Here is a 56,407-nt window from a genome sequence, read left to right as displayed (position 1 = left end):
CTGTGACCGTATTGCTGTTCTTGCTGAAGGCCGCGTGCTGGCCACGGGGACGATGGCGGAAATGCAGGACGTAGATCACCCGTGGGTGCAAGCCTACTTCAAAGGCCCGCGCGCCCGCGCCGCTTTGGCACAAAAGGAAACCATCTGATGGAAACCCGTGCGAATTTTATCATTATCGGCCTGTTTACCTTGCTGGGAATTCTGGGCGGTCTGGGGTTTTTCCTGTGGTTGGCCAGCGTCCAGATCGACCGTCAATACGCGCAATATGGCGTGCTCTTTGACAATGTGTCGGGTCTGGACCAATCCGCAGAAGTGCTGTTCAACGGGGTTTCTGTTGGCAGAGTGACGGGCATTCGCATCTGGGAAGACGACCCCAGCAAAGCCTATGTTGCGGTGGAAATTGATTCCACCACGCCGGTTGCCGTCGATACCATTGCGCGGCTGGAATCACAGGGTGTGACGGGCGTGGCCTATATTGCGCTGTCAGGCGGTGCGCCCGGTGCTCCGGTCATCCCGCTGAATGGCAACGAGGTCCCGATTATCCCGTCGCGGCAATCGACTTTTCAGTCACTTGTCAGCAGCGCGCCCGATCTGATCGCGGATGCCTCTAGAATTGTCTCCCAGCTTGAGCAGCTTACGGGCCCCGATAATCAGGAACGTGTGCGCAGTATTTTGGAGAACGTCGACAATGCGACCGACGGACTGGAACAGGCGCTGGCGGATTTCTCTGATATCTCCGAAACACTGCGCGCGGCGACCGCACAGGTCACCGGTTTTGTCGCTGAATTCGACGGTGTGGGAAACAGTGCAAGGGCGACGCTGGATGCCGCTGACGGGTCTTTTGCCGCGATCACTGAAACCTTTGGTAATGCGAACACCGCCATCGAAAATCTTGGGCCTGCCATAGATCAGGCGAATGCAGCGATTGCTGCGATCAATACGCTGGTCACAGAGGATTTCGCCCCATTGGCTGATGATCTGCGCACGACATTGGGTAATGCGGATACTGCCCTTGCCAGCGCCGACCAGGCCTTTGTGCGTGCTGATGGCCTGATGGTGGATGACTTGGGCCCTGCCTTGGCCGATACCCGTGCCGCGCTGACTGATTTGGCCAGCACTGTCGCGACAGTGACGGATGATGTGCCGGCGATCATGGCTGATCTGCGTGCTGGCGTTGCCGAGGCGCGCGGCGCGATTGCTGCGATCAGCCCCGGCATGCGTGACTTTGGCGCCTTGGGTGGCGAAGCGCGCGCCGCTGTCCGTGCCCTGAATGATCTTATACGGCGTATCAACCAGGACCCCGCAGGTTTTGTGCTGGATAACCGTGTTCCCGAATACCGGAGGTAAGACCGATGACCCTGACAAGACGGACCTTTATGTTGGCGACACTCGCCCTGCCCGGCTGCACGGCACTCGGGGTTCTCAATGACGCGGCCGCTCCGCGCGATACCTATGCCTTGCAGCCTGTCAGCAGCGCCGGTCAGACAAGACGATCATCGCGGACATTGCTGGTGCTTGAGCCAAGCGCCGCTGCCGCGATCGCCACCGACCGGATCTTGATCAAGCAGGACCCGCTCTCTGTCACTTATCTGCCTGATGCGCGCTGGGCCGATACCGTGCCGAATATGTTCCAGACGGTCCTGATCCAGTCAATCGCGTCCAGTGGGCAGATCGGCTTTGTGGGCGCACAAGGGGCGGGCCCCGTGCCTGATGCGGTGCTGCTGACGCGGATTGATGCCTTCGGGGTTGATCGGCAAACAGATGGCAGTTTTGTGGCGCGGGTGTCGTTCGAGCTGACTGTGTTGCGTGACCGCGATCAAAGGGTGTTGGGCACACAGCGGTTTGCCACGGTGTTGCCGGTTGCCGATGATCGGGCCGATACAATTGCAAGGAGCTTTCAAGCGGCACTTGAGGCGCTCTTGCCGCAGGCGCTGCCATGGGTCGCCGCACGGGTGGGGTGAATGGCATAGGTGCGGTCGCCCTATGGCACGGGCCATAAATCGCGCAACTCTTGTGGCAGGCACGCGCGAACATCTTCTACTTCGCCGCGTGAGATATGGGCATTGATGACGTTGAAGACCGCCTTGATGTCTTTTGATCCCTGATAGTCGATCACATCGCCGACCTGCGCATCGACCGCCGCGATGAAATCCGCGGCGTGGCGTTCCTGAACCGGCGTCAGTTTTGGCTGCCAGCCTTCGAAGAACATCCCGCGCACAAGCATCGGAAGCTGCGCCGAAAACTGTGCCATTTCATCGACCGGAAGATGATCACGAATTTTGGTCAGTACAGTACGCAGCAAGCGCAGGACCTCGCGTTCATTGGTCCAACCGGTGCGTCCGGCCAGATCGTTCACCCATTCATGTGCCTCATGGGTCGTGCGTTCAAAGACATGGATCATCCGGCTCATCACAAATTTCCTTTTCACTGGGTTTACGAACCACTGGTACCGGAACGCACGGGGCTGGTATTGATCAAAATCAAAGCACGTTGGGGGCGAAGCTGACATAGCTGGGGCATCTGGATTACGGGCGGAATGAGTGCGCCCCATCCCAAAGTTATGGAAGGACAGGCACGTGGCTTTTGAAGAACGCAAAGCACAGATCGAAAACCGGATTGCAGAGCTGACTGCGCATATGCAGAAGATTTCTGACGATCTTGATCAACCCCTTCCGGCCGATCTTGAAGATCAGGCTATTGATCTTGAAGACGACGAAGTCCTGAGCAGCCTTGGACTGAGCAATCAGAAAGAGGTGGGGCTCTTGAATGATGCGTTGAAACGGATCGCGAAGGGCACCTATGGCATTTGCGCCAAATGCGGAGGTGACATCTCTCCGGAACGTCTGGATGCCGTGCCCTACGCCGTCACCTGCCGCAAATGTATGGGGTAGGATTGATTTCGATCAATGAAGGCGCTGAGCCATCTATATATTCCGATATCGTAATGTATTTTATGAGGAGAAACTGATGCCTTATCCTTTTGATATGACGATCAAACCCCATGTTTCGCCCTTCTTTGACGAGGCAACAAATACGATCAGCTATGTCGTGTCGGAACCTGACGGTGATCATTGCGCGATCATTGATAGTGTGCTGGATATCGACTATGCCGCAGGCCGCCTAACCTATGACAGCGCCGATGCGCTGATCGCTGAAGTCGAGCGGCGCAGCCTGAAGCTCGACTGGATCATCGAGACCCATGTGCACGCCGACCACCTAAGCGCAGCCCCCTATATTCAGGAAAAGCTGGGTGGCAAGATCGGTGTAGGTGAGAAGATCACAGTTGTGCAGGACACTTTTGGCAAGATCTTTAACGCAGGCACGGAATTCCAGCGCGACGGATCGCAGTTTGATGCTTTGTTCAAAGAAGGCGACACTTATCAGATCGGGAATATGCAAGCTTTTGTCATTGCCACGCCGGGGCATACACCTGCCTGTATGGTGCATGTTATCGGTGATGCCTGTTTTGTCGGTGATACGCTGTTTATGCCTGACGGCGGATCCGCACGTGCCGATTTCCCCGGTGGTGACGCGGGCACGCTCTATGACAGCATCCAGAAGGTGTTGGCCCTGCCCGACGACATGCGTCTTTTCATGTGCCATGACTACGGTCCCAATGGACGCGATATTAAATGGGAAACCACTGTCGCCGAGGAAAAAGCCCATAATATCCACGTAGGTCACGGCAAGACGCGCGACGAGTTCATCAAATTCCGCACAGAGCGCGATGCGACGCTGGATATGCCCCGCCTGATCATTCCGTCGCTACAGGTGAACATGCGTGCGGGCGAAGTGCCGAGAGATCAGGACGGCAACGAGATGCTCAAAGTGCCGTTGAACAAGCTCTAGGCAGGTGCGCGGGCTTGATCCTCGCGGAAATAACCCCGCCCAGTGTAACTGAACGGGGCTATTGTCGCTCTGCTGGCTACGCATTTCGTCTAGACGGGGGTGTGTTTGGTTTGGCCATCGACGACCGGCATCATTTCCATTCCCATCTTGATCAGCTTGCCTGTCTCAAGGGTGTATTGGGCGTAGGTTTTTTCTAGGAACGTCATCTGCACTTTCTGCAATTCCTCGGCGGACTTGCATTTCAACAGTTCGCCTTGGGTCTTGGCATCTTCGCGGATCCGGTCTGCGATAAAATTCGCAACTTCGGCGTTGATTTCGGCAACTTTGTCAAACCATCCGGTATGCATCAATCCCAATGGATAGAGTCCCGCATCCTCGAATTGTTTCATCCATGCCTTACCCATTGTGAGCAGGGTATCATTAGCGGCAGTCTCATTTTCTGATTTCGACATCATCTGTTCCCCTTGTTTCTTACTGCAGAGATTTTAGCGCGTTGCGACGAAATCGGCGTTGACATGCATCAAGTTTGACAGCGCGCGCGGGGATCACTGCCTAGACCAGCATGATTTCAGTCAGATGATCAGGGAGTTCAGTCAGCGGGATATGTGTCAGATCTTTGGGTACCTCGGCGCGCAAAGCAGATTTGACTTTCGGCGTCAGCGCCTTGCGCAGGATACCCAGCATGGCGGGAGAGGCCACAAGAACAAGACGCTCAAATTCGCCTTGATCCAGCGCAGCCTCGAGACAGGCAACAATGTCATCGGCAAATGCTGCCGCTGCGAGCCCTTTGAAATCGGGGTCAGAGATATTGCCACGGTTTGGCCCAACGGGCGCAGTGGTCATTCCCGGGGCATCGGATAGTTCAGTGACAGGCGGCGCTTCCAGTCCCTCGGTGCTGTGGCCGTAGATGCCCTTTCCGGGGCCATCATTGACGGCAATCCGCACGTGTTTGGAATCCGCCAGTACAATCCACGTTTTATGTGGTTTCATCGCCGTTTCTCCCGTGAGTTTCGGGCAATCTATGGGCATGGCGCGGGGTGCAGTTGATTTTTCTCAATAATAGGAGTCACTCTGCGTGAACACTCAGTGTGGAAAGGCAGACCCTGATGAGCGATGACCAACGCGATGCGCTTTTGTTCATGGCCCTGCTCGATGCGATGCCTGATGCGGTTCTGGTGAGTAATGCCGAAGGCGTGATCCTGCAGGCCAATCCCGCTGTTGGGCGTCTCTTTGGCCATGATCCTGCGGAATTGATTGGCGAAAGCGTCAATATCCTGATGCCGCAGGCGCTCGCGGATCGGCACAATGGCTTTATGGAAAACTATCTGACTACCGGCATTGAGCGGGTTATCGGGTTGGGGCGTGCCGTCGAAGGGCTGCGGCGCGATGGCACCGCCTTTCCGTTGCATTTGTCCATCGGGAAGGCCGAGCAGGCAGGACAGACCTACTTTATCGCAATCCTGCACGATCAGAGTAAACGCAAGGCGGCCGAGGATGCCCTGGCGCGGTCTGCGCGTGTCGATGCGATCGGCCAGATGACCAGCGGGATCAGTCACGATTTCAGCAATATCTTGACCGTCATTATTGGCAATCTCGAGCTGTTGGAGGCAAGGATCGACGGCGAGGACAATCAGGCAATTCTGTCTGATGCGGTCGAGGCGGCGCATTTGGGTGCAGAACTGACTGCGGGGATCAGCGCATTTGCGCGCACCACAATGACGCATTGCGACCCTACCGACGTGAATGAGGCCTGTGATGCAGCCACGGTCCTCATCCGGCGCACCTTTGATCCGCAGTACGACATCAGCTTTGAGCGCAGCGATCCGTTACCGATTGTCCTCGCCGATACCACGCAGTTGCAATCCGCGCTGATCAACATCGCGCTGAACGCCCGTGATGCGATGCCTGATGGTGGCAAGTTGATCATCCGCACAGAGACCATCCTGATAGATGACACTTACGTCGCGCAGGAACTTGACGTGGCGCAGGGCCACTATGTCCGCATTTCTGTGACCGATACCGGCATCGGCATGGGGCCGGACACGCAACAAAAGGCGTTTGAACCGTTCTTTACGACAAAACCCATCGGGCGCGGCACCGGACTTGGGCTTGCGATGGTTTATGGCTTTGTGCGGCAATGCAGTGGCCATGTTGCAATCTACAGCGAGATAGGGCTGGGAACGACAGTCGCGCTGTATTTTCCGATCCTAGGTGAAGCCCCTGTAATGCGCCGCACCGCCGGAGAAAGCATCAACCGCCACGCGGCGAACGGGGAATCTGTCTTGGTGGTTGAAGACAACCCTCAGGTGCGCCGTCTGACTGTCGCGCGGCTCAAGGAGTTGGGCTATGTTGTTGAAGAATGCGGGTCCGGCGATGATGCTGCCGAAATACTGCGTCAGAAAGACACGATAGACGCGGTGTTTACCGATCTGGTGATGCCAGGGGAACTGGATGGCCTCGCGCTCGCACGGCACATCGTGGCGACCTATCCGCACATCCGTATTCTGCTGACGTCAGGCTATGGCGAAGACATCCTCAACGCCAAAAACACCGATACAAATCTGCAAATTCTGCGCAAACCTTACCGTCAGTCGGATCTGGCCAATGCGCTTTCGGCGCTATTCGATGGTGGATGATTGTCACAGTCCCGGACGTCACATGTGAACGAATATCCGATGCCGCGGATGGTCGATATCAACCGTGGTGATGCGGGGTTGCGTTCAATCTTCTTGCGCAGACGGGCAATCTGGTTGTCGATGGTGCGGTCAAGCGGCGCATAGCTTTGCCCGCCTGTCAGATCCATCAGTTGTTCGCGCGAAAGCACGCGTTTCGGGCGGCGCAAAAAGACCTCTAGCAACGTAAACTCGCCGCTTGTGAGGTCGACCAAGTCATGGTTGCGGTCCAGCAGTTTCATTTCTGCAGGTATGGCGACCATATCGTCGAACACCCAGCACGGGCTATCGGGCGGCAATACTGTCGGCTGGGCTGTGCGCCGGGACCGGCGCAAGATTGTTTTGATGCGTGCAACCACTTCGCGCAGGTGAAACGGCTTTGAAATATAGTCGTCTGCGCCAATCTCGAGCCCGACGACGCGGTCAATCACGTCACTTTTTGCCGTCACCATGATGATCGGAACAGAGGACGTCTGGCGGATGGCCTTGGCCACGTCCAAGCCGTCATCTGGACCCAGATCAAGATCCAGCGTCACCAGATCGAACTGACCCTCAGCAAGCGCCTGAAGCGTCGCTGCCTTGTCGCCCGCTTCGTGGACCTCGCTGCCTTCGCCCTCAAAGCACCGGCGTAGCAAGGTTCTGATCTTTGGGTCATCATCGACGACCAAAATGACAGCGTTTTTCATGAACGGCCTCCGGTCCTTTCTACATTGGAAAGTAAGGGCTCGGCATAGGTGAACATAGTCTATTTCTGGCTTTGATACAAATTGATACAATTTGATACGCAACCTCCGGTATGTCCGATACGAAGACCGCGCAAGTGTCGTGCATCGCACAGAAGGAAGCTGCCATGTACGTCACCTCCTCGCCAGACTTTAATGATGACACAGCCGTCATTCCGGCCCGCAAGCCATCCATCGCGCGACAAGCGACGATAACGATCAAGCCGGGCAAGCATCTGTTCCTTGAAGATGACCCTGCTGGCCTGATCTATGAAGTTGCCAGCGGGGTTTTACGTCTGACCCGGATCATGGAAGACGGACGTCGGCAGGTTATCGCCTTTGGGTATCCCGGCGACACTGTCGGTTTCCCGAGCAACGGGCGCTATCACACAGACTGCGACGCGCTTGTGCCGACAACACTGATCGTGCACCGCCGCTCGGATCTTGAGAGCGCCAAGGGTGATCCAGAACTGCACCTGCGCCTGTTGCGGGCCGCTTTGCGTGAAATCAGCGGGATGCAGGACCATTTCATGATGCTGGGCCGCAAATCCTCGATTGAAAAGCTGGCGTCTTTCCTGCTGGTGCTTTCGGCACGTGTGGGCGAACCGCTCGGAGAGTATACACAAATCGCCTTGCCCATGACGCGTGCCGATATCGCGGATTTTCTGGGCCTGACCACGGAAACCATCAGCCGCACGTTCACGCAATTACGCAAGTCGCAGATCATCGCGATCGACCATGTGAACACTGTTGTTATTCTGAAACCCGTTGGTTTGCGTGCTATTGCGCAGGGCGACAGCGACTAGTCCTGAGTTCCCCCATGACTGCCGAGGCCGCGAATAAAGACGCGGACCTCGGTTTTTTCTGCACAATCGAAACAGATGCCGCATGACCTGCTGCGATTGAGCAATGTCAAAACCATCACGCATTGCCCCCGCTAGAACGGTCGTGACGCATCAACGCGTTCCAAAAACGATCGTAGCCTGTCGCGCCGGATGTTCCCGATGCGGCAGCTGAACCGGAGGATATCTTATGACCCTGCGCACCATCCTTGTCTGCCTGACCAGCACAGCCTCGGCGGCAGAACTCTTGCGGTCCGCCGCGGTTCTTGCACGGCGGGACAATGCCCATGTTATCGGGCTTTATGTCACGGAATCGCTGGTGGTTTACCCCGGCATTGCAGTTCATATCCCCGAGGTGAGCTATCAGAGTTTTATTGCCAGCCAAAAGGCGCATGCCAAAGAGGTGAAAGACATCTTTGACAGCTTCGCGAAATCCGAAGACTTCCCTACAGAGTGGCGGCAAGTCAGCAGCGAGAACGGATTTCTTGCCGATAGTATCATCACCAATGCCCGTTTTGTCGATCTGGTGGTGATGGCGCAAGAAGAGGACGGTGAAGAGCGGCCGCTGATCAACAGCCTGCAAGAACGGGTAATCAAAGAGGGCGGGCGTCCCGTGCTTGTTATTCCGCGTGGCTACACAGCCGAAAAGCTGGGTGAGACTGTCTTGTTGGGGTGGAGTGATACCCGCGAGGCGACACGGGCGGTACATGACATGATGAACGTGGTGAGTGCGGGTGCAACTGTGCGTGTTCTGCGCGTTGGCAAACCTCCTAGCAACACTCTGGCAGATCATGCCGCCATTGATCTTGCGACCGCACTCAGCCGGCATGGTCCCAGTGTCGAAATTGTGCATCGCGAAAAAGATGGTGAAACGGTCCCCGATATCCTTGGGCATGACGCCTTTGAGATGGGCGCGGATATGATCGCCACAGGCGCATTCGGTCATTCGCGGGCTTATGATTTCGTGATCGGCGCCGCGACGCGCCACCTGCTCCGTGATGCCAAGCTGCCGGTGATGTTCTCAAAATAGGACGGTGTTGAAGCTTCAGGAAATATCGGCCCAGATTGGCAGATGGTCCGAGGCCATCCGCGCAAGCGGGCTCTGATCGACCCCCGCATCGCCCAGCGTCAAACCATGCGAGAGCGCGAGCCTGTCCAGCGCTGCAATCGGACGGGCGGCGTGAAAACTCCGACCGGGGCTATGAAGGACAAAGCTTTCTTCCAGTGCCTCAAAGCCGCGTGTCACCGCCCATTCATTCATATCACCGATGATGGCCACCTTCTGGCTCGGGTCTAACCCTCCCACGATAGCGCGCAATTGGCTGCGGCGGGACTGGCGCAGCAATCCCAGATGCACCCCGATGATCGTGAAACCGTTCTCAAGCGTCACCGACACTGCGCCCCGCGGCTCGGCACCCGGCAAATCAATCCGGCTGGCGGTTTTCACTGCAATACCACGCCGGACCAGAACCGCATTGCCGTGCCAGCCGAGGCTGACGTTATTGGCGGCCAGTGGGACGACATCAAAATCGGTCGCCTGCGCAATCAGGTTTCTCGGTACCGCTGTCGGCCTGTCACCAAGCCTGCGGTCGGCCTCCTGCAGCGTGATCACATCCGCGTCCAGCGCATTGATCACGTCAAGCACGCGCCCGGGATCACGGCGGCCATCAAGACCGCGCGCCTTGCGGATGTTGTAACTGACCAGCCGGAGGGTGCGGTTCTTGCGGGAGTGTGTCATGATCGTCATATATGTAGGAAATGCAATATAAACAGAGGTCGCCTGTGTGAGCGTGGAACTTCGCCAACAAGGATATCTGGTCCGAGGCTTATGGGCCCTCTTGATTTTGGCAGCGGCGGCGGCCGCGTATGAAGGGCGCTGGTCACTCACATTTGTCGCTCTTGCAACACTCGCTTTGGCATTGGCGCCGCTTTTCCTGGCCCGCAGGCTCGACATCACCTTGCCGCTGCCTTTCGTCACTGCCGTCACTATCTTTGTGATCGCCTCAATCTTTATGGGTGAAGCCTTTGATTTTTATGAGCGGTTCTGGTGGTGGGACATCGCACTGCACGGCTCATCCGCCATCGGCTTTGGTTTGCTCGGGTTCGTCTTTGTGTTGATGATGTTCGAGGGCGATCGCTTTGCCGCGCCACCATGGGCGATGTGTCTGATGGCGTTCGGTCTGGCGGTAACCGTGGGTGCGTGTTGGGAAATCTTTGAATTTGCAATGGACCAGTGGTTCGGGCTGAACATGCAGAAATCAGGACTGCAGGACACGATGGGCGACCTGATTGTCGACGTCATCGGCGCGGCACTGGCCAGCTGGCTTGGCTATGTCTACCTGCGGGCCAAAGACCCGTCGTTCTGGACATGGCCAATTGACCGGTTCGTGGCACTGAACAAAAAGCTGTTCCGCAAACACAGGTAATCGCGTGACTAATGGTGACCCCGGCAGGATTCGAACCTGCAACCTGCCCCTTAGGAGGGGGCTGCTCTATCCAGTTGAGCCACGGGACCACCCGATGTGTTGAATGCATGGCTTTGCTGAATTGGTCAACTCTCATGCGGTTCTGGCTTTTGTCACAAAGCCCCGCTAACAATAGGGGGAACCACACACAGGACCTTTCATTTGACGAACAAACCAAGACGCCCACTGACCTTGCGCGATGTGTCAGAAGCATCCGGGGTCAGTGAAATGACCGTAAGTCGCGTGCTGCGGAACAAAGGGGACGTCAGCGCCGCGACACGGCAGAAAGTACAGGATGCCGCGAAATTGCTGGGCTATGTTCCCAACAAGATCGCCGGTGCGCTTGCCTCGCAGCGGGTCAATTTGGTCGCAGTGATCATTCCATCATTGGGCAACATGGTTTTCCCAGAGGTGCTCTCGGGGATTTCCGAGACGCTGGAAGATACCGACTTGCAGCCAGTGGTCGGCGTGACCGACTATCTGCCCGAGAAAGAAGAGAAAGTTCTGTTTGAAATGCTCTCATGGCGGCCCTCGGGCGTGATCATCGCAGGGCTGGAACATTCCGAGGCGTCGCAAGCTATGCTGCGGCAGGCGGGTATTCCTGTGGTCGAAATCATGGATACCGATGGCGAACCGATTGACCATTGCGTCGGCATTTCCCACCGCCGTGCGGGACGCAAGATGGCGGAAGAGATTATCGCTGCCGGTTACAAGCGGATCGGCTTTATGGGCACAAAGATGCCGCTCGATCACCGCGCGCGCAAGCGGTTCGAGGGGTTCACGCGGACGCTTGCAAAGGCAGGTATCGAGATCGCGGATCAGGAGTTCTATTCCGGCGGCTCGGCCCTTGCGAAAGGCCGCGAGATGACGGCCAAGATGATCGAACGCACGCCGGATCTGGATTTCCTGTATTACTCGAATGACATGATCGGTGCGGGTGGTCTGCTTTATCTTTTGGAACAGGGCATTGATGTGCCCGGCAAGGTGGGATTGGCCGGTTTCAACGGGGTCGAGCTTTTGGATGGCTTGCCGCGCCGGTTGGCCACGATGGATGCCTGCCGCCGTGAAATTGGCCAGAAAGCTGCGCGGATTATCGCGGCGCTCAATGCCGGTGAGGACGTGCCGGACGGCCCCGTTATTGCGCTGGAACCCATCCTTGCGGCGGGTGATACCCTGCGCCGCTAGATCATGCGAATGACGTCTTTGTCGATTGCCAGAACATAGCCTTTGCGCGCGATGTTCTTGACCAAAAGTTCGCTCATCATCTGATTACCCAGCGTATCACGCAGGCGCTTGATGCGGGTTGCCCCTGCGGCCTCATCGCAGTCGGCGGCATCACGCCCCGAGATCACGCCTTCAATCTCGGCGCCGGTCAGCACCTCGTCGTCCATGCGTGCTTCGGCCAGAACGGACAGTGTTTCAATCGCGGCATCGGTGAGTTTGAATTCGAAATCATTCAGATAAACCGCCTTCTCGTCACGGCTGATCGTCAAAGAATTGACCTCGATCCCTTGCCGTTCAATGCGGCCCATCCGGCGGTTCAGGGCGATCAGCATCACAAGGAAGGCGACCGCAGCAATCAAAAGGGCGGTCGCAAAGATCAGCAAAACGAAGATGACAAAGCGGTAAGACGCCAGCGTGTCAGAAAACGCCGTGCCGGACCCTGCGAGGATTTCGAGCAGCTTGATCTCGGCGTTGCTGGTCAGGTTATCATTTTCAATGAAAAGCCGTTCAACGCGCATATTGAATGCGTTGGCATCCGGCAGGTTGATAAACAACAGCACGGCAGCAATCGCCAAAATCAGAACAATGGCCGCGATCCCTGCGACAACAATCCTGTTGCCGATTTCGCGCGCTTCAGTAGCGGAGGAAGAATTCACCTGCGCTGTCCTTTCTTTCATCAAGGCCTGCGTCATCAAAGACGCCCAGCACATTCAATAGCTGCCAACCGTTACCGGCCAACCGATCACGCAGCTGGCTTTCGGCCGATCCGACCGAGCAGTCGCCCCGCACTTCGGCAACACCATAGTGTAGCCGCAAAGGATCGTCCTGTTTTGCCTTGTAATCGGCATAGCAGGCGGCCTGCGCGATGGTCGTGCTCAGCATGAGCGCCATGAATGAGAAAGAAAGTTGTTTCATGTCCCCACCTGATCGAAAGCAGTTGTGATATTCAATAACGCCGAATGTTATCGCGATGGCAATCCTATAACCATCCCCCGTTATTGTTTGGCAAGTCACGTTTACCGCACTTTCGGTTCATAGCCCACACAGGCAAACGAACCGAAAGGAAACACGATGTTGAAATCAATGACTGCTGCAATAACAGCGCTGTCGCTGACCTTTGCCACCATGACACCCGCCTACGCCCAAGGTCTGGACCGCGAAGATGTCGGCAAATTGATCATTGGCTTGGCTGCCGCAGCGGTGATCGGCTCTGCGATTGAACAGAACCGCAATCGCGCCGAGCCTGCCACCCCAGCGCGCAATAACCACCAGTGGAACGGGATCAACCGCAACAACGGTTGGTCTGACCTGAACCGGCACGAAGAACGCAGCCGCCAGAACCGTCGCACCTTGCCCTATACCTGTCTGCGCCGTGTCGAGACGCGCTTTGGCACCCAGCGCATGTTCGGCAAGCGCTGCCTTGATAACAACTACCGCTTTGCAAGCCGTCTGCCCGACCGTTGCGCTGTCCGCATCTGGACGAGCGACGGGCCACGTAACGGCTTTGATCCCCTTTGCCTGCGCGAGCAAGGCTACCGGACTGACCGACGTAACTAAGTCGGGCAGGTGTGCGGCTGCTTGCCCCAGTTGCCGCACCACCTTGGGTGCTTTGCCAGTAAAACAAGTACGCCGCTTAGTGCGTGATCTGGCGACGCCCAGTGTGGGGCAGAGAGGTTGGACATGGCTCTCTGCCCCTTTTTCCTTGAAGTGACCGACATGTTCTGGTCACTGACCTTATGACCAAACCTGATTTTAGTTTTGAACACGCTGCTCAAACGCGCGGCTTTTTGCACATCGCCGGCGTCGATGAGGTCGGGCGCGGCCCGCTGGCGGGACCAGTCGTTGCGGCGGCTGTGATACTCGATCCTGCGAACATACCGGCAGGGCTGAATGACAGTAAGAAACTGACTGCGAAAAAGCGTGACGCGCTCTATGATGAGTTGCTGGCAGTGGCAGATGTCTCTATCGCCGAAGCGACAGTGGCCGAGATTGATACGCACAACATTCTGCGCGCATCCCATATCGCGATGGTCCGCGCTGTTGCGGGCCTGCGGCAAACCGCCGACTATGCGCTGATCGACGGCAATATGGTGCCGCGTGATTTGGTGATCCCCTGCGAGACAATCATCAAGGGCGACGCACGCAGTTTGAGCATCGCCGCCGCTTCTATCGTCGCCAAAGTGTGGCGCGACAGACACATGGTGGCATTGGCGCAACAGCACCCCCACTACGGGTGGGAAAACAACGCCGGATACCCCACAGCCCAACATAAATTGGGGCTTGAGCAGTTTGGCGTGTCTGAACACCATAGGCGTTCATTCAGGCCAATACACAATATCTTGTATCAAGATAAAAACGTAAGTGACTGAATCAATAAAGATTTTGACACGGAATCGCCTCTGACTCACATTGGGGTCAACCAAAGAGCGGGAACACCCGCCGGGGCTTAGAGGCAAGTTATGACGATCAAAACGAAAACGAAGGGGGCGCAAGCGCTCCCGCTGAATACGATTATTGATGGTGATTGCATCGAGGTGATGAACAGCCTGCCTGCAGGGTCTGTTGATTTGATCTTTGCGGATCCCCCATACAACCTACAGCTCAAGGGCGATCTGCATCGCCCCGATAACTCCAAGGTCGATGCCGTCGATGACGCATGGGACCAGTTCGATAGCTTCAAGGTTTATGACCAGTTCACCAAAGCATGGCTGGCCGCTGCCCGCCGCTTGTTGAAACCGAATGGCGCGATCTGGGTCATCGGCAGCTATCACAACGTCTTCCGCATGGGCGCCGAATTGCAGAACCAGGGGTTCTGGATTCTCAATGATGTCGTTTGGCGCAAATCCAACCCGATGCCGAACTTTCGCGGCAAGCGCCTGACCAACGCCCATGAGACACTGATCTGGGCCTCGAAAGAAGAGGCCAGCAAGTACACCTTCAATTACGAAGCGCTCAAAGCCCTCAACGAGGGCGTGCAGATGCGGTCGGACTGGGTTCTGCCCATCTGCACCGGTCATGAGCGGCTGAAGAATGACGAAGGCGAAAAGGCGCATCCCACGCAAAAACCGCAGTCCCTCTTGCACCGCGTCCTTGTTGCCACCACTAACCCCGGCGATGTGGTCCTTGACCCCTTCTTCGGGACTGGCACCACAGGCGCGGTCGCAAAAATGCTGGGCCGCGATTTCATCGGGATCGAGCGCGAAGAGGCCTACCGCAAGGTGGCCGAGAAGCGCATCAAAAACACCCGCAAGTTCGATAACGAAGCCTTGCAGGTGTCCACCTCCAAACGTGCCGAACCGCGTGTTGCCTTCGGCGTCTTGGTCGAGCGCGGCATGTTGCGCCCCGGCGAGGAATTGTGGAGCATGAATGGCCGTCACAAAGCCAAGGTCCGTGCTGACGGCACGTTGATCGGTGACGACATCAAAGGATCTATCCATCAGGTCGGTGCCTTCCTTGAAGGCGCACCAAGCTGCAACGGCTGGACCTATTGGCAATTTAAACGCGACGGGCAAAAGGTGCCCATTGATCTGCTGCGCCAGCAGATCCGCTCCGAGATGGCGAAACACTAAGTTTTACCAAAGTTGATACCGCCGGTGCCTGCGGCAAGCCTGTCCAATACTGGATGGGCACGCGAGCACTAACTTTTCCCCCGCCATCCACTGTGATGGCGGGGCTTTTTTCTTTGCGGGGCTGCGTCAAAAGCAATCGTTGCTCCGTTGTGTCTGCTGGGCTAGCCTGAGCGCATGAAGCATGTCCCCAAAGAAACCACTGACGATGCCCTTATTCAGGAGTTCCTGAACAAAGGCGGTAAGGTCAGTCGCGGCAAAACCAAACCTTTGGCGGCCGAGCTTGGTCTGAGCAACAATGTTTGGAACAACAAGCTGACCAAGGAAGAGAAAGCCGCCCGCGACAAGAAATAATCCGGCAGGCCAGCAACACGCCTTGCGCCAGATCAAGGCCACCTTCGTGTTCCTCTTTCATGGTGGGGCCAAAGGAGACGCGCCAATGTTACCAATTACGGCAGATAAAATTGCAGAAGTCATCATTCTGGCGCGCGAGTTGGATCGCGCTGAGAATGAATTTGACGGATTTGTCGATCAGCTCAATGACGATGAAAAGACAGGACTGGTTGCAGTCTTCTGGATCGGGCGCGGCAGCTTCGAGGCTGAAGAACTGGCCGAGGCACTTGCCACGGCCGCGCGAGAGGCGACGACACCGACAGCCAGCTATTTGAAAGGGTCGCCGCATCTGGCCGATCATCTGGAGGCGGGGATGGCGGCTCTTGGTATGGATCCGTCAGAAGCCGAGGATGATCTTTACCGGCCCGCGTAAGGTGGATCTTGATCCACCTTACCTGATCAGCGCACAGCCCTTTCAAACCACGCCTGCGCTCTGCCCCAGACGCCGCCATCTATCTGGTGTAACGTCATCAGATGCGGCAAGAGCTGGTCGGCGAAATCCGCGCTGCTTTCTGCAGGTAACATCGAAGGCAGGTTGTCAATTGCTGTGACATCCAGCACCGGGTTGTCATGCACGCGCAGCGCTGGCGCATCCCATGTTGTCGTGCGGTCATAGACCTTGATGGGAGAAAAATCGCTGTCCGGGTCGCAGGCCACATCGCCGATGACACAGAGCCTCCGCTGGGCAGTCTTGGCACTTGCCGGGACAAAGACCGGCGTGCCGGGGCGGGCGAGGATACAGTTGAGAAAGATGTCATGGCGTAGCACTTCGGGAAACGGTCCGCCCGAGGCGGTTTCCGCCATATCCCATTGCGTGGTTGCCACACCCATTGCGGTACACAAATCGGCGGCTCCGGTACCAACACGTCCCAAGGCGCCGATGATCAACGCAGTCGGGCGCTCGGTGCCCAAAGCCATCAGAGCCTCTTGCAGATTGGCCAGCAGATGGTTTGCGCTGGGATAGGCCTTGACCGGCCCTGCGATCCGGCCATGCTGTTGCGCAATCCAGCACATCAGCGACACTGCCGCCCCCGCATAGCCAGCCCAATAACCGAACGCGGCAACGCGCCGCCCGTCCTCATGCGTGAGATACTCCAGATCATAAAGCGTACCACCGCCCGCCTTGAAGCGATCGAGCAGGACCTGTCCTGCGGGCTGCCCTTTATAGGCATGGCCGAACATGATGTGGCGATGGCGCAGAGGCGATCCATCGCTGGGCAATTCTTTTAATCCAAAGATGATCGCGTCGTCAGGCGCATCGGGCCAAGAGAACTCGGGTGCGACCGCGCACCCTGCTGCAACATAATCAGCCAGTGGCAGAATACGTTGCGTGCTTTCTTCCACGGTCACCCGAAACCCTGCCGCAATCAGCTTGGCGGCCCCTTGCGGCGTGATTCCGACGCGTTCCTCGTTGTCGCGGCTTTCCGCGCGTACCCAGAGATGGGTCATCACAGCAGTCCCTTTTCAAACACGGCCTGCACAGAGGCATGTGTATTCATTTCATGCTGAAACGCCACCAGCCGTGGATAATGCGCAATATCCACGCCGTCACCCGGTAGCCAGCTGAGCACAACATAGAGGTAAGCGTCAGATAGAACGCTGAGTTTGCCGGTCTCAAAGGGCAGGCTTGGCAGGTATTCTTCCAGATGGGCGGCGCACTCTGCCATGCGTTGGGGTACTTTGCGCTTCATATCCGCAAAAGAGCTGGGTTCATCCGCCCACCGTTCACCGCGCAGGCCATGGGCGTGATGCGGATGCATGGTGCCATTCAGATAAGACATCAGTTCGCGCATCTTGGCGGCGGCGAATGCGTCCTCCGGCACCAGTTGCGGGGCGATGTATTCCAGAATGGCAGGGGTCTCGGTCAGGATGCCGTCAGGTGTTTCCAACGTAGGGACGCGCCCCTTTGGATTCATTTTCAGATAATCATGCTTTGTTTGTTCACCGCTGGCAAAGTCGACACGGATCTTTTCGTGAGGGGTGCTGCACTCCTCCAGAATGATCGCAACAGCCACCGAAATGGTTCTGGGGGCGTAGTGAAGTCTCAACATGGGGCGATCCTTTAGTAATGTGTGCGGGCATGCAGGCGGTCATCCCGGTCCAGATGCGGGATGGCGTTGAAACTGGCCAAAATCGGCCCCTGCGGTATGACGTGTATGCGATGGAGCGAGCTATTCATAATCGGCAGCAGGACATGCGCCATCCGCGTCGGGTTGAGATCAAGCAAATGCCGCATGATCATACCGATAACCCCGCCCGATGTGACGCAAAGCACGCGTACGCCGGGTTTGGCGGCCTCTTGCAGCACAGAGGTCACGCGGCTCTCGAATGACGCAAAGGTTTCGTTCCCCATGATCTCGGCATTATGCCATGCTTCCATGACCTGCGGGACGTGCGCTGCAAATTCATCCGGTCCGGGAAACGGCACACCGTGCACATCCTCAAGCGCCTGCCCCAGATTGAAGTAATCCATCTCGTTCAGACGCGGATCAATCAGCGGGCTGTCATAGCCAATGCCCGCTGCGGTTTCGCGATGGCGCCGCAGGCTACCGGAAATTACCTTATCAAAGGCACCTTCGCGCTCTGACAGGTATTCACCCAGCCATTGCGCCTGTTGGTGTCCCAAAGAAGACAGCCGGTCATAGCTTTCTTCATCGGTTGCCGCGGAATTCGCCTGCCCATGCCGGACTAATATGATTTCGCCCATCAAGTCTCTCCTGAATTGACAGGGTTACGGGGTGTCAAAGCAGTTGGCAACGATTCAAACCCGTAGAGTCGGCAAAGATACGGCGCAACTGCTGATGTCGGTCCGAACGCGCCAATCCGTAATGTAGGGGGTGTCGTCGCCCTGCCGATGCGCGACGGTCAGACAGTTCCAGAATGTGCGTGCAATATCGTCGTCCAATCGACGATCACCTCTCATAGTCACAGGCCGATACCGTAAAGGTGCCGCCCTTTTGCGTTTTGGCGCGGGCTTCTCTCTTGTGAACCGATTCTCAGCGTGGGATTGTGACCCGCAAGAGCAGCAGAAATTGCACAAGCAGGGTATCCCGTGTCCACCACAGCGCTTTTGAGTGACATTTTCGGCTTTGATGCCTTCCGCCCGGGCCAACAAGAGATTGTTGAGGCAGTTGTTGCCGGTGAAAACACCCTCGCAATCATGCCGACAGGTGGCGGTAAATCCCTTTGCTTTCAATTGCCTGCTTTGGTGCGCGGCGGTGTCACTGTCGTCATATCGCCGTTGATTGCCCTGATGCGCGATCAGGTTCGCGGCCTGCGCGAAGCAGGGGTTGAAGCAGGCGCGCTGACCTCTGGCAATACGCCCGAAGAAACCGATGCCGTGTGGGAAGCCTTGGAAGCGGGCACGCTCAAGCTGCTTTATATGGCGCCCGAGCGGTTGGCCGCGGGCGGTACCATGAACATGCTGCGCCGTGTCGGGGTGAGCCTGATTGCTGTGGACGAGGCGCACTGCGTGAGCCAATGGGGCCATGATTTCCGCCCCGATTATCTGCGGATTGGTGAATTAAAGCGTCTGCTGGATGTGCCGCTGGCCGCGTTCACTGCGACGGCTGATGCCGAAACCCGCGAGGAGATTGTCCAGAAACTGTTCGATGGTCAGCAACCAGCCACATTCTTGAGGGGCTTTGACCGGCCCAATATCCATCTTGCCTTTGCCGTCAAAGACGGGCCACGCAACCAGATCCTGAATTTTGCGGGCGCGCGCAAAGGCCAGTCGGGGATCGTCTATTGCGGCACGCGTGCGAAAACCGAAACACTATCCAAGGCGCTGGCCGATGCAGGCCATAGCACCTGCCATTATCACGGCGGCATGGAGGCCGAGGACCGCCGGATTGTCGAACGCCGCTTTCAGCAAGAGGATGGCTTGATCGTTTGTGCCACTGTGGCCTTTGGCATGGGGATCGACAAACCCGATATCCGTTGGGTCGCCCACGCCGACCTGCCCAAATCCATCGAGGCCTATTATCAGGAGATTGGTCGCGCAGGGCGCGATGGCGACCCTGCCGAAACGCTCACACTGTTTGGTCCTGACGACATTCGCTATCGCCGCCAGCAGATCGACGAAGGGCTTGCGCCGCCCGAACGCCGTGCCGCTGATCACGGGCGACTGAACGCTCTTTTGGGCCTGGCCGAGGCCTTGCGCTGTCGTCGCCAGAACTTGCTTGAATATTTTGGCGAAAATCCGGAACCCTGTGGCAACTGCGACCTTTGCGATAAACCCGCCGAGGTGTTTGACGGTACCACGGCCGTGCGCATGGCGCTGTCGGCGGCACTGCGCACCGAGGAATGGTTCGGCGCGGGTCATCTGATTGATATCTTGCTGGGCACACCAACTGACAAGATCATGCAGCGCGACCATGATAGCTTGCCGACGTTTGGTGTGGGCAAGGACTATGACAAACGCCAATGGCAAGCGATTTTCCGGCAGATGATGGGGCATGATCTATTGCGCCCTGATCGCGAAAGGCACGGCGCGCTCCGGATGACCGAACATGCACGGCCCATCCTGCGGGGCGAGGCCACGATCGAATTGCGCCGCGATACGATCAAGGCCGCCCGTGGTACAGGTCCCAAGGTGCGCATGCTGGTCAGCGAGGACGATGCGCCATTGCTCTCTGCGCTTAAGGCAAAGCGGCGCTATCTGGCCGAGCAGGCGAATGTGCCCGCCTATATTATTTTCAACGACCGCACCTTGATCGAGATGGCGGAAAAGCGCCCCATGACCCTTGATGAGATGGCCCATATCGGTGGGGTGGGGGCCAAGAAACTTGCGACCTATGGTCAGGATTTCCTGTCAGTCATCGCAGGGGCGGTTGAGGAGGTGCATCCGATGCGCCGCAAACTTGCGGGCCGTGACGAGGGCGCGGTTTATGACCGTCTGATGCAGGCGCAGGCCCAGCTTACCCGTGGCCCGCACGGCGTGGATAAACCGATGAGCTGCTCTGCTTCGATGTTGGCCAAAGTGGCCCAGCTACGCAGTGCCGATATGGAGAACCTGACCCGTGTCATAGGTGACAAATACGCCGAAAGGTTTGGCGAGGCGTTTCTAGAGGTGCTAGAAGCCGGCTAAACGCAAAGAGGAATAATCACCATGCGCGCGATCACCTACACCGCCTTTGGGCCGGCCGCCGATGTCCTGACCCTAGAGGACCTGTCCACGCCAGACCCCGCAGCGGGCGAGGTTCTGGTCCGGTTGCAGACCTCTGGCGTCAACCCTTCTGACATCCGTGCGCGTGCAGGGGGCCGTCCCGGTGTTCCCAAGCCACCCTTTCCCAAGATCATCCCCCATAGCGATGGCGCTGGTGTTATCGAGGCGGTGGGCGAAGGCGTCTCGCCTGACCGGATTGGTCAGCGGGTCTGGATCTGGAACGGACAGTGGCAGCGTGCGTTTGGAACCGCTGCCGAGTATATCGCGTTGCCCGCAGGGCAGGCGGTGCCATTGCCCCAGAATGTGTCTTTCGCAGAAGGGGCGACACTTGGTATTCCGGGCCTCACGGCGGTTCACGCGGTGCTGGGCCAAGGCCCTGTTGCGGGTAAAAGGGTGCTGGTCAGCGGCGGTGCCGGTACCGTTGGCCATCTTGCTGTTCAGGTGGCGGCGGCTTCTGGTGCCGAAGTGATCGCAACCGCGCGGGGCCAAGAGGCGCTGCAATCGGTACGCGATGCGGGTGCGGCCCATGTATTTGACTATACGGACCCTGATTTAGGCGCGCAGATATTGGAGGCCACAGGCGGTCGTCCGATTGACCATATCGCCGAAGTCGAGTTCGGGAAAAACGCCGCGACCATCGCCGAGGTCATTGCGGAAAACGGGACGGTGTCCACTTATGGATCGGCCAAGGATATGACGCCTGTGGTCCCCTTTTATCCGCTGATGTTCAAAGCGGTGAACATCAAACTAGTGCTGGTTTACCTGCTGACGCCCGAAGAGCGGGAAAAGACCACGGATCAACTGAACGATTTGCTCGCACGTAATGCGTTGAACATCCGTATCTCGGATACGCTTGCTCTGGACCAATGCGCCAAAGCGCATGATATGATCGCGCGTGGTGATCGGTCGGGCTCTGTCATCCTGACACTCTAGATTGACCCGCCGCTGGCTTCGCTCTAGCAAGCGCACATTCTGACAAAGGGCAAAGACATGGCACGCAGACGCAAAGGTCGCGATATTTCGGGTTGGCTGGTGGTGGACAAACCCGCTGGCATTACCTCCACCGCGGTCGTCAATAAGGTGCGCTGGGCGCTGGATGCCAAAAAGGCGGGTCACGCAGGCACGCTTGATCCCGAAGCAACCGGTGTTCTGGCCGTTGCATTGGGCGAGGCCACGAAAACCGTGCCATACATCACCGATGCGCTGAAGGCCTATACGTTTACCGTGCGGCTTGGACAGGCCACAAATACCGATGACGCCGAGGGCGAAGTGATTGCGACCTCTGATCTGCGTCCTGATGATGCGGCGATCAAGGAAGCCTTGAGCAGCTTTGTTGGTGATATCATGCAGGTCCCGCCGCAGTTCTCTGCCGTGAAAGTGGATGGCGAACGCGCTTATAAAAAGGCCCGTGACGGCGAGGAAATGGAACTGGCTGCGCGTCCTTTATGGGTGGAAGAACTCTTGCTGATCGACCGCCCCGACGCCGACCATGTGGTGTTGGAAATGACCTGTGGCAAAGGCGGTTACGTGCGTTCCATCGCCCGCGATCTGGGCGAGGCGCTGGGCTGCAAGGCGCATGTGAAATCGCTGCGTCGCGTGTGGTCCGGCCCGTTTCAGGCCACGGATGGGGTGACCTTGGAACAGGTTGATGCATTGGCCAAAACGCCCGAACTCGATGCTTTTATACAACCCTTGGAGGTCGGGTTAAGCGACCTGCAAGAAGTGCGCTGTCTGGCCGAAAGCGTGGCCAAACTGCGCAATGGCAATCCTGCCTCGGTTATCGCCACAGGTGTCGAATTTGGTGATGAAGTCTGGGCCTCATACGAGGGTAAAGCGATTGCCGTGGGCACCTATCGCGGCGGTGAAATACAGCCATCGCGCGTGTTTGTCGTCTGATCCGGTGATCACCCGCACGCATATCAAAGATGACGCGCCCTCGGTCGCGACCTATTCGGATTGCGAGCGTTACCGCTATGCGTTGACGCGTACATGGGATGCACAGGGCAAACGGGTCTTGTTTGTCATGCTCAACCCTTCCAAGGCGACCGAGGTACAGAACGACCCGACCGTGGAGCGCTGCGAAAGACGCGCCCGTGCGTTGGGCTTTGGCGCGTTTCAGGTGACCAATATCTTTGCGTGGCGCGACACCGATCCCTTTGCGATGCGCAAGGCGGTCGATCCGGTCGGGCCTGAGAACGATGCTGCCATTCGGGATGGTGCACAGTGGGCGGATCAGATCATCGCTGCATGGGGGACGCATGGCGCGCATCTTGACCGTGGCCCGCAGACCGAGGCGCTTTTGCGTAGGCTGGGCAAGCCGATCTATACGCTGGGCCTAAGTAAGCACGGCCACCCCAAGCACCCGCTTTACATCAGCTACGCACAACAGCCTGTCATCTGGAACGCTGGGTGACGTTCCGAGTGCGTTAACCATCCATTCAGAATCTATACGTCTCGGCGTGCGCCGGATGGTATAGAGCTTGCCACGGGGTCGGGGGCGACTCGTTGATGACAGGTTTTTGAAATGCTTGCTCTGATTGGACTGATGGGGGTCACCATGACGGCCGTCATGATGCTCGACAATGATGAAACGGATGAAACGCAGGACGGGGTATCCGATGAGGATGATCCCAGTGTTGATATCGAGCCAGTCGACAACCTGCTTGCGACCGATGACGAAGACACAGTGATCTTTTCCGGCGCGCTGGATGACACTGTGCAGACAGGTGCCGGCAATGATTATCTGGATGGCGAAGACGGCGACGATTATCTGGTCAGCGGTGCGGGGGATGACACATTGCAGGGCGGTCGCGGTGATGATGTGCTTGTCGGTGGCGAGGGTAATGATCTGCTGAACGGGCATGTTGGCGATGATGTGCTGGCCGGTGATGCGGGTGATGATGCGCTGAATGGCGGCGGCGGCGATGATGTGCTGATGGGGGGCGCGGGCGATGATGCGCTGCTTGGCTCTTTGGGCGATGATCGTCTGGTTGGGGGCGCTGGTGCGGACACGCTTCATGGCGGGTCAGGCAACGATATTCTCTATGATCGGGGCGATGAGGATGTCGATTACCTGAATGGTGGCGCAGGCGATGATATCCTGATGGGCGGTGCGGGTGACAATCTGCATGGTGGAACAGGGGCTGATACCTTTGCGCTCTTGCATGGAAACGATGTCATCGTCGAAGATTTTGATGCGGCAGAGGACGTGATCGAGATCACCTATGAGGGTGCGCTGCCACAGCTTCGGACCGCAGATACAGAAGATGGGCTGGTCCTCTTCGCCGATGATGTGATTGTTGCGACTTTCCCTGATCTGGCAGATCTGGATGTGACACGGATCGCACTGGTTGCGGCGTAACAAATCGCTTTCCTTTTTCGCAGAATCCTCTTATTGCGACGCATCTGCGCGGGGTTTGCCCGCACGGACCCTCCACGGGCCTTTCTGGACGACATCCCGGATCGCGCCATTCACCTTTAACCAATAAGGAGACCCCGATGTCGATTACTGCTGAAGAAAAAGCACGGATCATGAAGGAATTTGCAACCAAAGAAGGCGACACCGGTTCGCCCGAAGTACAGGTTGCCATCCTGTCCAGCCGCATTGCGACGCTGACAGAGCACTTCAAGACCCACAAAAAAGACAACCACGGTCGCCGTGGTCTGCTGAAAATGGTCGCGCTGCGCCGCAAGCTTCTGGACTACACCAAGTCCAAAGACGAAGCACGCTACCAGAGCCTGATCGAGCGTCTGGGCCTGCGTCGCTAAGACGTTACGGTCGATAAGAGACGACAGAAAGCGCCCGCCATTTGGTGGGCGTTTTTTGTTGTGTAAAGGTCAGCTACGTGGGGAAAGCGACAGTTTCTGAACAGGTTTCGCGTTACCCGACGCAGCAGTCCGCTTTCAAGAACTGGACGAGTGCATTCACACTTGAAAGATTTGCCGCGTACCCGTCGGGTCAGTGCGCTGCGCGCAAAATCGCCACGCGCTCTTCTTTCGTCAAGGCGAACGGATTGCCCTTCATTGATGACGCATTGGACGCGGCATCCGCAACATCTGCATGGTCCTCAAGGCTCAGCCCCATTTCCCACAATCCGCGCAGTCCCTGTCCCTTGGACCAGCGCGCCAACGCAGAAATGCCTTGTCCCGGCCCATCCGGCGCAAATTGCGCATCGCACAGTGTTTCCACCCATTTCAGCCGTTTATAGATTTCTGTCCCTTTCTCTGCTTTGCCCAAATGGGACTTCAGAACAGCGGGAAGCAGAGCACCACATATTTCACCGTGCGGGGCGTTGGTTCTGCCACCGATCACACCCGCAAACCCGTGAACAGCGCCAAGCCCGGAATTTGCCAACGCCAAACCGCCGCATGTGCTGACCCACGCCATGTTATCCCATGCGTCCGGCGTGCCTTTTTCGACCACATCACGAAGCGACTTCAGACCTTTTGGAATTGCGGCAACGCAGAGCGCATCGGTCATCGGATTGGCTTTGACGGATAAGTAAGGCTCGATCACCTGTGTGACCGCATCCAACGCTGCCGCGAGCGTGACGGTCTTGGGCGCACCTTCCATCAACGCGGCATCAACGATGGCGATTTGTGGTATCATACGCCCGTCGCGCAGGCTTACCTTGATGCCGCGCTCCGGCACCGAGATGACCGCGTTTTTGGTCACCTCAGCCCCTGTCCCCGCAGTTGTGGGCAAGGCAATCATCGGAATTGGCGCATTTTCAAGCGGACGACCGTTGCCGACCACCTCAAGGTATTCGGAAGCCTCTCCTTCACAGGGGATCAGTGCAGCCAACGCCTTGGCGAAATCAATGACAGATCCGCCCCCCAGCGCGATAATCACATCGGGACGAAAATCACCCAGATGGTCCAAGGCTTCTGTGATATCGGGCAAGCTGGGTTCGCGGTGGCAACTGAGTGTGGTTGTACTCAACCCGGACTGTTCACAAGACGTCACCAGCCATTGCGCCCGCGAGGGGCGCGATCCATGAACCAATAAGACAGCAGTCCCGTAGGTCTTGGCCAGCGCGGCGGTCTGGGCGCTTTGACCACGCCCGAAATGGAGTGCGTGCGGACTGAGGAATGAAAACATCGTAGCTGTCCCTTATGACGCGCGTTGAAGATTGGCCGCTTCGTACCACTTGGCCATCACCGGCAAGGCGATCGGGTCGATCTTGCCAGCCATGCCGGCAGCCCCGAAACTCTCAAAACGATCACGGCACACCGCCGACATGGCGTCTACCCCCGGTGCGAGGTATTTTCGCGGATCAAATTCGCCGGGTGTTTCGGCGAAAACCTTTCGGATCGCACCGGTCAGTGCCATGCGCAGGTCTGTGTCGATATTCACCTTGCGCACACCATACTTGATCCCACGTACAATTTCCTCGACGGGAACGCCCCAGGTTGGCGCGATGTCGCCACCGTATGTGTTGATGATATCCTGCAGTTCCTGCGGGACGGAGGATGATCCGTGCATCACCAGATGCGTGTCAGGGATACGGGCATGAATATCTTTCAGTGCGTCCATCGCCAATATCTCTCCGTCGGGTTTGCGCGAAAACTTATAGGCCCCGTGTGACGTGCCAATCGCAACTGCCAACGCATCAACCTGTGTCAGACGCACAAAGGCCTCGGCTTCTTCGGGATCTGTCACAAGGGATGCACGATCCAGTTTCCCTTCGAAACCGTGGCCATCCTCGACCTCGCCCTTGCCGGTTTCAAGCGACCCCAGATGTCCTAGTTCCCCTTCAACCGAGACACCAACAAGATGCGCCATCTCTGTTACTTTCGCAGTGACAGCCACGTTGTAGGCAAAGTTCGCCGGTGTTTTGCCGTCGCTTTGCAAAGAGCCATCCATCATGACCGACGAAAAGCCGTTCGTAATCGCCGACATACATGTCGCGGGTGAATTCCCGTGATCTTGATGCATGCACACAGGGATATGCGGATAGAGCGCGATCGCGGCGCGGATCAGGTGCGACAGGACAATATCGTTCGCAAACGCACGTGCGCCACGGCTGGCCTGCATGATGACGGGGCTGTCTGTGGCATCAGCTGCTGACATGATTGCCAACATCTGTTCCATGTTGTTCACGTTAAAGGCGGGCAGCGCATAGGAGTGCTCGGCAGCGTGATCAAGAAGTTGGCGAAGCGATACAAGAGCCATAGAGGCGTCCTTTCGGTTATTGAGAATCTGCCTTGTGGTAGCGAAGCAACCGATCAACTTCGGACTTTGACCCCATGATGACAGGCACTCGCTGATGCGGTCCGGTGGGTTGAATATCCAAAATCGGGTGGTGGCCGGTTGTCGCGGCGCCGCCGGCATTTTCAATAATCATTGCCATCGGGTTCGCTTCATACATCAGGCGAAGCTTGCCACCTGCGGCGCGGTTTTCACTGTCGGCAGGGTATAGGAAAACGCCGCCGCGCGTCAGAATACGGTGAATGTCCGCCACCATCGAAGCGGTCCAGCGCATATTGAACGCGCGTTCCCGAATGCCCTCTTCGCCTGCAACGCATTCATCGACATAGCGGCGCACTGGCTGGTCCCAATAGCGGTAGCGCGACGTATTGATCGCGAACTCCGATGTCTCCTGCGGGACAGTCATCGCAGGGTGCGTCAACCGAAAGTCGCCCGTTCCGCTCTCGTTCGTAAACCCTGCAACCTCTGATCCGGTTGTCAGGACCAGCGTGGTTGACGGACCGTAGAGCGCATAGCCTGCGCACACCTGTTTGCGCCCTGCACGCAGGACACTGCGATCCGCGTCGGATTGCACCTGCATGATCGCAAAAATCGACCCAACCGAAAGGTTCACGTCCAGATTTGACGATCCGTCCAACGGATCAAAGTAAAGCAGATAATCACCGGCCTCCGGCTCTTTGAGCCAGGTCACTTCTTCGACCTCTTCAGACACAAGCGCGGCAAGGCGCGGACTGTTTGCGCAAATCCTCTCGAATTCATCATTGGCCAGAATATCGAGGGTTTTCTGTGTCTCACCTTGCACATTTGTCGCATCGGCAGACCCAAGGTTCCCTTCGAATGCACCGTTGCGGATCCGGTTGGCGACCACGCGACAGGCACTTGCAATGTCCTCAAGCAAGAAGATCAGGTTTGGATCCAGCGCGCTTTCGGTCAGATGGCGGCGAAGTGTTTTTTCAGTCATGGGTCTCTTTCAAAAGCTCATCGTGGCATGGGCGACTTTTTTCCAGACCGCGTATTTGGCGTTGCGCTGCGCGTCATCCATTTGCAGTTGGAACTGCGTTTCCCGCACCCAGGATGCCGCGAATTCTTGCTGATTGGTGATGCCGATCCCTGCAATCTGGGAAGGGCTGATCCCCGATCGCGCGATGGCCATCCCGCATGTTCCAACCGTCGTCTTCCAGAGGTCTTCTGGATCATGCTCAACCCAACCTGACTGCGGGAAATGCTGGGTGAATTCTTCTTGCGTGCTGGCAAGGACGCCCATTGTGGCATCAAACACAGTTGCGCGGGTCGACGTTGTGCCCTGATCGATTGCAAGAATATAGGTCAAGCGCATCCCCAAGGTTCGTTAGGCTGCAAAATAGGTTACCGCCACGACAGGTGGCTGCCGGACAAAACCAGACGCCCGACGCCTAGCCCAATTTTCAGAAGATTTTTCTCGGTGGGATCTGGGGCCAGAAAACTGGCCCCAGATTGGAAGCTTACTGCCAGGAAAGGATCAGTTCGTCGTAAGGAACTGTCACCGGCGTTTCTTCTTCGTTCGCAAGCATTGGCTTTGGCGCACCTGGCTGTTCAAGCCAATAAGATGGATCGCGCTCTTCGTTCATGACTGGACCAAGATCACCCTGCACACCAGCACGCTCAAGACGGATCAGGACCGCTTCTTGATCGGCGCAAAGAGAATCCAGTGCTTCCTGAGGCGTCTTTGCACCGGACATTGCGTCGCCGATGTTCTGCCACCACAGTTGAGCGAGCTTTGGATAGTCAGGAACATTGGTGCCGGTTGGCGACCACTGAACCCGTGCTGGCGAGCGGTAGAACTCGACCAGACCACCCAAACGCGGTGCACGCTCGGTGAAGCTTTCATGCTGGATTGTCGATTCACGAATGAACGTCAGACCCACGTGGCTTTTCTTCACGTCCACGGTCAGGGACGTGACGAACTGCGCATAGAGCCAAGCAGCCTGTGCGCGATCCACAGGAGTAGACTCCATCAGTGTCCAGGAACCGGCGTCTTGATAGCCGATTTTGGTTCCCTCAACCCAATACGCACCGTGCGGCGAAGGTGCCATACGCCACTTTGGCGTGCCATCTTCGTTCATCACTGGCAAACCGGGCTCTACCGAAGCTGCGGTAAATGCGGTGTACCAGAACATCTGCTGCGCGATGTTGCCTTGGGCAGGAATTGGTCCCGCTTCAGAGAACGTCATACCAGCAGCAGCCGGTGGAGAGTACTTTTGCAGCCATTCGATCGCTTTGGTGACGGCATAGACAGCAGCCGGACCATTCGTGGCACCACCACGTGCAACACAGGACCCGACAGGCTGGGAATTCTCGTTTACACGAATACCCCATTCGTCAACCGGCAGGCCGTTTGGCTCACCGATGTCACCGACGCCAGCCATGGACAGCCACGCATCCGTATAGCGCCAACCCAAAGACGGGTCTTTCTTGCCGTAGTCCATGTTGCCAAAGACTTCGCCTTCAACGCCCAGACGCGACAAGTCACGACCGGTAAAGAACTCGGCGATATCCTCATAGGCAGTCCAGTTCACCGGAACACCCAGTTCATAGCCATATTCGGCCAGGAAGTCGGCTTTGTTCTGTTCGTCGTTGAACCAATCGTACCGGAACCAGTAAAGGTTCGCGAACTGCTGGTCGGGCAACTGATAAAGCTTGCCGTCTGGACCGGTCGTGAAGGACAAACCGATAAAGTCTTCCAGATTCAGGTTGGGGTTGGTCACCGCAGCGCCGTCACCAGCCATCCAGTCTGTCAGGTTGCGCGCTTGCTGATAGCGCCAGTGCGTTCCGATCAGATCAGAGTCGTTGATGTAGGCGTCATAGATGTTTTCGCCCGACTGCATCTGGGTTTGTAGTTTTTCAACAACGTCCCCTTCACCGATCAGATCGTGCGTGACTTTGATACCGGTGATGGCTTCAAATGCCGGTGCCAGAACCGAAGACTCGTATTCATGGGTCCCGATTGTTTCCGACACAACATTGATGGACATACCGACATAAGGCTCTGCCGCGTCAATAAACCACTGCATCTCTGCTTCTTGCTCGGCACGGCTAAGCGACGACAAATCCCCGATTTCACTGTCAAGGAATGCCCTCGCAGCATCCATATCTGCGAACGCCGGAGCGGCGAGCAGGCATGCCGCGAAAGTAAGCGCGGTTGTTCCTCTTAATCGCAAGTTCATGAGTGTTCCTCCCTTATAAGAACGTTTATGGTCGCCCGGTTCTTGCGCGCCGGGTCCCCGATTGCTTGTTTCTAGACCCAGCGGAAGACCGCTAAAGCATAGAAAAAGCACACGACCAGTGCCCCCCACTGAGGCGCACTGAGCATCCCGATCCAAGCCAGATTGATAAAGGCCGAGCCCAGGAGCGTGATGAATAGTCTGTCACCACGCGTCGTTTCGATCCCGAGGATGCCGTTGCGTGGCACCTCGGGGAATTTGATCGCAAGCACCGTAAAGGTGATCAATGTGATCGCGATGATTCCAAAGAAAACGGCGGTCGGCCAAGTCCATGCCATCCATTCCATTTTTTCTCTCCCGTTTCGTTTCTTACACGCGGCCCAGGGCAAAACCCTTGGCGATGTAGTTGCGGACAAAATAGATAACCAAGGCACCGGGTACGATCGTCAGGACGCCGGCAGCCGCCAGAACACCCCAGTCAATGCCGGCCGCACCGACGGTCCGGGTCATGGTTGCCGCAATCGGTTTTGCGTCCACACTGGTCAGCGTGCGGCTCAGCAGCAGTTCTACCCAGCTGAACATAAACAGAAAGAACGCCGTTACCCCGATCCCGGACGCCACAAGTGGTGTGAAGATGCGGATAAAGAACCGTGGAAAAGAATAGCCGTCGATATAAGCGGTTTCGTCGATCTCTTTGGGAACGCCGCGCATGAACCCTTCGAGAATCCAGACCGCCAGTGGTACGTTAAACAGGCAGTGCGCCAAAGCAACCGCAATATGCGTGTCGAACAGTCCGACCGAGCTGTAGAGTTGAAAGAACGGCAAGGCAAAGACCGCAGGCGGGGCCATCCGGTTCGTGAGCAACCAGAAGAACAGATGCTTGTCACCAAGGAACGTATACCGGCTGAAGGCATAGGCGGCAGGCAATGCGACGGCCAGCGAAATGACTACGTTCATAACCACATAGGTCATAGAATTCAGATAACCCGTATACCACGATGCATCGGTTAGGATTGTCACGTAGTTCTGAAAAGTCAGATCCTGTGGCCAAAGGCTGAAACCGCTCAGGATTTCGGTATTGGTCTTCAGGCTCATGTTGAGCAGCCAATAAATCGGCAGCAGCAAGAACAGCAGATACAGACCCATCACAACGGCACTGCCGTTCACTCTCGGAAAGCCCATGCCGCGCTTGTTTGTAATATCAGACATCAGTGGCCATCCCTTTTGTCGAGGTTCGTCATGACGGTGTAGAAGACGTATGAAATCAAGAGGATCACGAGGTAGTACATGATCGAGAACGCGGCAGCAGGGCCAAGGTCGAACTGTCCGAGTGCCATTTTCACGAGGTCGATTGACAAGAACGTTGTCGAATTGCCTGGCCCACCGCCGGTCACCACGAATGGCTCGGTGTAGATCATGAAACTATCCATAAACCGCAGAAGGATCGCAATCATCAGGACGCCCATGATTTTGGGCAGCTCAATAAAGCGGAACACTTTCCAGCGGCTCGCCTGATCGATTTTCGCGGCCTGATAATACGCATCCGGGATCGATTGCAGACCAGCGTAGGCAAGCAGGGCAACCAAAGATGTCCAGTGCCAGACATCCATCACAATGACGGTGATCCATGCCGCATAGAAGTTCTGGGTGTAGTTGTAGTCGATCCCGAAAGAATCGAGCGTATATCCCAGCAAACCAATATCGACGCGGCCAAAAATCTGCCAAATGGTCCCCACCACATTCCACGGAATAAGCAGCGGCAACGACATCAGGATCAGACAGAATGAGGCCCAGAACCCCTTTTTGGGCATATTCAACGCTACAAACACGCCAAGCGGGATCTGGATGACAAGAATGATCGCAGAAAACGCGATCTGCCGTCCCAGGGCATCCCACATGCGCTCGGACGACATCAGGTCCCTGAACCAGTCAAGACCGGCCCAAAAGAACTGGTTGTTCCCGAATGTGTCCTGCACCGAGTAATTCACCACAGTCATAAGCGGAATGACGGCAGAGAATGCGACAAGCACAAGCACGGGCAAAATCAGAAACCATGCCTTTTGATTGACGGTCTTATTCATGACGGGTTCCTCTTGATGCAGACGGAAGAGTGGTGGTCAAAAGAGCGCTCATCTCAGGCCACCAGCGGCGCAACACGCCAGCTGTCGGCGTAGATGTTCACGCCAGCCATATCGAAAACAATGCGGTTCATGTCGGGTGAAATGTTTTCGCCTTCTGCGGCGATGACGTTGATTTCGGTTCCGTGAAAATCCGCGCGCACAATCTTGTGGCGCCCGACATCCTCGACCCGCTTGATCGTGACCGGCAGACCATCGTTACCGTCACTCAGAGACGTAAATTCAGGCCGCACACCAATCTCGACTTTACCGCCCGGTGTCCCAAAGCTTTTGCCAAGCGAAATCTGTGTGCCAGCGACAACCGCTGTATCGCCATTCACTGTCGCATCCAGAACGTTCATGCCAGGTGATCCGATAAAATACCCGACAAAGGTATGTTCAGGGCGCTCAAACAGCTCTTGTGGCGTGCCCATTTGCACAACACGGCCGTCATACATCACCACCACCTTGTCGGCGAACGTCAGCGCTTCGGTCTGGTCATGTGTGACGTAGATCATCGTGTGACCGAACTCGTGATGCAGCGATTTCAGCTGTGTGCGCAACTCCCACTTCATATGCGGGTCAATCACCGTCAGTGGTTCGTCGAAAAGCAGCGCGTTCACATCCTCGCGCACCATGCCGCGCCCTAAGGATATCTTCTGCTTCGCATCAGCAGTCAGACCACGGGCTTTGCGATCCAACGTGGCTTCCATGCCAATCATGTGGGCAATTTGCTGCACGCGCTCTTTGATATAGGCGGGATCTGCGCCTCTGTTGCGCAGCGGAAAGGCAAGGTTATCGCGGACCGTCATCGTGTCGTAGACAACCGGGAACTGAAACACCTGCGCGATATTGCGCTGTGTTGTGGGCGCCATGGTCACGTCACGGTCGTTGAACAGGATGCGGCCCTGACTGGGATGCAAAAGGCCCGAAATGATATTGAGCAGTGTCGACTTACCACAGCCAGAGGACCCAAGCAGCGCGTAGGCTTCACCGTCCACCCAATCGTGGTTCAGCTCTTTGAGCGCGTAGTCATCATCGCTCGTAGGGTTTGGCAGATAGGAATGCGCCAGATTATCAAGGGTGATCTTTGCCATTGTCGTTCTCCCTCAAGCGGCTGCTGCGTAGGATGCAGCGGCAACGGACGTGCCGTCTTCTGCAAAGATGTAGATGTGTCTGGGATCGAGATAGACCGTCAAAGATGCGCCGATTTCGAGGTTCTTGACCCCGTGAACAAGACCAACCCAATTTTCGCCATGATGGTCGAGATGCACGAAAGTTTCAGATCCGGTGATCTCTGTGACATTCAGCTTGCCGGTAAAGGCCATCGCATCGGCTGCATGGCTTTGCAGTTCGAGATGGTTGGGGCGGAAACCGGCAAGGTAGTTGCCATCGGTAAGCTGTGAAAAGGCGCCAGCGGCCGCTGCTGCCTGCCCGTCTCCGAAGAGAATCCGGTCGCCAGACTTGCGCACCTTAAGAAAGTTCATTGGCGGGTCTGAAAAGACGCGGGCCGTGGTCGCATTGACGGGCTGTCTGTAGACGATCGGCGTGCGGTCGAACTGGGTGATCCTGCCCTCCCACATCGTCGCAGTGTTGCCGCCAAGCAAAAGCGCTTCTTCTGGTTCGGTCGTCGCATAAACAAAGATAGAACCGGCTTCCTCGAAAATTTTGGGAATCTCAGCGCGCAGTTCTTCGCGCAATTTATAGTCAAGGTTGGCCAAAGGTTCGTCCAACAAGACAAGCCCGGCATCCTTTACCAGCGCGCGCGCAAGGGCGCAGCGCTGCTGTTGGCCGCCTGAAAGCTCAAGCGGCTTGCGATCCAGCATGCCCGACAGTTTCATTAGGTCGGCGGCTTTCTTGACGGCCGCATCGATCTGGTCTGCCGTCTTGCCAAGCAAACGCATGGGGCTTGCGATATTGTCGTAGACGGTCATGGACGGGTAGTTGATGAATTGCTGATAGACCATCGCCACACCGCGATCCTGCACACGCATACCGGTCACGTCTTTGCCGTCCCAGATGATTTTCCCGGTTTGAGGCACATCAAGGCCCGCCATCAAACGCATCAGTGACGTTTTGCCCGAAGACGTTGGTCCAAGCAGAACGTTCATGGTTCCGGGCAACAGTTCCAGATTGGTCTGGTAGATGTGTGTCTGGCCACTCACGACCTTGGACACGCCCTCTAGAACAAGTGACATTTCTCTCTCCCCTTGCGCAGTTCACACTGCGTTTTGCAAAAACGGCACGATCGGCACGGCGGCCATCCATTCGTCCAACAAATCAATTTCCTGCTGCGTCATCTTCAGGCCAAGCTTTGATCTGCGCCACACGATGTCTTCAGCGTTGCGCGCATACTCATTATCGATCAGCCACCTCACTTCGCGTTCGGTCAAATCAGCACCAAAAGCGCGCCCCAAATCCGCTTTGGTTTTCGCATCCCCAAGGATCTCGGCGGCCTCCACACCGTAAGCCTTAACCAGCCGGGACGCCCAGCGTTCAGACAAAAACGGATATTGGGCAATCAGCTGGTCGTTCAGCGCGCCGACACCATCAACCGCAAAGTCTCCGCCCGGAAGTGCCACCCCCGCAGTCCAAGGGTCGCCCAAACTCGGAAAGAACGGGGCGATTTTTTCCAGCGCGGATTCAGCCAATTTTCTGTAGGTCGTAATCTTGCCGCCGAAGACATTCAGAATCGGCGCTCCTGCAGATTGATCTACTTTCAGGACATAGTCACGCGTTGCCGCAGTCGCCGAACTAGCGCCGTCATTATACAGCGGGCGCACACCCGAATATGTCCAGACGACATCATCTTTGGTGACTGGTTTCGTGAGATATTTTGACACAAAATCCAAGAGATAGGCTTGCTCTTCCGGGGTGCAGACCGGCTTTGCGTCAACATCGGTATGATCCGCATCGGTCGTCCCGATCAGGGTAAAATCAGTCTCATAGGGGATCGTAAAAATGATCCGGCCATCTTCGCCTTGGAAGAAATAGCATTTGTCGTGGTCATAGAGCTTGTGGGTCACGATGTGACTGCCACGGACAAGCCGCACGCCTTCAGTCGAATTGATGCGTACCGTGTTGCGAATAACGTTCTCGACCCATGGGCCACCCGCGTTGACGATCATCCGCGCAACAATCAGACGGCGTTCGCCGCTGTCTTGCGCCTCGACAGTGACGTGCCAGTGGCCGTCCACCTGCTCGGCGGACACGACTTTGGTCCGGACATTGATCCGCGCGCCGCGGGACCCGGCATCGCGCGCATTGAGAACCACCAGCCGGCTGTCTTCAATCCAGCAGTCTGAATACTCATAGGCCTTCTCAAAACGGTCCTGCAAAGGCGCGCCCTCGGGCGTGCCAGCCAAACGCAAAGACGTCGTCCCCTTAAGGATCTGACGTCCGCCGAGGTTATCATATAAAAACAGCCCGAACCGAATGAGCCATGCGGGACGACGTCCCTTCATCCACGGCATCACGATGTTGAGCACTTTTGACGTCGGCGTATTTCCCTCGAAACGCATGTCCTGATGATAGGGAAGCACAAAGCGCATCGGCCAACTGATATGGGGCATTGCGCGCAGTAAGGTTTCGCGCTCGATCAACGCTTCGCGAACAAGACGCACTTCAAAATATTCTAGATACCGCAGACCGCCATGAAACAGCTTGGTCGATGCCGAGGATGTGCCGGACGCCAGATCATTCATTTCAGCCAGTTCGACGCTCAGACCACGGCCGACCGCGTCGCGCGCGATACCGCACCCGTTGATGCCTCCGCCGATCACGAAAAGGTCGACGACGTCTTTGTGTTGAGTCTGAATCACCGACGCCCCCCCCGCATCTAAGCTGCGCCTAACCCTCCCCGGCTGCGACGTTTTGACAATAGGCACCATGAGGAATGATAGGTCAATAACGAATGTTCGTATTTGTTCGTTTCTTACTGTTTTCCTATTTTGCTGGGGAAATGAGTTCGTCTTTGATGAGTTTTCCACCTCGTTTTTGCAAAACGAGCGTATCAGCCCTTGACGGGAAGATTCTGTTGTTGATTGTTTGTGGGCTTACCGAGGCCTATGAGAATACGCCTTCTGATAAGCACAGCTTTTTGGGGGAGAAGGCATTGGTCTCGAACTTTCGACAACAAGAGATACTTGAACTGGCGCGTAAAGAAGGCAAAGTCACCGTCGACGGGCTTGCTGAAATATACGATGTCACAGTCCAGACAATCCGACGTGATCTCTCTGAACTCGCCGAGACTGGACGGCTTGAGCGTGTCCATGGCGGCGCGGTCATTCCCTCTGGTGTTGTGAATATTGTCTACAACGAACGCCGGCGCCTGAACGAGGATGGCAAACGCGCCATTGCCGCTGCATGTGCTGCATCAATCCCGGATGGCGCATCGGTCTTTATGAACATCGGCACAACCACAGAAGCAGTCGCGCGCGAACTGCTGGACCACGAAAATCTGCTCGTCGTGACGAACAATCTGAACATCGCAAATACACTGGCGGCCAATCATAGCTGCGAAATCATACTGACCGGCGGTGTCCTGCGCCGTGCTGACGGGGGGCTTGTGGGCGGGTTAACCGCTGAGATGGTCAAGCAGTTCAAGTTTGATTTTTCCGTCTTGGGCTGTTCTGCAATTGACGAAGATGGCGACCTGCTGGACTTTGACGGCCAGGAAGTTTTGGTCAGCCGGAGCGCGATCCAACGGTCCCGCAATGTCATGGTCGTCGCTGACCATCACAAATTCCAGCGAAAAGCGCCGCTCACAATCTGCTCGCTTGCCGACGTGACAGTCCTTTTCACAGATGGCGAACTGCCTGAGAAATTGGTCACCGACTGCCAAAAATGGAGCACGGACATTGTCAATGTCTAAGCGCTTGCAATGAACACGACCAAAGACGTGTAGCATGAAGGAGCGCAACAATACCGGCTGGCTCTTTGTGCTGCCTGCGGTTTTGCTTTTGGGCCTCGTCGGGCTGATCCCGCTCATCACAGTCATCAATTACTCGTTCTTTGAAATCTTCGTTCTGGACCGGCGGTTTTGGGTCGGAACAGAATGGTACAATGAGATCATCAGCTCGGGGCGTTTCTGGTCCAGCTTTGGACGCAGCACGTTGTTTTCGGCATTGGTGCTGGCGATTCAGATTCCGCTCGGCATCGCGATCGCGCTTTGTATTCCCAAACGGCAGTTTTGGGTCGGATTGGCGCTGGCCGGTGTCGCACTGCCCCTCTTGGTTCCATGGAATATGATCCCGTCACTCTGGCTCAGCCTGCTCAACCCCGACACCGGAATCCTAGGGCGGATGATGGCGGCGTTGGGGTGGTCGGCTGAGTGGAAAATGTCGGCAGTGCAAACATGGGCCGTCATTATCATTATGGACACATGGCATTGGACCAGCCTTGTCGTGATCCTTTGTTATTCCGCGCTGACAACGATCCCCGCGTCCTACTACCAAGCCGCCGAAATTGACGGGGCAGGTCCTTGGCAGGTCTTTCGTCATATTCAACTTCCGAAACTCCAGTATGTTTTGCTGATGGCTGTCTTGCTGCGGTTTATGGATTCTTTCATGATCTACACGGAGGCTTTCCCGATCAACGCAGGCGGGCCAGATGGTGCCACGATGTTCCTCGCCGTTGATCTTGGGGAAGAAATCAAAGCCTTTAACTACGGCCCGTCCGCCGCACGCTCGGTGCTCTATTTCCTGATTGTCTTGACGGTGGCCTGGCTCTTTACAAAGGCCCAGAACAAGATTGATGCGCCCGAAACAACAAAGGCCACCTGACGATGTTTCTGCGCGCACTTTCCTACATCAAGACAACTGGTCTCATCTTGTTCATTGTTTTTGCGTGCCTGCCGCTGGTGCAAATGACGATGATCAGTTTCATCGCCACCCTTCCCCGGCCCGGAACAGACGTCGGTAGCCTGACTTTGGGGAACTACGCCAATATCTTGAGCGACCCGAACTTGCGCGCGGCCTTCGGGAATTCGATCGCCTATGTGCTGATCAACATCTGCATTACCGTACCGATCGCAATTCCTGCCGCCTATGCTTTCTCGCGGATGTCCTTCGTGGGCGACAAACACCTGTTTTTCGCCTTCATCGCTTTCCGCATCACGCCCCCTGTGGTCCTGACTTTGCCAATATTTCAGCTTTTCTCGGCGCTCGGGATCGTCAATTCGGTGTTTGGGATCGCTCTGGCGCACTGTCTCTTCAATCTGCCAATCTCGATCTGGATTTTGCAGGGTTTCATATCAGCCATCCCCAAAGAACAGGACGAAACCGCATTTCTGGATGGGTACTCACGACCGCGCTTTATCTGGACATTACTTTTGCCACAAATCGCACCCGGTATCGCAGTGACCGCCTTCTTCTGCTTCATGTTCTCTTGGGTCGAGGTTGTCTTTGCGCGGATCCTGACAACCACCAACGGCAAGCCGATCAGCATGGCGATCAATGCCCTCTTTGGATTCCAAACAGACATCGGCTTGGTCATGGCAGTCACAGTTGCATCCATGATCCCCGGCGCAGTTTTGGTGTTTTCGATGCGTCATCATTTGTCGCGTGGTTTCAAAGTCGGGAAGATTTAGAACCAAGTGACTTCAGCATCTGCTGGCCAGCCCGCGAAAACGCGCAACAATGGCCGGCAAGTGATAAAGGCCGCGATTCAAACCATTGCTAAATTCGGCCCGCTCAGCGGTCAGCTAAGCGCGCATCACGGCTTGGCCGTCGGTCAAGCGCGCTTCTGCCCAGCCCAACATGCAGCGCCTGCATGGTGGGGAATAAGGGCTCATAGCTGTCATTTGCTGTGGTTCTCACGTGGGCGAGCATTCCTTGCGTGATCCTCTGCGACTTCTCACGCCCCCTTCCCAAACGCTGCAATCTGCGATAAGGCCCAACAATCTTGAGAGACTGGCGCCCGCATTCCAGCGCCTGACCAAAGAAGATATTGGGATGAGGGGGAATACGCCCCCTACGCAAAAGGCCAAACAGGCCAACTAGGAAGACATCATGTTTAATGAAGTGAAGAAATCAATTCAGTGGGGCGAAGAAACGCTGACACTGGAAACGGGCAAGGTTGCCCGCCAAGCCGATGGCTCTGTCATCGCGACACTGGGTGAAACCAGCGTTATGGCGAACGTGACATTTGCACGTAAGCAAAAACCGGGGCAAGACTTTTTCCCGCTGACCGTTCACTACCAAGAGAAATACTATGCTGCCGGCAAAGTGCCTGGCGGCTTTTTCAAGCGCGAAGCGCGTCCAACCGAAAAAGAGACGCTGACATCCCGTTTGATCGACCGTCCAATTCGCCCCTTGTTCGTGCCTGGCTTCAAAAACGAAGTTCTGGTCATGTGCACTGTGCTGAGCCACGACATGGTCAACGACCCTGACATGGTTGCGATGATCGCGGCCTCTGCTGCGTTGACAATTTCCGGCGCGCCTTTCCGTGGCCCGATTGCAGCGTGTCGCGTGGGCTATGAAGATGGCGAATACATCCTGAACCCTGAAATCGACGACATGCACAACCTGCGCATGAACCCAGAGCAGCGTTTGGACCTTGTTGTGGCCGGCACCAAAGACGCCGTGATGATGGTTGAATCCGAAGCCTATGAGCTGTCCGAGGACGAAATGCTGGGCGCGGTCACTTTCGCACACGAGCAGATCCAGCCAGTCATCGACCTGATCATTGATCTGGCCGAAGATTGCGCGAAAGAACCCTTTGACTTCCAGCCTGAGGATTATTCCGAGCTGTCAGCCGCTGTAAAAGCCGCTGGTGAAGACAAAATGCGTGCCGCTTATGCGATCACCGACAAGCAGGAGCGCACTGCCGCTGTTGCCAATGCCAAGCAAGAGATCATCGACGCGCTGACCGAAGAGCAGCAGGAAGATAGCAACCTTGGTGCGGCGCTGAAAAAGCTGGAATCCAGCGTTCTGCGCGGTGATGTTGTCAAGAACGGCAAGCGGATTGATGGCCGTGCCCTCGACACCATCCGCCCGATCGTGTCCGAAACCGGCATCTTGCCACGCACCCACGGTTCTGCCTTGTTCACACGTGGCGAAACCCAGGGTCTGGTTGTGACCACGCTGGGCACCGGCGACGACGAACAGATGATCGACGCGCTGACAGGCATGTATAAATCCAACTTCATGCTGCACTACAACTTCCCGCCCTATTCGGTGGGTGAAGTGGGCCGCGTTGCTGGCCCTGGTCGTCGCGAGATCGGTCATGGCAAGTTGGCATGGCGTGCGCTGCAGGCGGTTCTGCCTGCACCAACGGATTTCCCCTACACCATTCGCGTGGTGTCCGAGATTACTGAATCCAACGGGTCATCCTCGATGGCATCTGTCTGCGGTGGGTCTTTGTCCATGATGGACGCTGGTGTGCCACTGAAGGCACCGGTTGCCGGTGTGGCCATGGGTCTGGTGATGGAAGAAGACGGCTCTTACGCCATTCTGTCCGATATCTTGGGTGACGAAGACCACCTTGGCGATATGGACTTCAAGGTTGCGGGTACCGAAAACGGCATCACATCCTTGCAGATGGACATCAAGATCGCAGGCATCACGCCAGAGATCATGAAAAAGGCGCTTGAGCAGGCGAAAGCAGGCCGTTTGCATATTCTGGGTGAGATGAGCAAAGCCATCACGGGCGCGCAGGAATTCTCTGTGCACGCACCCAAGATCGAGACCATGCAAATCCCGACTGACAAGATCCGTGAAGTGATCGGGTCCGGCGGTAAGGTCATCCGCGAGATCGTGGAAACATCCGGTGCCAAAGTCGACATCAACGACGACGGTGTGATCAAGCTGGCGTCGAACGATGCCGAGGCGATCAAGAAAGCCTACGACATGATCTATTCGATCGTGGCCGAACCGGAAGAAGGCGTGATCTACAAAGGCACAGTTGTGAAACTGGTCGATTTCGGCGCCTTTGTGAACTTCTTTGGCAAGCGCGATGGTCTGGTGCATGTGTCCCAGATCGAGAACCGCCGCCTGAACCATCCTTCGGATGTTCTTAAGGAAGGTCAGGAAGTCTGGGTTAAACTGCTGGGCTTTGATGACCGCGGCAAGGTTCGTTTGGCCATGAAGATGGTTGATCAGGAAACCGGTAAAGAGATCACAAAAGAAGAAGGCGAAGAGTAGGCTCTCGCCTCTCGAGATAGATCAAGAACGAAACGCCCGGCCAAAAGGTCGGGCGTTTTTTCATATCTACAATTCCGCACGACCGCGCAAAATGCGCGACAGGTGCGCCGCGCCCTTCCCTGGTGGCAATCAAGGACTACGTCGCGCAGTAGGGCAGCAGGGCCCTTGGATTATAAACAAGAAAGGATAGCTGATGACTTTAAAGGCAATACTTGCTGCGACGACACTCGGCACGATGGCCACGGGTGCTGTGGCGCAGAATTTCGATGGCGTGTCATTTGGTGTGGGTGTGACCAATTTTGGTCTGTCTCTGGAAGGTGAATATGCTGTTAGTCCGCAGGTTGGCGTCCGTGGAATGGTAATGGGCGGTCTTAGTTTCGATGATGAATTTGATATCGACGATGCGACCGTTGATGGTGAGGCCGATCTGGGCGGCGTTGCTCTCCTTGCCGACTTTTACCCGCTGGCTAACGCGTGGCGGCTGTCAGGTGGGTTGTTCTTTTCCACCAGTGAGGTGACGGGCACCGTCACGGATGGCCTCACAACCTATGACGGCGAGATCAACTTCAAGAACGAAGTGGCGCCGCTGTTGAGCACCGGTTTCAGCACCGAAGTCGCCTCGGGCTGGTCTGTGTCGGGTGACATCGGTGTGATCGTGTCTTCGTTAGAGGTGTCGTCTGACGACAACACCGGCACTGTGCAGGCTGATATCGATGAGTTGAACGCGGATCTTGAGGATGTTCCGGTCGTTCCGTTCATCGGCGTTGCGGTCAGCTATTCCTACTAGATTGTCTTCCGGACATGAAAAAGGCCCCGGTTGACCAACCGGGGCCTTCTTTATTTGTGCTTTGACCGGGCTTAGCCCTTCAGTTTTGTCGTCCGCAGATACGGGAAGACGGTCGTGAAATCACCAAACTTTGCTTTCGCGTCTTCATCGCTGACCGTCGCTGGAATAATCACGTCATCGCCTACGTTCCAGTTTGCGGGCATTGCAACGCCTTGTCCTGCAGCTGTCTGTAGCCCGTCAAGCGCGCGGAGCACTTCGGCAAAGTTACGGCCGACGTTCATTGGATAGGTCATCGACAGCTTCAGCTTTTTGTCAGGCCCAATAATGAAAACCACGCGGACAGTGGCACTGTCCGCAGGTGTGCGGCCATCAGGCAGATAGGCGTCGGCGGGCAACATATCGAAGGCTTTGGCGACGGTCAGGTCCTCATCGGCGATGATCGGGAAACCGGCTTTGGCCTTAGCGAATGTTTCGATGTCGCTTTTCCACTTTTTGTGATCTTCAACGCCGTCGACGCTGATGCCCATCACCTTGGTGCCGCGCTTGGCCCATTCATCGGCCAGCTGCGCGACAGCGCCGAATTCGGTGGTGCAGACAGGGGTGAAATCCTTGGGGTGCGAAAACAGGATCGCCCAGCTATCGCCGATCCAGTCATGCAGCGAAAGGGTGCCTTGGTCGGTTTCGACGGTCAGATCGGGAATGGTGTCGTTGATGCGGAGACTCATGGTGTCGTTCCTCTATTGAAGTGCACTGGTGTCTATATAGGTATCCCAGGCACTGACTGCCACCGCCGCTTGCGCCCGTTGCGCGCCGGTGTCACAAGTTTCAAGAGCATTTGTCAGGGAGAGATCCAATGATCGAGAACCGCAACTTCTATATCAACGGGGCGTGGGTGCCACCGGTGCAGCCCCGCGATTACAACGTGATTGATCCTTCAACGGAAGATCCCTGCGCGATTATTTCGCTGGGTGATCAGGCAGATACCGATGCGGCTGTTGCTGCGGCCAAGGCGGCGTTTCCCGCATGGGCTGCGACAGATCCCGAAGAGCGTGCTTCCTATGTCAAGGCGATCCTTGATCAATATGAAGCGCGGGTCGAGGAAATGGCCCAAGCGATCAGTATGGAAATGGGCGCACCCATTGATATGTCGCGCAGCAGTCAGGCTCCTTGCCTGCCTTGGCACCTGAAAAACGCCCTAAAGGCGGTCAAGGAAATTGAGTGGATCCGCCCCCTTGGGCCGCACGCCCCCAATGACCGCATCGCAATGGAACCGATTGGTGTCGTGGGCCTGATCACACCGTGGAACTGGCCGATGAACCAGGTCACGCTCAAGGTGATCCCGGCGCTTCTGGCCGGTTGCACGATGGTTTTGAAACCCTCCGAGGAATCGCCGCTGTCGTCGCTGTTGTTTGCCGAATTTGTGCATGATGCGGGCGTCCCTGCCGGTGTCTTCAACCTTGTGAATGGTGATGGTGCCGGTGTGGGGAGCCAGCTGTCGCGCCACGAAGATGTGGCGATGATCAGTTTCACGGGCTCGACACGCGCCGGTAAGGCGATCTCTGCCGCCGCAGCCGAGACGCTGAAACGTGTCACGCTCGAACTTGGCGGAAAGGGTGCGAACGTGATCTTTGCCGATGCCGATGAGAAGGCTGTGAAACGTGGTGTCATTCATTGCATGAGCAACTCTGGCCAATCCTGTAACGCGCCGACCCGCATGTTGGTTGAGCGGTCGATCTACGACCAAGCGGTTGAAGTGGCGGCCGAGACGGCCAAGAGTATCACCGTTGGCCCCGCGTCAGAACCCGGGCGGCATATCGGCCCCGTGGTGAACAAGAGCCAATGGACCAAAATTCAGGAAATGATCGAGGTGGGCATTAACGAAGGTGCGCGCCTTGTGGCCGGTGGTCCCGGTCTGCCTGAGGGAATGAACCGCGGGTATTACGTGCGTCCAACAGTCTTTGCCGATGTGACCAATGACATGCGCATTGCGCAGGAGGAAATCTTTGGTCCTGTCCTGTCGATTATTCCGTTCGAGGATGAAGCGGATGCTGTGCGGATCGCCAATGATACGCCCTATGGTCTGACCAACTATGTCCAGTCCCAAGATGGTGCCAAGCGCAACCGCATGGCCCGCGCCCTGCGGTCCGGCATGGTTGAGATGAACGGCCAGTCCCGCGGTGCGGGTTCGCCCTTTGGCGGCATGAAAATGTCGGGGCGCGCGCGCGAAGGCGGTGTCTGGGGGATCGAAGAATTCCTCGAGGTCAAAGCAATCTCGGGTTGGGCTGCCGAATAGTGTCATGTGCACGGGCGCACCAAATCGGTGCGCCCGTGGATGTTTAGTGCATGATCGAATCCGCTATGTAACCTGTCAGCAAGATAGGAGAGCGAGATGATCAACCAGATTAAGGGCCTGCACCACGTCACCTCACTGGCCAGTGACGCCCGTGAGAACAATGCATTCTTTACCAACGTGCTTGGATTGCGCCGGGTAAAGAAGACTGTGAACTTTGATGCACCTGATGTGTATCACCTCTATTATGGTGACGAGGCCGGATCTCCCGGCACTGTGATGACCTACTTTCCATTCCCCAACGCAGGCCGTGGCCGCAAGGGTGTCGGCGAAGTGGGGCGTACCGCATTCAGTATTCCTACAGGGACGTCGCAGGCGTGGCTTGACCGTTTCGCAACTTTCGAGGTTACCGGCGTTGCGCAGGACACGCGTTTTGGCGAAAAGCGTGTGTTGTTTGATGGCCCTGACGGAGATCAGTTCGCCTTGGTCGAAAGTGACGATGACCGCGCACCTTGGACCGGCAATGGTGTGAGCCAAGAGATGGGTATCCGTGGATTCCACTCTGCTGATATGCGCCTGCAACAGGCCGCAATGAGCAGCGAGCTGTTGCAGTTCATGGGCTATGAAAAGCTTGATACCCAAGACAACGTGACCCGCTTTGTCGTGCCGGGCGGAAATGACGCGAACATCATTGATATCGAAGAAATCCCCACGGCAGGATATGCAGCACAAGGTGCAGGCTCGGTCCACCACCTTGCCTTTGCTGTCGACAACCGTGCACGGCAGCTCGAGGTCCGCGAGGCACTGCTTGATACCGGATACCAAGTGACCCCTGTGATTGACCGCGATTATTTCTACGCGATTTATTTCCGCACACCCGGTGGTGTGCTGTTCGAGGTCGCCACCAACGAGCCTGGTTTTGACCGCGACGAAGACACCGCGCACTTGGGTGAAGCGCTCAAACTGCCAAGCCAGCACGAGCATTTGCGTGCCCGTCTGGAGGGGCTGCTTCAGCCGCTGGGTGACTGATATGAGCTATGTTGCAAAACGCACGGAAGGGACAGCGGGCGCGCCGCTGTTCCTGACATTCCACGGCACTGGCGGGAATGAAGGCCAGTTTCATGGCTTTGCGGAACAGTTGAAACCGGGTGCGCATGTCTGCTCGCCGCGGGGTGATGTGTCGGAGCATGGCGCGCTACGCTATTTCCGTCGCGCTGCCGAAGGCGTCTATGACATGGATGATCTGGCGGCGCGTACCGCTGCGATGGCCGACTTTATCCGGTCGGAAAAGAAAAAGACAGGCGCAGCAGATACGATCGGTCTGGGCTATTCCAACGGGGCCAACATTCTGGCCTCGGTCGCGCTCGCGCAGCCTGAACTTGTCGATACGCTGGTCCTGATGCACCCGCTCATCCCATGGGAGCCAAAAGACCAACCGGGGTTACAGGGCCGCCGCATCCTCATCACCGCAGGTGAGCGCGACCCGATTTGCCCGGCACCTCTGACGCAGGCCTTGGTGGACTATCTCACGGCACAGGGCGCTGATGTGACGGTCCACTGGCATCCCGGCGGTCATGAGATCGCACAGTCCGAAGTGGATGCCATCGCGCAGTTCCTGGCAGGCTAGAACGGGCACTTTGCGGTAATGCGCATACCCTGGCCGCCGTCAGGGTGGCGAAACTGCAAAGTTTCGGAATGCAACATGAGGCGCGGGTACTCCCGCGCCTCGCCCGTTGCATAGAACGGATCACCCAAGATCGGATGCCCCAGCGCCATCATATGGACGCGCAACTGATGTGACCGGCCCGTGCGCGGCATCAGCTTGACCCGCGTCTCGTTATCCTTGGCGCGCATGACACGCCAATCGGTGACCGCTTGCTTGCCTGTTTCATGGTCCACCATCTGCTTGGGGCGGTTCGGCCAATCAACGATCAGGGGCAAATCCACGGTCCCTGTCTTTTCCGCCATCTCGCCCCAGACCCGTGCGATGTAGGTTTTCTTGGTCTGCCGTTTTTCGAATTGCAGCCCGAGGTGCCGCTGCGCATGAGGTGTCAGCGCAAAAATCATCACCCCCGAGGTGTCACGATCAAGCCGGTGCACCAGCAACGCCATGGGAAAGGCCGCCTGTACACGTGTCAAAAGACAATCGGCCAGATGCGGGCCTTTGCCGGGGACTGACAAAAGGCCGCTTGGCTTGTCGACCAAAAGAACCTGATGGTCGTCATGCAGGATCGTCAAAGGGTCTTGGGGCGGGGCGTAATCGTCGCTCACCCGTAGACGCGCTCACCAAAAATGGCCGAACCGACGCGGATATGTGTGGCACCCAAGGCGATGGCGCTTTCAAAGTCGCTGCTCATGCCCATCGACAGACCCGCAAGATCATTGCGCGCCGCGATCTTGCCCAGCAGGGCAAAATGCAAGGACGGTTCTTCATCGACGGGTGGAATGCACATCAACCCTTTCAGCGGCAGATCAAGCGCGCGGACCTCGGCGATGAAAGCATCCGCCTCACTTGGCAGAACGCCTGCCTTCTGGGGCTCTTCGCCGGTATTGACCTGCACAAAAAGATCGGGGCAGGTACCCAGCTCTTGGGCATGGCGCGCAATTGTCTTTGCCAGCTTTGCGCGGTCGACTGTGTGGATTGCATCGGCCAGTTGCATGGCTTGTTTGACCTTGTTGGTTTGCAACGGGCCAATCAGGTGAAGTGCGATCCCGTCATAGCGTTCACGAAAGGCGGGCCATTTGCCAGCGGCCTCTTGCACCTTGTTTTCCCCGAATATCCGATGGCCTTCGTCAAGCACTGCCGCGACACGCGCATTGGGCTGCACCTTGGACACCGCAATAAGAGACAGATCATCCATTGACCGACCTGCCGTTTCGGCAGCTTTCGCCATGCGGGCGGTGATTTCGGATAGGGACATAGGCACCTCTTCTTTGCCGTTTATGTGCAACATGGATGCGCAAAAGAAAAGAGCGGACGAAAACGCCCGCTCTTTCAATTCAATTCACAAGCGTGAATTAGAACTTAATTTTCATACCGAAGTCAGCAACAGTGATGCCGTCGTCGTCTGCAAATGGATCGTCAACCTGACCGATACCGCCGGCAAGTGAAACACCGCCACCGAGGTCGTATTCAGCACCAACACCAAAGTCAGCGTCGTCGTCATCAAGATCGGTTGTACCAACGGTACCAACCAATGTCAGAGCGCCAACTGGGTATGCAACAGATGCACCGTAGCCGGAGATTGTGTCGCTACCATCGTCAGCCTGGTGCCAGAAAAGGTTCAGGTCTGCGCCAGCGGCAGTAACAGAGCCGCCAAGTGCGATGACTTCAAAATCGCCACTCGCTACGTCAGCGTAAGAAATGCCGACCGAGTACATGCCGCCGTCATAGCCTGCAGCAACTACGAAGTCATCGACTGCATCCACACCAGCTTCGTCCATGCTGCCAGAAGCAGCAACAGTGATCGCACCGAACTCACCTTTTACAAGGATGTTCTGGCTTGTGATGTCGAAGAAGGCTTCTGCAACATCGTCAACGCCGATACCGTCGAAACCAACGTCGCTCAGGTTGCCAACAACAGCGTCGTCAGCCGCACCAACATCACCCAGAGTCAGCGTGATGCCACCAGCAGAGATGTAGACTTCTTCGTCGTCGGGCGCAGCTTCGCCGTTTGTGTTCAGGTCCAGGTCGAATGACGCACCAACTTCAAGGCCACCGTCTGTTGTGGTCTTGCCAGCAATGCCGAAATCCAGCTCAAGGTACTGAGTTGTTTCTTGTGCAGCATCTTCGATGTATTTTACACCGGCGACAGCTTCACCAGAAATGGTGATTGACGCACCGGAGTGTCCGTCAGCAGCGGCGAAGCCAGCTGTGAAGACAAGTGCAGTAGTAGTAAGAAGCACCTTTTTCATGGTTATATTCCCTCGTGGTTACAATTTAACTCAACTCGGGTACGCCCAAATTGATTAGCTGTGTTTTCTACCCCTTGTTATCCCATTGCAAGTTGATGAGACCGGCGGGGTGAATGGCGACGGATTCTGGTGCAACTTTGCCACAGTCGTGTCTGGCGCTATGTCAGGCTGCGTCCGGGAGAATTCTCTTGTGGCCTGAAAACCCAGTTGTTAAGTACTTACGACGCGTGAGTAAGTCCGGATTTTGACCGCGACACAACATGAATAGTTTGTTCTTTGCTTTCGTCGTCGCGGTGGGTTCGTTTGCATTTAGCGACACAGCGCTGTCAGTGATTAGGTCTTGATAGGACGGGTGAATAGCGATGATTCGCATAAGACATGCTCTTGTTTCTGTAATTTTGGTTGTCTCGCTGGCGGCTTGCGGTGGCCCGGCACCAACCCCGCGCGGGGCCGAAAGTGTGGCGGTCAACCGCTATCTGTGGGCGGCATCTTTGGATGTACTCAGCTTTCTGCCCGTGCAATCCGCTGATCCTTTTACCGGTGTCATTACAACCGGCTTTGGCACCCCGCCTGGCAGTGGACAGGCCTACCGCGCGACAATTCAGGTCAGTGACCCTGCAATGGATGCGCGTTCCTTGAACGTGAGCCTTCTGACACGCAACGGCCCTGTCGCCGCCGAAACCCAGCGCGCGGTCGAGGATGCGATCCTATCGCGTGCGCGCCAGTTGCGGATTGCTGACGGCGCGCTATAGCCATCGGCGACCAGCCCGATTATGAATAGCGCCGGGCCCACACGCCCGGCGTTTCGCTTTGAGAAAGACCAATAAGATGATCACCTACGCACCCGCCGAGATCGAGGCGAAATGGCAGGACACATGGGCCGCCGCCGAGACATTCAAGGCCGCGCGCAGCACCGACAAGCCCAAGTATTATGTGCTTGAGATGTTCCCCTATCCGTCGGGACGTATCCACATGGGCCACGTGCGCAACTACACCATGGGCGACGTGATCGCGCGGTATAAACTCGCAACGGGCCACAACGTGCTGCATCCTATGGGGTGGGACGCTTTCGGAATGCCTGCGGAAAATGCCGCAATGGCGTCAGGCGGGCACCCCAAGGATTGGACCTACGGCAATATCGCCGACATGAAGGCGCAGATGAAGCCGCTGGGCCTGTCGATTGACTGGTCCCGTGAATTCGCGACCTGTGATCCCGAATATTACGGCCAGCAGCAGGCGTTGTTTATTGATTTTCTGTCCAAAGGCCTGATTTACCGCAAGAAAGCTGTGGTGAACTGGGATCCCGTCGATATGACCGTGTTGGCGAACGAACAGGTGATCGACGGCAAGGGCTGGCGGTCGGGTGCCGAGGTCGAGCGCCGCGAACTGGTGCAATGGTTCTTCAAGATCAGCGATTATTCCGAAGAGCTGCTTGAGGCGCTGGATACGCTGGATAACTGGCCCGCCAAGGTGAAGCTGATGCAGGCCAACTGGATCGGCAAATCGCGCGGCTTGCAGTTTGCTTTCACGCGCACCGATGGCGGTGGCGAGATTGAGGTGTATACCACCCGCCCTGACACGTTGATGGGCGCGTCTTTTGTCGGCATTTCCCCCGATCATCCGCTGGCGAAAGAGCTGGAAGCGAAAGACGACAAGATAGCCGAATTCTGCGCCGAATGCCGCAAGGGTGGCACTACAGCCGAGGCGATCGAGAAGGCGGAAAAGCTGGGCTATGACACCGGCCTGCGGGTCAAGCACCCGCTGGAAGGCCACGATGATCTGCCCGTCTTTATCGCGAATTTCATCCTGATGGATTACGGCACGGGCGCGATCTTTGGCTGCCCTGCCCACGATCAACGCGACCTTGATTTCGCACGCAAATACGGGTTGCCCGTGATCAGCACCTATGCGCCTGTCAAAGACGAAGGCATTACATTGCCTGAAGATGGCGGTGACGCCTATGTGCCGCCTAAAACAGAACCTGTGATCTATATCCGCGGCTTCGCAGGCGAGACCGAGCAAACAGGCGACGCGGGTATCGCTGCGGCCATTGCCTTCTGCGAGGCCAATGGCATCGGTGAGGGCGTGACGAAATTCCGCCTGCGCGATTGGGGCCTGTCCCGCCAGCGCTATTGGGGCTGTCCAATCCCCGTGGTTCACTGTGATGACTGCGGCGTGGTGCCCGAGGCGAAAGAGAATCTGCCCGTCGAACTGCCCTATGATGTGTCCTTCGATGTGCCCGGCAACCCGCTCGACCGTCATCCGATATGGCGTGATTGTGCCTGCCCGTCTTGTGGCAAGCCCGCCCAGCGTGAAACCGACACGATGGATACCTTCGTGGATTCCTCATGGTATTTCGCGCGCTTTACAGCACCGGATGCCGACACACCGACGAACATGGAAGATGCATCCTACTGGATGAACGTCGACCAGTATATCGGCGGGATCGAGCACGCGATTCTGCACCTGCTCTACAGCCGCTTCTTTGCGCGGGCGATGCATATGACCGGCCACCTGCCGGAAAGCGCGAAAGAACCGTTCGATGCGTTGTTTACGCAAGGCATGGTGACGCACGAGATATATCAGACCAAAGACGACAAAGACCGTCCTGTCTATCACCTGCCCGAGGATGTGACCGACGGGAAGCTGGCCGATGGCACAGAGGTTGAGATCATCCCTTCGGCGAAAATGTCGAAGTCGAAAAAGAACGTGGTCGACCCCGATGATATCTTGGCGAAATACGGCGCGGATACCGCGCGTTGGTTTGTCTTGTCCGACAGCCCGCCCGAGCGGGACGTGGAGTGGACGGCATCGGGCGCCGAGGCAACCTATAAACACTTGGGCCGCGTTTACCGTGTGACGTCCGAAATTGCCGGTATGGACACTGCGACCGGTGAGGGCGATGCGGATCTGCTGCGCGCCATGCACAAGGCAATCCATGATGTGACGATGGGTGTCGAAACCTTCGGATTTAACGCGGCGATCGCCAAGCTTTACGCCTTTACCAACGCGCTTGCGAAATCAAAGGCTGGCGGTGCTGCAAAACGCGAAGCCGCACTTGTGCTGGCGCAACTGATGTCGCCCATGACGCCGCATCTGTCCGAGGAAATCTGGTCCATGCTGGGCGGTGAGGGTCTGATTGCCAACGCCCCTTGGCCGGTTGCGGATGAGGCGATGCTGGTCGAAGACACGGTGACGATGCCGATCCAGATCAACGGTAAGCGGCGTGCCGAAATACAGGTTCCCGCCGACGCCAGCAAAGAGGCTGTCGAAGAGCTCGCCTTGGGCCTTGAGGTCGTGCAAACTGCCCTTGGTGGTGCAGCACCCAAAAAGCTGATCGTCGTTCCTGGAAGGATCGTGAATATTGTCATCTAGCCTCACACCCCGCCGCACTGTCCTGCTTGTCCTGTTGGGTCTGGCGGGCTGCGGCTTTGCGCCGATCTATGGCACAGATACGGGGTTGCGGGGGCGTGTTGCCTTTGAGACGGACGCGAGCGTTGCGGGCTTTCGCCTGCGCGAGCAGCTGGAAAAGCGGCTAGGGCGCAGTGTGGCACCGGAATATGCACTCAAGACAACGGTACGTTCCAGCCAGCGGGCGGCAGCGATTACATCAGAGGGTGACACTTCGCGCTTTAACATTGTTGGCGTAGCCACGTGGAGATTGATCGCGCTGGATGATGGCCGCCAGATCGATGGCGGCGAGGTCGAGGCCTTTACAAGTTACTCTGCCACAGGATCAACCAACGCAACGCAAGCCACGCGCGATGACGCCGAAGCGCGGGTGTCGGTGATCCTTGCTGATCTGATTGTCAGCCGTGTCCTGATCCGCGCCACCGAGCTTGACTGATGAAGCTGACGGGGGCCGCGGCGAATAACTACTTCCGGCAGCCGGACCCGTCCCATATGGCGCTTTTGATCTTTGGCGCCGATCCGATGCGGGTGGCCGACAAGCGCCAACTCGCAATCAACGCACTGGTCGGCCCGCAAGGCGAAGAGGAAATGCGCCTGACACGGATCAGTGCCTCTGATTTGCGCAAGGATCCTGCAATGCTGGATGATGCGATCAAGGCACAGGGGTTTTTTCCTGGGCATAGGGTCGCTTTTGTTGAGGACGCCACGGATGGTCTGTCAAAGGTTATCGCCGCAGCCTTGGCCGACTGGCAGCCCGGTGATGCACAAGTTGTGATTACGGCCGCCCAGCTGACCGCGAAATCTGCCCTTCGGAAGGTGGTTGAGGGGTATAGCAACGCTGTATCTATCGGCCTCTACGATGATCCGCCGACGATGGCCGATGTCGAGTTGGCGTTGAAAGATGCCGGTGTCGCCCTGCCTGACCGTGATGTGATGGATGCGCTCCTGGCGCTGGCCAACAGTCTCGAACCCGGGGATTTCAGACAAACGATCGAGAAGGTGAGCCTATACAAGCGTGGCGATGACAGCCCGCTGAGCATCGCCGACATCATGGCCAACGCACCCCAATCTGCCGAGGTGGACGTTGACGATGTACTGGAAATCGTGGCCACAGGTCAGGCTGATCAACTGGGCCCGATTTTGCGCAGTCTCTATGCGCAGGGTGTCACGCCGGTGACGCTTTGCATCGGGGCAATGCGCCATTTTCGCAGGCTGCATGTGGTCGCCTCGGATCCGGGTGGGCCTGCGGCAGGTGTGGGGCGGCTAAGGCCCCCTGTCTTTGGCCCGCGACGTGACAAGATCGTCAGGCAGGCCGGCCAGTGGGGGCGTGACCGTCTGGAAAAGGCGCTGACAGCGCTGACAGATGTCGATCTGCAACTCCGCTCTGCAAGTACCGCGCCGCAGAATGCGCTGATGGAGCGGACATTGATCCGGCTCGCAATGATAGCAAGGCGTTGATACGAAAAAAGGCAGGCCAATAGGCCTGCCTTTCAAAACAAGATCGTCGATCCTGATTTACTGGTCAGCTGCTGCTGCGATCAGAACTGCAGCAAGCACGCCCAGAACTACGTATACTGGGCTGATTGACGAAGCTGCTGGTGCTGGTGCCTCAGCTACGACGACTGGTGCTTCCATGACTTCTTCAGCCATGCCACCAGCAGAAGCTGCGGCGCCGGATACTGCAAGAGCTGCTGCAGCTGCAAGTGTTGTTGTAATGCGCATAGTGTTACTCCATTTGTGCAAGGGGTCTAACGGCCAAAGCGTGACCGACCCACATTGTCGCACTGAATCAGGGATTTCATGCGAATCCTAGATGCAAAAGTTAAGGGGTTGTCATCTTCCTCCGGGCTCCAGGAGCGTATCTTCGGCGGCTGAACGCGTAAGCGCCGATAGTGCATTGAATTTAATAGATAAATAAATCGCACATTCAAGACTGGCTGATTATTCGTTCTCAACTGGCTGATGCTCGGATTGCCGCTGATTGCGTAATTCTTGTGCCTTCGGTGCATAAATGCAACGGTCTGCCTAGTCTAACGGGCTTTCGGGGTTATGCAAATGACAGTGGTTCTCGTTGTGATTGAATAACGTACCACCAGCGACTCATTTAGTGTTCGCAATGGGCCTTAGTCTAGCGCACAACATGCCCTCCTGCCATTCCGTCAGGGTGAGAGACCCATAGCTTACACTCTTTTTGGAATAAACAATCTGGATGGTGTGGCGGCCTTGTGCCAATGCTTTTCGAGCCCACGTTCTTCTTGCGCTTACGCGCAGCAAAGCGTGGCGGCGGCTAGGCCTGCGCGCCGTCCTGTCGCAAGACACGCCGTGATCAGGTAGCCCCCTGTTGGTGCCTCCCAATCCAGCATTTCGCCTGCGCAGAACACACCAAAGCGCTGTTTCAGCATCAGATCATCGGTGAGCGCACTGAACCTGACGCCGCCCGCAGTGGAAATCGCTTCGTCCATGGGCCGTGGCCCTTGGTGCGCGACGGGGAGAGCCTTGATCAGTGGCGCAAGATCATCGGGCAAGGGTCGCCCGCATTCCATCAGCAACGCCGTCTGCACCGGCGAAAACCTTAGCACTTTGCGCAGGTGGTTGGACAAGCTTGCCTTGCCGCGTGGTTTTTGCAGCGCCGTGCGGATCTTGTCCTCGGGCCAGTCAGGCAGCAAATCAATGGTCAGCGGTGCCCCTTCGCGCATGGCTTTCGACACCATATAGATGCCGCCACCTTCGATGCCGCGTTCAGAGATGACGCACTCGCCACGTGTGCTCCGGTTGCCTGCCGCTAAGCCCACCGATTTCACCGGCACACCCAGATAGGGGGCCATATGGGGCGACCAATCCACCACAAATCCCATATTTGCAGGGGCAAAGGGTGCGACCTGATCCTGCAGATGCGCGGCCCAAGCCCCGTTTGCCCCAAGGCGCGCCCAACTGGCGCCACCTGTTGCAAGGATGGTCACCTTTGGTGCAATAGAGACCGTGCCGTCGGGTGTCTCAAAACGCAAAGCGTCGCCCTGCCAGCCCTCCCAACGCCAACGTGTTTCGATGCGCACGCCCCCTGCCTGCAAGCGGGCGAGCCATGCGCGCAGCAAAGGTGAGGCTTTCATCACGGTGGGAAAGACTCGACCAGTCGAACCGGTAAAGACGGTTTGCCCCAGACCTTCCGCCCAAGCCATCACCTGTTCCGGGCCGAAATCATCAAGCGCATTCATGAGCGCCGCCGGAAGGTCTCTGCCGTAGGCCGCAAGAAAAGCGGCACTTGGCTCAACCTTGGTGATGTTCAGTCCTGATTTGCCTGCCATCAGGAATTTCCGCCCCACCGATGGCATGGCATCGGCGATGGTCACTGAAACACCGGCCTTGGCCAATTGCTCGGCGGCCATCAGGCCAGCGGGCCCCGCACCAATGACCACGGCATCGCTCACGCGGGCATGGGTCCTTTGATCTCGACCACACGGTGTGGATAGGGGATTTCGATATCGTTTTCCTTGAGGGCATTCCAGATTAGGAACAGCACGTCAGAGGCGTATTTGTTCTTGCCGTCGTCAATGCCTTCGACCCAGAATTCAACCCCGAAATCCACGCCGCTATCGCCAAACCCGCGTAATTCGCAGTCAGGGCCTTCGGGATCTTGCAGGACACCGGGGTGCTTTGAGACGGCGGCCTCAATGATGGCGGGGACACGGTTGATATCGGTGTCGTAGCTTACGGAAAATGCCACCTCGAGCCGGTTTGCTGACCCGGAGTCTGAGTAATTGACCACCCGCGTGGTGATGAAATCCTCATTCGGCACAACAATCCAACGGCCATCGAAAGTCTCAAGGATCGTTGCGCGTGCCCCCATCTTGATGATGGTTCCGGCTTCGCCGCCGTCCAGTTCGACATAATCACCGACGGTGGCTTGACCCTCGACCATCAGGATCACGCCAGAGATAAAGTTGGATGCGATTTTTTGCAGACCGAAACCAAGGCCCACACCAATGGCACCCCCGATGATCGCCAGGGAACTCAGGTTGATCCCCATCACATTCATCAGGATCAGGAAGGCGACGGTGAAGATCGCAAATTCAGAGGCCTTGATCGCCAGTTGCCGGATCGCCGGCCGCATGGGTTGTTGCGTGATGTAAGAGGAGGACTGCGCGTTTGACCATTGGCCCAGCCAGAACAGCAGGCTGCCGACAATAAGCCCGCGCACGATGGAAAGCGCAGAGAAACTGATATTGCCAAGTGTCACCCGCGCCGCGTCGAGCGCCATCGTAACTTCATCAAGAAAACCAAGCGCATAGAGCGCCGCGACAGGGACCAGAATATAGCGCGCCAGAAGGCGCAGAAAGGCGTCCGTGACGATATCTTTGGCCAGTGCGCGGGCGGCAAGAAAAAGGAAGACACGCTTGCCGAATGCGATGACTTCACCGGACCCGAAGAGGGACCGC

Annotated in this window: 60 protein-coding genes, 1 tRNA gene and 1 pseudogene (2 of these 62 only partly in view); 33 read left to right on the top strand and 29 right to left on the bottom strand. The window is 56.8% G+C overall.

Annotated features, from left to right (window positions below; translation table 11 throughout):
• The 3 genes in view from B0B09_RS12370 to B0B09_RS12360 are tightly spaced (at most 5 nt apart) and all read left to right on the top strand, a layout consistent with a single transcriptional unit that may run on beyond the window.
• Positions 1-148, top strand: partial view of an ABC transporter ATP-binding protein gene (locus B0B09_RS12370; protein ID WP_055295120.1) — the 3' end only. 629 nt of this gene lie to the left of the window's left edge; 148 of the gene's 777 nt are visible here — the last part of the coding sequence; its start codon lies beyond the left edge, outside the window; its stop codon occupies positions 146-148.
• Positions 148-1,347 carry an MlaD family protein gene (locus B0B09_RS12365; RefSeq protein ID WP_076660215.1) on the top strand — a complete coding sequence of 400 codons (1,200 nt, stop codon included), beginning with the start codon at positions 148-150 and terminating at the stop codon, positions 1,345-1,347. Before B0B09_RS12370 ends, B0B09_RS12365 begins: the two co-directional genes overlap by 1 nt.
• 5 nt (positions 1,348-1,352) lie before the next feature.
• Complete coding sequence (locus B0B09_RS12360) at positions 1,353-1,961, top strand: ABC-type transport auxiliary lipoprotein family protein (protein WP_076660213.1); 609 nt, start codon at positions 1,353-1,355, stop codon at positions 1,959-1,961.
• Between the two features lie 20 nt (positions 1,962-1,981).
• Here the strand turns inward: B0B09_RS12360 and B0B09_RS12355 are convergent, their stop codons facing one another.
• Positions 1,982-2,410 (bottom strand): DUF2267 domain-containing protein, encoded by a 429-nt coding sequence (locus B0B09_RS12355; protein WP_110549959.1) that lies wholly within the window; start codon positions 2,408-2,410, stop codon positions 1,982-1,984.
• A 166-nt stretch (positions 2,411-2,576) separates the two neighbouring features.
• Between B0B09_RS12355 and B0B09_RS12350 the strand changes: the two genes are divergently transcribed.
• Both B0B09_RS12350 and B0B09_RS12345 read left to right on the top strand, forming a co-directional pair.
• Complete coding sequence (locus tag B0B09_RS12350; protein ID WP_242654428.1) at positions 2,577-2,891, top strand: TraR/DksA family transcriptional regulator; 315 nt, start codon at positions 2,577-2,579, stop codon at positions 2,889-2,891.
• A 76-nt stretch (positions 2,892-2,967) separates the two neighbouring features.
• Positions 2,968-3,849: an MBL fold metallo-hydrolase gene (locus B0B09_RS12345; protein WP_076660208.1), complete on the top strand. Its 882-nt coding sequence runs from the start codon at positions 2,968-2,970 to the stop codon at positions 3,847-3,849.
• Between the two features lie 89 nt (positions 3,850-3,938).
• On the opposite strand, the gene B0B09_RS12340 is transcribed toward B0B09_RS12345, so the two are convergent.
• The gene (locus B0B09_RS12340; protein ID WP_207552155.1) at positions 3,939-4,301 is read right to left on the bottom strand and encodes a hypothetical protein; all 363 of its coding nucleotides are present in this window, start codon (positions 4,299-4,301) and stop codon (positions 3,939-3,941) included.
• Between the two features lie 100 nt (positions 4,302-4,401).
• On the bottom strand, positions 4,402-4,839 hold the full coding sequence (locus tag B0B09_RS12335; RefSeq protein WP_076660205.1) for a host attachment protein: 438 nt from the start codon (positions 4,837-4,839) through the stop codon (positions 4,402-4,404).
• A 116-nt stretch (positions 4,840-4,955) separates the two neighbouring features.
• Between B0B09_RS12335 and B0B09_RS12330 the strand changes: the two genes are divergently transcribed.
• Positions 4,956-6,485, top strand: a complete 1,530-nt coding sequence (locus tag B0B09_RS12330) for a PAS domain S-box protein (RefSeq protein ID WP_076660203.1) — start codon at positions 4,956-4,958, stop codon at positions 6,483-6,485.
• Here B0B09_RS12330 and B0B09_RS12325 read toward each other — a convergent pair.
• The gene (locus B0B09_RS12325) at positions 6,437-7,207 is read right to left on the bottom strand and encodes a response regulator (protein ID WP_076660200.1); all 771 of its coding nucleotides are present in this window, start codon (positions 7,205-7,207) and stop codon (positions 6,437-6,439) included. The two genes, B0B09_RS12330 and B0B09_RS12325, sit on opposite strands and share 49 nt — an antisense overlap.
• A gap of 110 nt (positions 7,208-7,317) precedes the next feature.
• Here B0B09_RS12325 and B0B09_RS12320 point away from each other — a divergent pair, with 110 nt between their 5' ends.
• Both B0B09_RS12320 and B0B09_RS12315 read left to right on the top strand, forming a co-directional pair.
• Positions 7,318-8,049 carry a helix-turn-helix domain-containing protein gene (locus B0B09_RS12320; protein ID WP_242654426.1) on the top strand — a complete coding sequence of 244 codons (732 nt, stop codon included), beginning with the start codon at positions 7,318-7,320 and terminating at the stop codon, positions 8,047-8,049.
• Between the two features lie 226 nt (positions 8,050-8,275).
• A complete protein-coding gene (locus B0B09_RS12315) occupies positions 8,276-9,115 on the top strand; it encodes a universal stress protein (RefSeq protein WP_076660195.1) in 840 nt (279 codons plus the stop codon).
• Between the two features lie 15 nt (positions 9,116-9,130).
• Here B0B09_RS12315 and B0B09_RS12310 read toward each other — a convergent pair whose 3' ends face one another.
• Complete coding sequence (locus B0B09_RS12310; protein ID WP_076660653.1) at positions 9,131-9,823, bottom strand: endonuclease/exonuclease/phosphatase family protein; 693 nt, start codon at positions 9,821-9,823, stop codon at positions 9,131-9,133.
• 52 nt (positions 9,824-9,875) lie between these two features.
• Between B0B09_RS12310 and B0B09_RS12305 the strand changes: the two genes are divergently transcribed.
• Entirely contained in the window at positions 9,876-10,511 is a 636-nt protein-coding gene (locus tag B0B09_RS12305) for a DUF2238 domain-containing protein (protein WP_084190833.1), read from the top strand.
• A 12-nt stretch (positions 10,512-10,523) separates the two neighbouring features.
• On the opposite strand, the gene B0B09_RS12300 is transcribed toward B0B09_RS12305, so the two are convergent.
• A tRNA-Arg gene (locus tag B0B09_RS12300) sits at positions 10,524-10,600 on the bottom strand.
• A 178-nt stretch (positions 10,601-10,778) separates the two neighbouring features.
• Between B0B09_RS12300 and B0B09_RS12295 the strand changes: the two genes are divergently transcribed.
• A complete protein-coding gene (locus tag B0B09_RS12295) occupies positions 10,779-11,735 on the top strand; it encodes a LacI family DNA-binding transcriptional regulator (protein WP_375342221.1) in 957 nt (318 codons plus the stop codon).
• On the opposite strand, the gene B0B09_RS12290 is transcribed toward B0B09_RS12295, so the two are convergent.
• Positions 11,732-12,451, bottom strand: a complete 720-nt coding sequence (locus tag B0B09_RS12290) for a winged helix-turn-helix domain-containing protein (protein WP_207552154.1) — start codon at positions 12,449-12,451, stop codon at positions 11,732-11,734. The two genes, B0B09_RS12295 and B0B09_RS12290, sit on opposite strands and share 4 nt — an antisense overlap.
• On the bottom strand, positions 12,408-12,689 hold the full coding sequence (locus B0B09_RS12285) for a hypothetical protein (RefSeq protein ID WP_055295093.1): 282 nt from the start codon (positions 12,687-12,689) through the stop codon (positions 12,408-12,410). Before B0B09_RS12285 ends, B0B09_RS12290 begins: the two co-directional genes overlap by 44 nt.
• A 156-nt stretch (positions 12,690-12,845) precedes the next feature.
• On the opposite strand from B0B09_RS12285, the gene B0B09_RS12280 reads away from it, so the two are divergent.
• From B0B09_RS12280 to B0B09_RS12265, 5 genes are all read left to right on the top strand, one after another.
• The gene (locus B0B09_RS12280; RefSeq protein WP_076660188.1) at positions 12,846-13,331 is read left to right on the top strand and encodes a hypothetical protein; all 486 of its coding nucleotides are present in this window, start codon (positions 12,846-12,848) and stop codon (positions 13,329-13,331) included.
• Between the two features lie 179 nt (positions 13,332-13,510).
• On the top strand, positions 13,511-14,143 hold the full coding sequence (gene rnhB / locus B0B09_RS12275) for a ribonuclease HII (protein ID WP_076660186.1): 633 nt from the start codon (positions 13,511-13,513) through the stop codon (positions 14,141-14,143).
• 90 nt (positions 14,144-14,233) lie between these two features.
• Positions 14,234-15,343, top strand: coding sequence for a site-specific DNA-methyltransferase (locus B0B09_RS12270; protein ID WP_207552153.1), 1,110 nt, complete (start codon positions 14,234-14,236; stop codon positions 15,341-15,343).
• Between the two features lie 174 nt (positions 15,344-15,517).
• Positions 15,518-15,694, top strand: coding sequence for a hypothetical protein (locus tag B0B09_RS17985; protein WP_055295088.1), 177 nt, complete (start codon positions 15,518-15,520; stop codon positions 15,692-15,694).
• Positions 15,695-15,779: 85 nt separating this feature from the next.
• Positions 15,780-16,106 (top strand): DUF3775 domain-containing protein, encoded by a 327-nt coding sequence (locus B0B09_RS12265; RefSeq protein ID WP_076660184.1) that lies wholly within the window; start codon positions 15,780-15,782, stop codon positions 16,104-16,106.
• 26 nt (positions 16,107-16,132) lie between these two features.
• Here B0B09_RS12265 and B0B09_RS12260 read toward each other — a convergent pair whose 3' ends face one another.
• From B0B09_RS12260 to B0B09_RS12250, 3 genes are read right to left on the bottom strand one after another with little or no spacing between them, the layout of a single operon-like run.
• Positions 16,133-17,182 (bottom strand): saccharopine dehydrogenase, encoded by a 1,050-nt coding sequence (locus tag B0B09_RS12260; protein WP_076660181.1) that lies wholly within the window; start codon positions 17,180-17,182, stop codon positions 16,133-16,135.
• On the bottom strand, positions 17,182-17,784 hold the full coding sequence (locus tag B0B09_RS12255) for a glutathione S-transferase family protein (protein ID WP_076660179.1): 603 nt from the start codon (positions 17,782-17,784) through the stop codon (positions 17,182-17,184). Before B0B09_RS12255 ends, B0B09_RS12260 begins: the two co-directional genes overlap by 1 nt.
• An 11-nt stretch (positions 17,785-17,795) precedes the next feature.
• On the bottom strand, positions 17,796-18,440 hold the full coding sequence (locus B0B09_RS12250) for a histidine phosphatase family protein (protein ID WP_076660177.1): 645 nt from the start codon (positions 18,438-18,440) through the stop codon (positions 17,796-17,798).
• A 345-nt stretch (positions 18,441-18,785) separates the two neighbouring features.
• Here B0B09_RS12250 and recQ point away from each other — a divergent pair, with 345 nt between their 5' ends.
• The 6 genes from recQ (at position 18,786) to rpsO (ending at position 24,668) form a co-directional block, all read left to right on the top strand.
• Positions 18,786-20,822 carry a DNA helicase RecQ gene (gene recQ, locus B0B09_RS12245; protein WP_076660175.1) on the top strand — a complete coding sequence of 679 codons (2,037 nt, stop codon included), beginning with the start codon at positions 18,786-18,788 and terminating at the stop codon, positions 20,820-20,822.
• Between the two features lie 21 nt (positions 20,823-20,843).
• The gene (locus B0B09_RS12240) at positions 20,844-21,833 is read left to right on the top strand and encodes an NADPH:quinone reductase (protein ID WP_076660174.1); all 990 of its coding nucleotides are present in this window, start codon (positions 20,844-20,846) and stop codon (positions 21,831-21,833) included.
• A 57-nt stretch (positions 21,834-21,890) separates the two neighbouring features.
• Positions 21,891-22,796: a tRNA pseudouridine(55) synthase TruB gene (truB, locus tag B0B09_RS12235; RefSeq protein WP_076660172.1), complete on the top strand. Its 906-nt coding sequence runs from the start codon at positions 21,891-21,893 to the stop codon at positions 22,794-22,796.
• Between the two features lie 4 nt (positions 22,797-22,800).
• A complete protein-coding gene (locus B0B09_RS12230) occupies positions 22,801-23,313 on the top strand; it encodes a DUF1643 domain-containing protein (protein ID WP_076660652.1) in 513 nt (170 codons plus the stop codon).
• A gap of 111 nt (positions 23,314-23,424) precedes the next feature.
• Positions 23,425-24,261, top strand: a complete 837-nt coding sequence (locus B0B09_RS12225; RefSeq protein ID WP_242654425.1) for a calcium-binding protein — start codon at positions 23,425-23,427, stop codon at positions 24,259-24,261.
• Between the two features lie 137 nt (positions 24,262-24,398).
• Positions 24,399-24,668: a 30S ribosomal protein S15 gene (gene rpsO / locus B0B09_RS12220; RefSeq protein ID WP_055295077.1), complete on the top strand. Its 270-nt coding sequence runs from the start codon at positions 24,399-24,401 to the stop codon at positions 24,666-24,668.
• Positions 24,669-24,858: 190 nt separating this feature from the next.
• Here the strand turns inward: rpsO and B0B09_RS12215 are convergent, their stop codons facing one another.
• From B0B09_RS12215 to glpD, 11 genes and pseudogenes are all read right to left on the bottom strand, one after another.
• Positions 24,859-26,001, bottom strand: a complete 1,143-nt coding sequence (locus tag B0B09_RS12215; RefSeq protein WP_076660170.1) for an iron-containing alcohol dehydrogenase — start codon at positions 25,999-26,001, stop codon at positions 24,859-24,861.
• 12 nt (positions 26,002-26,013) lie between these two features.
• The gene (gene fba / locus B0B09_RS12210; protein ID WP_076660168.1) at positions 26,014-27,075 is read right to left on the bottom strand and encodes a class II fructose-bisphosphate aldolase; all 1,062 of its coding nucleotides are present in this window, start codon (positions 27,073-27,075) and stop codon (positions 26,014-26,016) included.
• 16 nt (positions 27,076-27,091) lie between these two features.
• Positions 27,092-28,072 carry a class 1 fructose-bisphosphatase gene (locus B0B09_RS12205; protein ID WP_076660166.1) on the bottom strand — a complete coding sequence of 327 codons (981 nt, stop codon included), beginning with the start codon at positions 28,070-28,072 and terminating at the stop codon, positions 27,092-27,094.
• Between the two features lie 108 nt (positions 28,073-28,180).
• Positions 28,181-28,441: pseudogene (locus B0B09_RS12200) on the bottom strand (FGGY family carbohydrate kinase); the annotation flags it as partial.
• A 151-nt stretch (positions 28,442-28,592) separates the two neighbouring features.
• Positions 28,593-30,314 carry an ABC transporter substrate-binding protein gene (locus tag B0B09_RS12195; RefSeq protein WP_076660162.1) on the bottom strand — a complete coding sequence of 574 codons (1,722 nt, stop codon included), beginning with the start codon at positions 30,312-30,314 and terminating at the stop codon, positions 28,593-28,595.
• 71 nt (positions 30,315-30,385) lie between these two features.
• Entirely contained in the window at positions 30,386-30,658 is a 273-nt protein-coding gene (locus B0B09_RS12190; protein ID WP_055295069.1) for a DUF2160 domain-containing protein, read from the bottom strand.
• A gap of 22 nt (positions 30,659-30,680) precedes the next feature.
• Entirely contained in the window at positions 30,681-31,520 is an 840-nt protein-coding gene (locus B0B09_RS12185; protein ID WP_076660160.1) for a carbohydrate ABC transporter permease, read from the bottom strand.
• Positions 31,520-32,392: a carbohydrate ABC transporter permease gene (locus B0B09_RS12180; RefSeq protein WP_055295066.1), complete on the bottom strand. Its 873-nt coding sequence runs from the start codon at positions 32,390-32,392 to the stop codon at positions 31,520-31,522. The genes B0B09_RS12185 and B0B09_RS12180 overlap by 1 nt, the downstream gene beginning before the upstream one ends.
• A gap of 53 nt (positions 32,393-32,445) precedes the next feature.
• A complete protein-coding gene (locus B0B09_RS12175) occupies positions 32,446-33,525 on the bottom strand; it encodes an ABC transporter ATP-binding protein (protein WP_076660159.1) in 1,080 nt (359 codons plus the stop codon).
• Positions 33,526-33,537: 12 nt separating this feature from the next.
• Entirely contained in the window at positions 33,538-34,626 is a 1,089-nt protein-coding gene (locus B0B09_RS12170) for an ABC transporter ATP-binding protein (RefSeq protein WP_076660156.1), read from the bottom strand.
• A gap of 21 nt (positions 34,627-34,647) precedes the next feature.
• A complete protein-coding gene (gene glpD / locus B0B09_RS12165) occupies positions 34,648-36,249 on the bottom strand; it encodes a glycerol-3-phosphate dehydrogenase (protein ID WP_076660154.1) in 1,602 nt (533 codons plus the stop codon).
• A 293-nt stretch (positions 36,250-36,542) separates the two neighbouring features.
• On the opposite strand from glpD, the gene B0B09_RS12160 reads away from it, so the two are divergent.
• From B0B09_RS12160 to B0B09_RS12140, 5 genes are all read left to right on the top strand, one after another.
• Positions 36,543-37,301 carry a DeoR/GlpR family DNA-binding transcription regulator gene (locus tag B0B09_RS12160; protein ID WP_076660650.1) on the top strand — a complete coding sequence of 253 codons (759 nt, stop codon included), beginning with the start codon at positions 36,543-36,545 and terminating at the stop codon, positions 37,299-37,301.
• A gap of 34 nt (positions 37,302-37,335) precedes the next feature.
• Complete coding sequence (locus B0B09_RS12155; protein WP_076660152.1) at positions 37,336-38,211, top strand: carbohydrate ABC transporter permease; 876 nt, start codon at positions 37,336-37,338, stop codon at positions 38,209-38,211.
• Positions 38,212-38,213: 2 nt separating this feature from the next.
• Complete coding sequence (locus B0B09_RS12150; RefSeq protein ID WP_076660150.1) at positions 38,214-39,017, top strand: carbohydrate ABC transporter permease; 804 nt, start codon at positions 38,214-38,216, stop codon at positions 39,015-39,017.
• Between the two features lie 421 nt (positions 39,018-39,438).
• A complete protein-coding gene (gene pnp, locus B0B09_RS12145; protein ID WP_055295053.1) occupies positions 39,439-41,571 on the top strand; it encodes a polyribonucleotide nucleotidyltransferase in 2,133 nt (710 codons plus the stop codon).
• A gap of 193 nt (positions 41,572-41,764) precedes the next feature.
• A complete protein-coding gene (locus B0B09_RS12140) occupies positions 41,765-42,358 on the top strand; it encodes a hypothetical protein (protein ID WP_076660148.1) in 594 nt (197 codons plus the stop codon).
• A gap of 71 nt (positions 42,359-42,429) precedes the next feature.
• On the opposite strand, the gene B0B09_RS12135 is transcribed toward B0B09_RS12140, so the two are convergent.
• A complete protein-coding gene (locus B0B09_RS12135) occupies positions 42,430-43,083 on the bottom strand; it encodes a peroxiredoxin (RefSeq protein ID WP_076660145.1) in 654 nt (217 codons plus the stop codon).
• A 128-nt stretch (positions 43,084-43,211) separates the two neighbouring features.
• On the opposite strand from B0B09_RS12135, the gene B0B09_RS12130 reads away from it, so the two are divergent.
• From B0B09_RS12130 to B0B09_RS12120, 3 genes are all read left to right on the top strand, one after another.
• Positions 43,212-44,651: an aldehyde dehydrogenase family protein gene (locus B0B09_RS12130; RefSeq protein ID WP_076660143.1), complete on the top strand. Its 1,440-nt coding sequence runs from the start codon at positions 43,212-43,214 to the stop codon at positions 44,649-44,651.
• 96 nt (positions 44,652-44,747) lie between these two features.
• Positions 44,748-45,677, top strand: a complete 930-nt coding sequence (locus B0B09_RS12125) for a VOC family protein (RefSeq protein ID WP_076660141.1) — start codon at positions 44,748-44,750, stop codon at positions 45,675-45,677.
• Position 45,678: 1 nt separating this feature from the next.
• A complete protein-coding gene (locus B0B09_RS12120; protein ID WP_084190831.1) occupies positions 45,679-46,275 on the top strand; it encodes an alpha/beta hydrolase in 597 nt (198 codons plus the stop codon).
• Here the strand turns inward: B0B09_RS12120 and B0B09_RS12115 are convergent.
• From B0B09_RS12115 to B0B09_RS12105, 3 genes are all read right to left on the bottom strand, one after another.
• Positions 46,272-46,919 (bottom strand): RluA family pseudouridine synthase, encoded by a 648-nt coding sequence (locus B0B09_RS12115; protein ID WP_076660136.1) that lies wholly within the window; start codon positions 46,917-46,919, stop codon positions 46,272-46,274. The genes B0B09_RS12120 and B0B09_RS12115 overlap by 4 nt on opposite strands.
• Complete coding sequence (locus tag B0B09_RS12110) at positions 46,916-47,569, bottom strand: YggS family pyridoxal phosphate-dependent enzyme (RefSeq protein ID WP_076660133.1); 654 nt, start codon at positions 47,567-47,569, stop codon at positions 46,916-46,918. The genes B0B09_RS12115 and B0B09_RS12110 overlap by 4 nt, the downstream gene beginning before the upstream one ends.
• Positions 47,570-47,666: 97 nt before the next feature.
• Complete coding sequence (locus B0B09_RS12105; RefSeq protein ID WP_076660131.1) at positions 47,667-48,563, bottom strand: porin; 897 nt, start codon at positions 48,561-48,563, stop codon at positions 47,667-47,669.
• A 362-nt stretch (positions 48,564-48,925) separates the two neighbouring features.
• On the opposite strand from B0B09_RS12105, the gene B0B09_RS12100 reads away from it, so the two are divergent.
• The 4 genes from B0B09_RS12100 to holA all read left to right on the top strand — a co-directional run bounded on the left by B0B09_RS12100 (position 48,926) and on the right by holA (position 53,432).
• Positions 48,926-49,315 carry a DUF3576 domain-containing protein gene (locus tag B0B09_RS12100; protein WP_076660129.1) on the top strand — a complete coding sequence of 130 codons (390 nt, stop codon included), beginning with the start codon at positions 48,926-48,928 and terminating at the stop codon, positions 49,313-49,315.
• Positions 49,316-49,391: 76 nt separating this feature from the next.
• Positions 49,392-51,938 carry a leucine--tRNA ligase gene (gene leuS, locus B0B09_RS12095; protein ID WP_076660127.1) on the top strand — a complete coding sequence of 849 codons (2,547 nt, stop codon included), beginning with the start codon at positions 49,392-49,394 and terminating at the stop codon, positions 51,936-51,938.
• A complete protein-coding gene (lptE, locus tag B0B09_RS12090; protein ID WP_084190830.1) occupies positions 51,928-52,410 on the top strand; it encodes an LPS assembly lipoprotein LptE in 483 nt (160 codons plus the stop codon). Before leuS ends, lptE begins: the two co-directional genes overlap by 11 nt.
• Positions 52,410-53,432: a DNA polymerase III subunit delta gene (holA, locus tag B0B09_RS12085; protein WP_076660122.1), complete on the top strand. Its 1,023-nt coding sequence runs from the start codon at positions 52,410-52,412 to the stop codon at positions 53,430-53,432. The genes lptE and holA overlap by 1 nt, the downstream gene beginning before the upstream one ends.
• A gap of 57 nt (positions 53,433-53,489) precedes the next feature.
• Here the strand turns inward: holA and B0B09_RS12080 are convergent, their stop codons facing one another.
• The 3 genes from B0B09_RS12080 to B0B09_RS12070 form a co-directional block, all read right to left on the bottom strand.
• The gene (locus tag B0B09_RS12080; protein ID WP_076660119.1) at positions 53,490-53,696 is read right to left on the bottom strand and encodes a hypothetical protein; all 207 of its coding nucleotides are present in this window, start codon (positions 53,694-53,696) and stop codon (positions 53,490-53,492) included.
• A gap of 539 nt (positions 53,697-54,235) precedes the next feature.
• On the bottom strand, positions 54,236-55,399 hold the full coding sequence (locus B0B09_RS12075) for a TIGR03862 family flavoprotein (RefSeq protein WP_076660117.1): 1,164 nt from the start codon (positions 55,397-55,399) through the stop codon (positions 54,236-54,238).
• A protein-coding gene (locus B0B09_RS12070; protein ID WP_076660115.1) for a mechanosensitive ion channel family protein crosses the window boundary here: on the bottom strand, positions 55,396-56,407 show its 3' portion. Its footprint extends 296 nt past the window's final position; the window shows 1,012 of its 1,308 coding nt (coding positions 297-1,308); the start codon falls outside the window, past its right edge; it ends in the stop codon at positions 55,396-55,398. Before B0B09_RS12070 ends, B0B09_RS12075 begins: the two co-directional genes overlap by 4 nt.

The organism is Yoonia rosea (assembly GCF_900156505.1).
GTDB classification, from domain to species: domain Bacteria; phylum Pseudomonadota; class Alphaproteobacteria; order Rhodobacterales; family Rhodobacteraceae; genus Yoonia; species Yoonia rosea.
This window is presented reverse-complemented; position numbering and strand designations above follow the sequence as displayed.

Coding starts and splice junctions, on each gene's coding strand:
- B0B09_RS12365 (WP_076660215.1), top strand. CDS start 148: ATGGAAACCCGTGCGAATTTTATCATTATCGGCCTGTTTACCTTGCTG.
- B0B09_RS12360 (WP_076660213.1), top strand. CDS start 1,353: ATGACCCTGACAAGACGGACCTTTATGTTGGCGACACTCGCCCTGCCC.
- B0B09_RS12355 (WP_110549959.1), bottom strand. CDS start 2,410: ATGAGCCGGATGATCCATGTCTTTGAACGCACGACCCATGAGGCACAT.
- B0B09_RS12345 (WP_076660208.1), top strand. CDS start 2,968: ATGCCTTATCCTTTTGATATGACGATCAAACCCCATGTTTCGCCCTTC.
- B0B09_RS12340 (WP_207552155.1), bottom strand. CDS start 4,301: ATGTCGAAATCAGAAAATGAGACTGCCGCTAATGATACCCTGCTCACA.
- B0B09_RS12335 (WP_076660205.1), bottom strand. CDS start 4,839: ATGAAACCACATAAAACGTGGATTGTACTGGCGGATTCCAAACACGTG.
- B0B09_RS12330 (WP_076660203.1), top strand. CDS start 4,956: ATGAGCGATGACCAACGCGATGCGCTTTTGTTCATGGCCCTGCTCGAT.
- B0B09_RS12325 (WP_076660200.1), bottom strand. CDS start 7,207: ATGAAAAACGCTGTCATTTTGGTCGTCGATGATGACCCAAAGATCAGA.
- B0B09_RS12320 (WP_242654426.1), top strand. CDS start 7,318: ATGTCCGATACGAAGACCGCGCAAGTGTCGTGCATCGCACAGAAGGAA.
- B0B09_RS12315 (WP_076660195.1), top strand. CDS start 8,276: ATGACCCTGCGCACCATCCTTGTCTGCCTGACCAGCACAGCCTCGGCG.
- B0B09_RS12310 (WP_076660653.1), bottom strand. CDS start 9,823: ATGACACACTCCCGCAAGAACCGCACCCTCCGGCTGGTCAGTTACAAC.
- B0B09_RS12295 (WP_375342221.1), top strand. CDS start 10,779: ATGACCGTAAGTCGCGTGCTGCGGAACAAAGGGGACGTCAGCGCCGCG.
- B0B09_RS12290 (WP_207552154.1), bottom strand. CDS start 12,451: ATGAAAGAAAGGACAGCGCAGGTGAATTCTTCCTCCGCTACTGAAGCG.
- B0B09_RS12285 (WP_055295093.1), bottom strand. CDS start 12,689: ATGAAACAACTTTCTTTCTCATTCATGGCGCTCATGCTGAGCACGACC.
- B0B09_RS12280 (WP_076660188.1), top strand. CDS start 12,846: ATGTTGAAATCAATGACTGCTGCAATAACAGCGCTGTCGCTGACCTTT.
- rnhB (WP_076660186.1), top strand. CDS start 13,511: ATGACCAAACCTGATTTTAGTTTTGAACACGCTGCTCAAACGCGCGGC.
- B0B09_RS12270 (WP_207552153.1), top strand. CDS start 14,234: ATGACGATCAAAACGAAAACGAAGGGGGCGCAAGCGCTCCCGCTGAAT.
- B0B09_RS17985 (WP_055295088.1), top strand. CDS start 15,518: ATGAAGCATGTCCCCAAAGAAACCACTGACGATGCCCTTATTCAGGAG.
- B0B09_RS12265 (WP_076660184.1), top strand. CDS start 15,780: ATGTTACCAATTACGGCAGATAAAATTGCAGAAGTCATCATTCTGGCG.
- B0B09_RS12260 (WP_076660181.1), bottom strand. CDS start 17,182: ATGACCCATCTCTGGGTACGCGCGGAAAGCCGCGACAACGAGGAACGC.
- B0B09_RS12255 (WP_076660179.1), bottom strand. CDS start 17,784: ATGTTGAGACTTCACTACGCCCCCAGAACCATTTCGGTGGCTGTTGCG.
- B0B09_RS12250 (WP_076660177.1), bottom strand. CDS start 18,440: ATGGGCGAAATCATATTAGTCCGGCATGGGCAGGCGAATTCCGCGGCA.
- B0B09_RS12240 (WP_076660174.1), top strand. CDS start 20,844: ATGCGCGCGATCACCTACACCGCCTTTGGGCCGGCCGCCGATGTCCTG.
- truB (WP_076660172.1), top strand. CDS start 21,891: ATGGCACGCAGACGCAAAGGTCGCGATATTTCGGGTTGGCTGGTGGTG.
- B0B09_RS12225 (WP_242654425.1), top strand. CDS start 23,425: ATGCTTGCTCTGATTGGACTGATGGGGGTCACCATGACGGCCGTCATG.
- rpsO (WP_055295077.1), top strand. CDS start 24,399: ATGTCGATTACTGCTGAAGAAAAAGCACGGATCATGAAGGAATTTGCA.
- B0B09_RS12215 (WP_076660170.1), bottom strand. CDS start 26,001: ATGTTTTCATTCCTCAGTCCGCACGCACTCCATTTCGGGCGTGGTCAA.
- fba (WP_076660168.1), bottom strand. CDS start 27,075: ATGGCTCTTGTATCGCTTCGCCAACTTCTTGATCACGCTGCCGAGCAC.
- B0B09_RS12205 (WP_076660166.1), bottom strand. CDS start 28,072: ATGACTGAAAAAACACTTCGCCGCCATCTGACCGAAAGCGCGCTGGAT.
- B0B09_RS12195 (WP_076660162.1), bottom strand. CDS start 30,314: ATGAACTTGCGATTAAGAGGAACAACCGCGCTTACTTTCGCGGCATGC.
- B0B09_RS12190 (WP_055295069.1), bottom strand. CDS start 30,658: ATGGAATGGATGGCATGGACTTGGCCGACCGCCGTTTTCTTTGGAATC.
- B0B09_RS12185 (WP_076660160.1), bottom strand. CDS start 31,520: ATGTCTGATATTACAAACAAGCGCGGCATGGGCTTTCCGAGAGTGAAC.
- B0B09_RS12180 (WP_055295066.1), bottom strand. CDS start 32,392: ATGAATAAGACCGTCAATCAAAAGGCATGGTTTCTGATTTTGCCCGTG.
- B0B09_RS12175 (WP_076660159.1), bottom strand. CDS start 33,525: ATGGCAAAGATCACCCTTGATAATCTGGCGCATTCCTATCTGCCAAAC.
- B0B09_RS12170 (WP_076660156.1), bottom strand. CDS start 34,626: ATGTCACTTGTTCTAGAGGGCGTGTCCAAGGTCGTGAGTGGCCAGACA.
- B0B09_RS12155 (WP_076660152.1), top strand. CDS start 37,336: ATGAAGGAGCGCAACAATACCGGCTGGCTCTTTGTGCTGCCTGCGGTT.
- B0B09_RS12150 (WP_076660150.1), top strand. CDS start 38,214: ATGTTTCTGCGCGCACTTTCCTACATCAAGACAACTGGTCTCATCTTG.
- pnp (WP_055295053.1), top strand. CDS start 39,439: ATGTTTAATGAAGTGAAGAAATCAATTCAGTGGGGCGAAGAAACGCTG.
- B0B09_RS12140 (WP_076660148.1), top strand. CDS start 41,765: ATGACTTTAAAGGCAATACTTGCTGCGACGACACTCGGCACGATGGCC.
- B0B09_RS12135 (WP_076660145.1), bottom strand. CDS start 43,083: ATGAGTCTCCGCATCAACGACACCATTCCCGATCTGACCGTCGAAACC.
- B0B09_RS12130 (WP_076660143.1), top strand. CDS start 43,212: ATGATCGAGAACCGCAACTTCTATATCAACGGGGCGTGGGTGCCACCG.
- B0B09_RS12125 (WP_076660141.1), top strand. CDS start 44,748: ATGATCAACCAGATTAAGGGCCTGCACCACGTCACCTCACTGGCCAGT.
- B0B09_RS12120 (WP_084190831.1), top strand. CDS start 45,679: ATGAGCTATGTTGCAAAACGCACGGAAGGGACAGCGGGCGCGCCGCTG.
- B0B09_RS12110 (WP_076660133.1), bottom strand. CDS start 47,569: ATGTCCCTATCCGAAATCACCGCCCGCATGGCGAAAGCTGCCGAAACG.
- B0B09_RS12105 (WP_076660131.1), bottom strand. CDS start 48,563: ATGAAAAAGGTGCTTCTTACTACTACTGCACTTGTCTTCACAGCTGGC.
- B0B09_RS12100 (WP_076660129.1), top strand. CDS start 48,926: ATGATTCGCATAAGACATGCTCTTGTTTCTGTAATTTTGGTTGTCTCG.
- leuS (WP_076660127.1), top strand. CDS start 49,392: ATGATCACCTACGCACCCGCCGAGATCGAGGCGAAATGGCAGGACACA.
- holA (WP_076660122.1), top strand. CDS start 52,410: ATGAAGCTGACGGGGGCCGCGGCGAATAACTACTTCCGGCAGCCGGAC.
- B0B09_RS12080 (WP_076660119.1), bottom strand. CDS start 53,696: ATGCGCATTACAACAACACTTGCAGCTGCAGCAGCTCTTGCAGTATCC.